The 57,671-nt window shown below is 56.2% G+C and carries 48 protein-coding genes and 2 pseudogenes (2 of these 50 running past the window's edge); 20 read left to right on the plus strand and 30 right to left on the minus strand.

Annotated features, from left to right (window positions below; translation table 11 throughout):
* The 7 genes and pseudogenes from D888_RS20180 to fdnG all read right to left on the minus strand — a co-directional run.
* Positions 1-375, minus strand: the 5' end (the start) of a protein-coding gene (locus D888_RS20180; RefSeq protein WP_020674520.1) for a formate dehydrogenase accessory protein FdhE. 477 nt of this gene lie to the left of the window's left edge; only the first 375 of its 852 coding nucleotides appear in the window; its start codon is at positions 373-375; its stop codon lies beyond the left edge, outside the window.
* A 54-nt stretch (positions 376-429) separates the two neighbouring features.
* Positions 430-1,521 carry a cytochrome-c peroxidase gene (locus tag D888_RS20185; protein ID WP_156826911.1) on the minus strand — a complete coding sequence of 364 codons (1,092 nt, stop codon included), beginning with the start codon at positions 1,519-1,521 and terminating at the stop codon, positions 430-432.
* Positions 1,518-1,943, minus strand: a pseudogene (locus D888_RS22620) (DsbA family protein); the annotation flags it as partial. The gene D888_RS20185 and the pseudogene D888_RS22620, both read right to left, overlap by 4 nt.
* Positions 1,944-1,955: 12 nt before the next feature.
* On the minus strand, positions 1,956-2,105 hold the full coding sequence (locus D888_RS23855) for a hypothetical protein (RefSeq protein WP_020674523.1): 150 nt from the start codon (positions 2,103-2,105) through the stop codon (positions 1,956-1,958).
* A 77-nt stretch (positions 2,106-2,182) separates the two neighbouring features.
* Positions 2,183-2,794 carry a formate dehydrogenase subunit gamma gene (locus D888_RS0100335; RefSeq protein WP_026362141.1) on the minus strand — a complete coding sequence of 204 codons (612 nt, stop codon included), beginning with the start codon at positions 2,792-2,794 and terminating at the stop codon, positions 2,183-2,185.
* A 2-nt stretch (positions 2,795-2,796) separates the two neighbouring features.
* Complete coding sequence (locus D888_RS0100340; protein WP_020674525.1) at positions 2,797-3,570, minus strand: 4Fe-4S dicluster domain-containing protein; 774 nt, start codon at positions 3,568-3,570, stop codon at positions 2,797-2,799.
* A gap of 7 nt (positions 3,571-3,577) precedes the next feature.
* Positions 3,578-6,640, minus strand: a complete 3,063-nt coding sequence (fdnG, locus tag D888_RS0100345; protein ID WP_083928733.1) for a formate dehydrogenase-N subunit alpha — start codon at positions 6,638-6,640, stop codon at positions 3,578-3,580.
* Positions 6,641-6,960: 320 nt separating this feature from the next.
* Between fdnG and D888_RS0100355 the strand changes: the two genes are divergently transcribed.
* The 3 genes from D888_RS0100355 to D888_RS22730 are packed head-to-tail and all read left to right on the plus strand — an operon-like array spanning position 6,961 to position 11,887.
* Positions 6,961-8,325 (plus strand): sigma-54-dependent transcriptional regulator, encoded by a 1,365-nt coding sequence (locus D888_RS0100355; protein ID WP_026362142.1) that lies wholly within the window; start codon positions 6,961-6,963, stop codon positions 8,323-8,325.
* A complete protein-coding gene (locus D888_RS0100360; RefSeq protein ID WP_020674529.1) occupies positions 8,322-9,530 on the plus strand; it encodes an ABC transporter substrate-binding protein in 1,209 nt (402 codons plus the stop codon). Before D888_RS0100355 ends, D888_RS0100360 begins: the two co-directional genes overlap by 4 nt.
* Positions 9,527-11,887: an ATP-binding protein gene (locus D888_RS22730; RefSeq protein ID WP_020674530.1), complete on the plus strand. Its 2,361-nt coding sequence runs from the start codon at positions 9,527-9,529 to the stop codon at positions 11,885-11,887. The genes D888_RS0100360 and D888_RS22730 overlap by 4 nt, the downstream gene beginning before the upstream one ends.
* Positions 11,888-11,905: 18 nt before the next feature.
* On the opposite strand, the gene D888_RS20200 is transcribed toward D888_RS22730, so the two are convergent.
* Positions 11,906-12,136 carry a class I SAM-dependent methyltransferase gene (locus tag D888_RS20200; protein ID WP_156826912.1) on the minus strand — a complete coding sequence of 77 codons (231 nt, stop codon included), beginning with the start codon at positions 12,134-12,136 and terminating at the stop codon, positions 11,906-11,908.
* Positions 12,137-12,243: 107 nt separating this feature from the next.
* Positions 12,244-13,536 (minus strand): hypothetical protein, encoded by a 1,293-nt coding sequence (locus D888_RS20205; RefSeq protein WP_020674532.1) that lies wholly within the window; start codon positions 13,534-13,536, stop codon positions 12,244-12,246.
* A 252-nt stretch (positions 13,537-13,788) separates the two neighbouring features.
* Between D888_RS20205 and D888_RS0100380 the strand changes: the two genes are divergently transcribed.
* Positions 13,789-14,643, plus strand: a complete 855-nt coding sequence (locus D888_RS0100380; RefSeq protein WP_020674533.1) for an acyl-CoA thioesterase — start codon at positions 13,789-13,791, stop codon at positions 14,641-14,643.
* 295 nt (positions 14,644-14,938) lie between these two features.
* On the plus strand, positions 14,939-17,674 hold the full coding sequence (locus D888_RS0100385; RefSeq protein ID WP_026362143.1) for a PKD domain-containing protein: 2,736 nt from the start codon (positions 14,939-14,941) through the stop codon (positions 17,672-17,674).
* Between the two features lie 171 nt (positions 17,675-17,845).
* On the opposite strand, the pseudogene cfa reads toward D888_RS0100385, so the two are convergent.
* The 14 genes and pseudogenes from cfa to D888_RS0100450 all read right to left on the minus strand — a co-directional run.
* Positions 17,846-18,967, minus strand: a pseudogene (gene cfa, locus D888_RS0100390) (cyclopropane fatty acyl phospholipid synthase); the annotation flags it as partial.
* A gap of 283 nt (positions 18,968-19,250) precedes the next feature.
* A complete protein-coding gene (locus D888_RS24705) occupies positions 19,251-19,481 on the minus strand; it encodes a 4Fe-4S dicluster domain-containing protein (protein ID WP_083928734.1) in 231 nt (76 codons plus the stop codon).
* Positions 19,460-19,735: a YciI family protein gene (locus D888_RS0100395; RefSeq protein ID WP_020674535.1), complete on the minus strand. Its 276-nt coding sequence runs from the start codon at positions 19,733-19,735 to the stop codon at positions 19,460-19,462. Before D888_RS0100395 ends, D888_RS24705 begins: the two co-directional genes overlap by 22 nt.
* Positions 19,736-19,822: 87 nt before the next feature.
* Positions 19,823-20,989 (minus strand): 4Fe-4S dicluster domain-containing protein, encoded by a 1,167-nt coding sequence (locus tag D888_RS0100400; RefSeq protein WP_020674536.1) that lies wholly within the window; start codon positions 20,987-20,989, stop codon positions 19,823-19,825.
* Between the two features lie 42 nt (positions 20,990-21,031).
* The gene (locus D888_RS0100405; protein ID WP_020674537.1) at positions 21,032-22,732 is read right to left on the minus strand and encodes an acyl-CoA dehydrogenase family protein; all 1,701 of its coding nucleotides are present in this window, start codon (positions 22,730-22,732) and stop codon (positions 21,032-21,034) included.
* 31 nt (positions 22,733-22,763) lie between these two features.
* Complete coding sequence (locus D888_RS0100410; RefSeq protein ID WP_245554988.1) at positions 22,764-23,324, minus strand: chalcone isomerase family protein; 561 nt, start codon at positions 23,322-23,324, stop codon at positions 22,764-22,766.
* Between the two features lie 21 nt (positions 23,325-23,345).
* Positions 23,346-23,864, minus strand: coding sequence for a DUF4442 domain-containing protein (locus tag D888_RS0100415; RefSeq protein WP_020674539.1), 519 nt, complete (start codon positions 23,862-23,864; stop codon positions 23,346-23,348).
* The gene (locus tag D888_RS0100420) at positions 23,861-25,855 is read right to left on the minus strand and encodes an oxidoreductase (RefSeq protein WP_020674540.1); all 1,995 of its coding nucleotides are present in this window, start codon (positions 25,853-25,855) and stop codon (positions 23,861-23,863) included. The genes D888_RS0100415 and D888_RS0100420 overlap by 4 nt, the downstream gene beginning before the upstream one ends.
* 11 nt (positions 25,856-25,866) lie before the next feature.
* Positions 25,867-26,808 carry an MBL fold metallo-hydrolase gene (locus D888_RS0100425; protein ID WP_020674541.1) on the minus strand — a complete coding sequence of 314 codons (942 nt, stop codon included), beginning with the start codon at positions 26,806-26,808 and terminating at the stop codon, positions 25,867-25,869.
* Between the two features lie 129 nt (positions 26,809-26,937).
* Positions 26,938-28,716 (minus strand): acyl-CoA dehydrogenase family protein, encoded by a 1,779-nt coding sequence (locus D888_RS0100430; protein WP_020674542.1) that lies wholly within the window; start codon positions 28,714-28,716, stop codon positions 26,938-26,940.
* Between the two features lie 80 nt (positions 28,717-28,796).
* Positions 28,797-29,969 (minus strand): acetyl-CoA C-acyltransferase, encoded by a 1,173-nt coding sequence (locus D888_RS0100435; protein WP_020674543.1) that lies wholly within the window; start codon positions 29,967-29,969, stop codon positions 28,797-28,799.
* Positions 29,970-29,995: 26 nt separating this feature from the next.
* Positions 29,996-32,383, minus strand: coding sequence for a 3-hydroxyacyl-CoA dehydrogenase/enoyl-CoA hydratase family protein (locus tag D888_RS0100440; protein ID WP_020674544.1), 2,388 nt, complete (start codon positions 32,381-32,383; stop codon positions 29,996-29,998).
* A complete protein-coding gene (locus tag D888_RS0100445; RefSeq protein WP_051092393.1) occupies positions 32,380-34,227 on the minus strand; it encodes an AMP-dependent synthetase/ligase in 1,848 nt (615 codons plus the stop codon). Before D888_RS0100445 ends, D888_RS0100440 begins: the two co-directional genes overlap by 4 nt.
* A 165-nt stretch (positions 34,228-34,392) precedes the next feature.
* Complete coding sequence (locus D888_RS0100450) at positions 34,393-35,751, minus strand: OmpP1/FadL family transporter (protein WP_020674546.1); 1,359 nt, start codon at positions 35,749-35,751, stop codon at positions 34,393-34,395.
* Positions 35,752-36,162: 411 nt separating this feature from the next.
* On the opposite strand from D888_RS0100450, the gene hemL reads away from it, so the two are divergent.
* From hemL to D888_RS22735, 6 genes are all read left to right on the plus strand, one after another.
* Positions 36,163-37,446 (plus strand): glutamate-1-semialdehyde 2,1-aminomutase, encoded by a 1,284-nt coding sequence (gene hemL, locus D888_RS0100455; RefSeq protein WP_020674547.1) that lies wholly within the window; start codon positions 36,163-36,165, stop codon positions 37,444-37,446.
* Between the two features lie 98 nt (positions 37,447-37,544).
* Complete coding sequence (locus tag D888_RS0100460; protein WP_026362145.1) at positions 37,545-37,814, plus strand: AtpZ/AtpI family protein; 270 nt, start codon at positions 37,545-37,547, stop codon at positions 37,812-37,814.
* Positions 37,798-38,163, plus strand: coding sequence for an ATP synthase subunit I (locus D888_RS0100465; RefSeq protein WP_020674549.1), 366 nt, complete (start codon positions 37,798-37,800; stop codon positions 38,161-38,163). The genes D888_RS0100460 and D888_RS0100465 overlap by 17 nt, the downstream gene beginning before the upstream one ends.
* Before the next feature lie 34 nt (positions 38,164-38,197).
* The gene (gene atpB, locus D888_RS0100470; protein ID WP_020674550.1) at positions 38,198-38,872 is read left to right on the plus strand and encodes a F0F1 ATP synthase subunit A; all 675 of its coding nucleotides are present in this window, start codon (positions 38,198-38,200) and stop codon (positions 38,870-38,872) included.
* An 83-nt stretch (positions 38,873-38,955) separates the two neighbouring features.
* Positions 38,956-39,222: an ATP synthase F0 subunit C gene (gene atpE, locus D888_RS0100475; protein WP_020674551.1), complete on the plus strand. Its 267-nt coding sequence runs from the start codon at positions 38,956-38,958 to the stop codon at positions 39,220-39,222.
* 225 nt (positions 39,223-39,447) lie between these two features.
* Complete coding sequence (locus D888_RS22735; protein ID WP_020674552.1) at positions 39,448-40,614, plus strand: cytochrome c3 family protein; 1,167 nt, start codon at positions 39,448-39,450, stop codon at positions 40,612-40,614.
* 197 nt (positions 40,615-40,811) lie between these two features.
* Here the strand turns inward: D888_RS22735 and D888_RS0100485 are convergent, their stop codons facing one another.
* Positions 40,812-42,626, minus strand: a complete 1,815-nt coding sequence (locus D888_RS0100485) for a DUF2339 domain-containing protein (RefSeq protein ID WP_020674553.1) — start codon at positions 42,624-42,626, stop codon at positions 40,812-40,814.
* Between the two features lie 238 nt (positions 42,627-42,864).
* Here D888_RS0100485 and D888_RS0100490 point away from each other — a divergent pair, with 238 nt between their 5' ends.
* The 7 genes from D888_RS0100490 (at position 42,865) to D888_RS0100520 (ending at position 47,216) form a co-directional block, all read left to right on the plus strand.
* Complete coding sequence (locus D888_RS0100490; protein WP_020674554.1) at positions 42,865-43,335, plus strand: cytochrome c3 family protein; 471 nt, start codon at positions 42,865-42,867, stop codon at positions 43,333-43,335.
* A 2-nt stretch (positions 43,336-43,337) separates the two neighbouring features.
* Positions 43,338-44,111 (plus strand): 4Fe-4S dicluster domain-containing protein, encoded by a 774-nt coding sequence (locus tag D888_RS0100495; protein ID WP_020674555.1) that lies wholly within the window; start codon positions 43,338-43,340, stop codon positions 44,109-44,111.
* A gap of 26 nt (positions 44,112-44,137) precedes the next feature.
* A complete protein-coding gene (gene nrfD, locus D888_RS0100500; RefSeq protein WP_026362146.1) occupies positions 44,138-45,412 on the plus strand; it encodes an NrfD/PsrC family molybdoenzyme membrane anchor subunit in 1,275 nt (424 codons plus the stop codon).
* Positions 45,413-45,539: 127 nt separating this feature from the next.
* Positions 45,540-45,767 (plus strand): lipopolysaccharide assembly protein LapA domain-containing protein, encoded by a 228-nt coding sequence (locus D888_RS20215; RefSeq protein WP_020674557.1) that lies wholly within the window; start codon positions 45,540-45,542, stop codon positions 45,765-45,767.
* A 34-nt stretch (positions 45,768-45,801) separates the two neighbouring features.
* Positions 45,802-46,380, plus strand: a complete 579-nt coding sequence (locus tag D888_RS0100510) for an isochorismatase family protein (RefSeq protein WP_020674558.1) — start codon at positions 45,802-45,804, stop codon at positions 46,378-46,380.
* Positions 46,380-46,736 carry a TraR/DksA family transcriptional regulator gene (locus D888_RS0100515; RefSeq protein ID WP_020674559.1) on the plus strand — a complete coding sequence of 119 codons (357 nt, stop codon included), beginning with the start codon at positions 46,380-46,382 and terminating at the stop codon, positions 46,734-46,736. Before D888_RS0100510 ends, D888_RS0100515 begins: the two co-directional genes overlap by 1 nt.
* 42 nt (positions 46,737-46,778) lie before the next feature.
* Positions 46,779-47,216 (plus strand): DMT family transporter, encoded by a 438-nt coding sequence (locus D888_RS0100520; RefSeq protein ID WP_020674560.1) that lies wholly within the window; start codon positions 46,779-46,781, stop codon positions 47,214-47,216.
* A gap of 114 nt (positions 47,217-47,330) precedes the next feature.
* On the opposite strand, the gene D888_RS0100525 is transcribed toward D888_RS0100520, so the two are convergent.
* Positions 47,331-49,172 carry a UbiD family decarboxylase gene (locus D888_RS0100525; RefSeq protein ID WP_020674561.1) on the minus strand — a complete coding sequence of 614 codons (1,842 nt, stop codon included), beginning with the start codon at positions 49,170-49,172 and terminating at the stop codon, positions 47,331-47,333.
* 73 nt (positions 49,173-49,245) lie between these two features.
* The gene (locus D888_RS22740) at positions 49,246-49,761 is read right to left on the minus strand and encodes a DUF2141 domain-containing protein (RefSeq protein WP_020674562.1); all 516 of its coding nucleotides are present in this window, start codon (positions 49,759-49,761) and stop codon (positions 49,246-49,248) included.
* A gap of 97 nt (positions 49,762-49,858) precedes the next feature.
* Between D888_RS22740 and D888_RS0100535 the strand changes: the two genes are divergently transcribed.
* Positions 49,859-50,068, plus strand: coding sequence for a hypothetical protein (locus D888_RS0100535; protein ID WP_020674563.1), 210 nt, complete (start codon positions 49,859-49,861; stop codon positions 50,066-50,068).
* Position 50,069: 1 nt separating this feature from the next.
* A complete protein-coding gene (locus D888_RS0100540; protein WP_020674564.1) occupies positions 50,070-50,642 on the plus strand; it encodes a hypothetical protein in 573 nt (190 codons plus the stop codon).
* A 54-nt stretch (positions 50,643-50,696) separates the two neighbouring features.
* On the opposite strand, the gene D888_RS20225 is transcribed toward D888_RS0100540, so the two are convergent.
* The 4 genes from D888_RS20225 to D888_RS22745 form a co-directional block, all read right to left on the minus strand.
* Entirely contained in the window at positions 50,697-52,118 is a 1,422-nt protein-coding gene (locus D888_RS20225; RefSeq protein ID WP_020674565.1) for a dihydrolipoyl dehydrogenase family protein, read from the minus strand.
* Positions 52,119-52,240: 122 nt separating this feature from the next.
* Positions 52,241-54,229: an excinuclease ABC subunit UvrB gene (uvrB, locus tag D888_RS0100550; protein WP_020674566.1), complete on the minus strand. Its 1,989-nt coding sequence runs from the start codon at positions 54,227-54,229 to the stop codon at positions 52,241-52,243.
* A gap of 74 nt (positions 54,230-54,303) precedes the next feature.
* Entirely contained in the window at positions 54,304-55,104 is an 801-nt protein-coding gene (locus D888_RS0100555) for a M23 family metallopeptidase (protein ID WP_083928736.1), read from the minus strand.
* Between the two features lie 2 nt (positions 55,105-55,106).
* Positions 55,107-57,671, minus strand: the 3' portion of a protein-coding gene (locus D888_RS22745) for a DUF748 domain-containing protein (RefSeq protein WP_020674568.1). The gene runs 309 nt beyond the window's last position; 2,565 of the gene's 2,874 nt are visible here — the last part of the coding sequence; the start codon falls outside the window, past its right edge — the gene reads right to left on this strand; the stop codon is at positions 55,107-55,109.

Below are 57,671 nucleotides of genomic sequence, written 5' to 3' on the forward strand. Positions count from 1 at the left end.
GCTGCTGATCGGTTCGCGATCGCGCTCGAAGACGGCGCTCAGTAGAGGGCACAGCTCAAGTTTGCCGGCCTCAAACGCATCCTGCAGGAGTTTCAGCTCGGTTTGCCCCTGTTGACCGTGCTGGTGAAGGATCTGTAGCAGCTGGGCAAAAAATTTCTCAGCTGCCGCTGCGTCGAACCTCAGCATTTCGCTGCTGATGAGCGGAAACCCCTGCTGCTGGCGCGGTCCGGCCGCGGCGAGATCGACCTCGGCCTGCAAAAAGGGATCGGCGTCTGCGAACAGCTGATAAAGGGCGGTATAAAATCGGCACACTTCAGTCAGGGCCGGTTTCGCAGCGGCCAGAGCGTTGAGTCGTTGCAGGCGTTTATTCAGCATTATCTTGTCTCCTGTAGGAAAACCAAAAGGCTTCGGTTTAAGTTTAAACGTTGTTCAGTCACCCGGCAGTCGCGGCCGGTGGATTTCGGGGACTGTCCCCGAGAGGCTTTCAAGAAACGCGACCAGCGCGGCCTGTTCTGTCGCATTGAAATTCCGGCGCGACAGCAGCGGACTTTTACCCGGGCCTTCACCACCTCCCTGGCTGAGAAAAGAGATCACCTCGGCCAGGGTTTTGAATCTGCCGTTGTGCATGTAGGGGCCGGTCTGGGCGACCTGGCGCAGTGGCGGGGTACGAAAGGCACCCATCTCGGCGCGGATTTTGGTCAGGCGGTAACGACCGGGGTCGCTGTCCTGCATCGGCAGCCCCTGATCAGCCAGCATATAGCGCCGAGTACTGCGGTGTTGCGGGTCTTTAAGCAGGGTATCGCTGTCGGCGACACCGAGGTTGTAAAATTTCTGGTCGCTCAACAGCGGTCCGGCATGGCATTGACTGCAGCCGCCGCGCGACCCGAAGAAAATCTTCAGGCCCTCACGGGCTTGTGCGTCCAGCGCGCTCTTTTCGCCGGCCAGATAGCGGTCGAAGGGGCTGTCGCTCACGGTCAGGGTCTGCTCGAATGCGGCCAGCGCCGCCAGAATCAGCTCAGGGGTGATCTCCGCGCCGAAGCTGTCCCGGAAGGCAGCCTGATATTCCGGGATTTCGGCCAGCTTGGCACTGATGAACGCCAGGTTGCTATTCATCTCAAAGGGGGATTCGATCGGCCCCCTGGCCTGATGCACCAGGCTGTCGCTGCGGCCATCCCAGAAAAAACTCTGCAGATACGCGGCATTAAGCAGGGTCTGGGTGTTGCGCCAGTGTTTGTTGGTCGGGTAGGCTCCTGAGATATCGCGACCGTCGCCGAACGCCTGGTCGGGGATATGGCAAACCGCGCAACTCATGGTGCCATCGCCTGAGAGGCGCCGATCGAAAAAGAGCATCTGGCCCAGCGCGATGCGCTGACTGCTCTGCCGCAGAATCGGCTGCAGCTGGGCAACCGGGGCCGCCAGCGCCTGTGGTATGCCGCTGATATTTGCCGCCAGCAGCAGGAGGCACAGGCAGAATACGGTTGAATTCAGGTGCAGATAGCGCATGAAGAAAGTTCGACTCACTGTTTTACCGCCGCCTTGAGCGCCTGATCGATCAGGTCGCGAAACATTTCAATCGGTCGCTCACCTACCAGCACCCGCCCGTTGATGACGAATGTCGGGGTCTGAAAAAAATCAAGTTTACGCGCCAGGGCAAAATCTGCCTCGACCCGCGGCAGGTAGGTTTTATTGTCGAGTTCACGCTGAAAGCGTGGCACATCAAGTCCCAGTTCGCGCGCATAGCCGAGCAGGCTGTCGCGGTCAAGCTGCTTGCGTTTCAGCATCAGGTCATGCATCTCCCAGAACTTTCCCTGTGCCCGCGCCGCCTCGGACGCCTGGGCCGCTAAAGATGAATAATCCCGGTAACGATAAGGGTAATGTTTAATCACCAGTCTGAGTTTGCCTGAGTACTCTTTCATCAGTTGCTGGACGATCGGACCGATCGCCTGACAGTGGGGTCACTGAAAGTCGATGAATTCGACCATCACCACCGGCGCATCAGCCGCGCCTAACGAGGGGGCATCACCGAGTGGCACCTCGACGAGCCCGGCGGCCAGGGCCGGCAGGCTGAAGGTGAACAACAGGAACAGGCAGATCAGTGATTTCATCGGCAGAGCTCCTCAGGTGCGGGTCGAGATGATGTCAAGCTGCGCCCGGCAATCGCGGTTGCCGGGCACAGCTTTGCTTAACCTTTGACAACTTTCTGATACCACTTGCTGGCGTGTTTTCTGGCCCAGCCCTTGGTGACTCGTCCCCAGAGCATCCCTTCGAGGGTGCCCGGGTTACCGACGGTGGCGAGGTAGATATGGACGACCATGCCGACCATGAAGAGGGTGAAGAAGAGCCCGTGCAGCATCAGAGCAAACTGGGTCAGTTCGCGGAGGTAAGCAGTGGGGTCCCAGATGATCAAACCGGTCGCCCCCATCACCAGGGTTGCCACTCCGGAAAAAATCCCGAACAGCTTTTGTCCGGCGTTGAATTTTCCTTGTGGTATTTCCTGGCGCTTGCGCGACAGATAACCCCCAACCTTGACGATCCAGCGGCGGTCATCGGCATCGAAGCGGCAGGTCTCCGCGGCATGCCTCAGAAAAAGCAGGATAGAGAAGATGAAGAATACGATCCCGGCCCATTTGTGGACCATGATCCCCTGCTGCGGATTGCCGAACAGGCTGAAATAGTTGAAAAAGGTATGGGCAAAGAGCCCCAATCCGGAGAGCAGCAACAGGAAAAAGGAGATGGCGACGACCCAGTGTAAAATGCGGTCGGTGGTGTTAAAACGATCGACGTAGTTACCCATGATCATTCACCTCCCTTGCTGTGTTGATCATCATCTGTGTCTTCGATCCGCTTCGGCCCGACGGTCACATAATGCAGTGCCGCGACGCCGATGGCGCCCCAGAAGCCCAGAATACCCAGGGGCTTGACCACATCCTTCCAGAAGAAGATCGAGGCTGGAATGGCCGGGTTCTTCGGCAGACGATAGGTGCCCGGCTCGTCGTCGAGTACATACATGACCCCGAGACCACCGAGGTCATTTTCGCCGTACAGTTTTTTCCCGGCGGCCTTGGCGTCGCTGATCAGTCGATCACGATCCCCGAACTGCAGGGTGCCGGTCGGGCAGCCCTTGACGCAGGCGGGCGTGAGACCGTTCTGCACCCGGTCGATGCAGGCGTGGCACTTGGTGACCTTCTTTTTTGCATCATAGCGCGGCACGTCGAAGGGGCAGCCGTTTACGCAGTAATGGCACTCGATGCATTTATCCTGATTATAGGCTACCAGTCCTTCTTTGGTGTGATAGAGAGCCCCGGCCGAAGGGCAGACCTTGACGCAGCCCGCATCGGCGCAGTGCATACAGCGTCGGTTGATGAACAGCCAGCGCATATCATTGTTCTGATCCTGTTCGATGAAGTGGATCTGGTTGTAAAGCTGTGGGGTCAGATCGGGGGGGTTCTCATAGCTCCCCCGGTTGACCGTCGCTTCGGCATCCAGCTTGTTCCACTGTTTACAAGAGACCTGACAGCTGCGGCAGGCCGTACAAAGGGTCGTATCGATCAGAAATGCTTTCCGTTTCATAGCGTTATCACCCCTTCAGCTTTTCGACGTTGACCATGAACGCCTTGGTTTCAGGGATCATGGTGTTGGCATCACCCGCTGTAGGAGTCAGCAGGTTGGCACTGTCGCCAACGTTTGGCGTGGTCCAGCCATAGCACCAGGGGAGGCCGACCTGATGGATGGTCGTTCCCTGGACCTTGAAGGGGCGGAAGCGTTTGGTGACAACCGCCACCGCTTCCACGCTGCCGCGACCTGAGCTGACCTTGACCACTTCACCCTGAGCGATGCCACGATCTTTCGCCAGTTCGGGGCTCATTTCGACAAACATGCGCGGCTGCAGCTCGAGCAGCCAAGGGGTGTTGCGGGTCATGACCCCGGTCTGCCAGTGCTCTGTCACCCGATAGGTGGTGGCGACGAACGGATAGCGCTGGTCACAGGAGTAGTAGATATCTTCAGGCAGCTTCTCCTCACCTTCGTAGAAGAGCTTCATCGCCGGGTTGTTCTTGGTGCCGGAGAGTGGGTTCTTTTCGATCGGGCATTCCAGTGGTTCGTAGTGCTCGGGGAAGGGCCCCTCCTTCATACCGGCAGCGAAGATCGAAGCGACGCCGTCGGGGAGCATGATGAACGATTTCTTGGTGCCGGGCTGGGAGAGTGGTTTCCAGCCACCATCGGGGACGTCCCCCTTCCAGCCGCTGCCGGTCCACCAGATGACCGGTTTCTTCTTGTCCCAGGGGGCGCCGTTGGCGTCAACTGAGGCGCGGTTGTAGAGGATGCGGCGGTTGACCGGCCAGCACCAGGACCATTCAGGGTAGAGGCCGATGCCGCTCGGATCTTTATGGCTGCGGCGCGCCATGTTGTTCCCTTTTTCGGTGTAGCTGTTGCAATAGAGCCAGTTGCCCGACGAGGTTGAGCCGTCATCCTGCAAGAAGGCGAAGGAGGGGACCAGATCCCCTTTCTTGTAGAGTTTCCCCTTGATCTCCTTGTCTTCCAGGAAGTAGCCGTTGATCTCCTTGGCGACGGCGTGGATATCGAGCTTGCTGATCTGGCCATCGTAAAGTTTGAAGCCGTAGTTCCAGGAGAGCTTCATGATCGGATCGGGAAACGCCCCGCCTTGCTCAGCGTAGAGTTTGCGTACCCGGTGGTGCAGTTCGCTCATAACTTCGGAGTCATGACGTGTTTTGCCGAGCGGCTCCACCGCCTTGTAGCGCCACTGAGCCCAGCGGCCCGAGTTGGTGACACTCCCCTCTTTTTCAAAGGAGGCCGCCATCGGTAAAAAGAAGACCTCGGTGTCGATCTGACCCGGGTCCATCTTGGGACCCTTCCAGAAGGAGGCGGTTTCGTTGTCGAACAGGTTGGCGGTGACCATCCAGTCGAGTTTGGAGAGGGCATCGCGCACCTTATTGGCGTTACTCCCCGAACAGGCCGGGTTCTGTCCCCAGGCGAAGAAGCCCTTGATATTGCCGCGCTGCATCTTATCGAAGAGCATCAGCCAGCTGGCGTTCTGGCCGTCATCCAGCTTCGGCAGCAGTTGATAGCCGAACTCATCCACTGCGGTCAGCTTGGTATCGAAATGGGCGCGCAGCAGTGAAGTGATGTACTTGCCGCGGTTCCCCCACCAGTTGGCGCTCAAGGGGTCGTTGGTGGTCGGGGTGGTCTTTTCGATGTAGGTGGCCAGATCCTTGAGGCTGGCCTTGGGGGTCGGCAGGTAGCCGGGCAAAATATGGAAGAGCAGGCAGTGGTCGGTCGAGCCCTGCACGTTCGACTCGCCGCGCAGCGCGTTAACGCCGCCGCCGGCCACACCGATATTGCCGAGCAGCAGCTGAATGATCGCCATGGTGCGAATGTTCTGGGTTCCGACCGTGTGCTGGGTCCAGCCCATGGCATACATGATGGTCGCCGACTTGCCGGGCGTGCCGGAGGCGCCGTAGATCTGGTAGACCTCTTTCAGCTTGTCGAGCGGAGTGCCGGTGATGTCAGACACCACTTCGGGGGTGTAGCGCTCAAATTGCTTTTTGAGCAGCTGGAAGACGCAGTTCGGATCCTGCATGGTCTGGTCACTCTTCGGTATCCCTGCTTCATCGCGCTGGAAGCTCCAGGTTGACTTGTCGTAGCCGCGTTTTTCGAGATTGTAGCCCGAGAACAGACCATCCAGATCGCCCGGCATCTGGAAGCGCGGATCGACGAGGAAGGTCGCATTGGTATGCAGCTGCAGGTATTCCTTGTGCGACAGGTCGTTGTCGAGGATGTACTTGATCATCCCGCCTAAAAAAGCGATATCGGTGCCGCTGCGCAGTGGGGCGTAAACATCAGCCCGGGCGCTGGTCCGGGTAAAGCGCGGGTCGACACTCAGAAGCTTTGCGCCGTGTGCCTTGGCTTCGAGGACATAACGGAAGGAGATCGGGTGGTTCTCAGCAGCATTTGAGCCCATGATCAGGACAACATCCGAGTTGCGGATATCGATCCAGTGGTTGGTCATTGCACCGCGTCCGAAAGTGGCCGCCAAACTGGCAACCGTGGCGGAGTGTCATATTCGCGCCTGGTGTTCGATATAGACCAGACCCCAGCTGCGCAACATCTTCTGCAGCAGGTAGCATTCTTCGTTGTCGAGGGCCGCGCTGCCGACCGAAGCGATGGCGTCGGTGCGGTTGACGACCTGTCCCTTGGCGTTCTGCTCCATGAAAGAGGCGTCACGCGTAGCCTTGATGCGGTCCGCCACCTGATCGAGGGCCCAGTCCCAGGAGACGGTCTTCCATTCTTTTGAGCCCTTGGCGCGGTACATCGGCTCGGTGATCCGTTTCGGGTTGTCGCGCAGTTGGAAGACCGAGGCGCCCTTGCTGCACAGGGTGCCGAGGTTGATCGGGTGATCCGGGTCCCCCTCTGTGTTGATCACTTCCCCGCTGCGCGAATGAATGATTATACCGCAACCGACGGCACAGTAAGGGCAAATGGTGGTGGTCTCCTTGGCGTATTGAATCGCCAGGGGACCGGCCGCTGCGGCTTCGGCTTCAGCAGCTGACAGGCCAATGCCGAGGATTGACCCCGCCACAGCAGACCCGGAAAGCTTGAAAAAGCCACGTCTGTTTAGATGCATCTGATAAACCTCCTTTGCCTAGGGAAACGACTCGTAGCGCCCGTATGGAGAGACATGAAATTTACAGGATCATCGCGGCACAGCCGCACAACAACACATGAGCTAAGCGCAATTTATATACCAGCGTTTTGATTTGAGAATTTATCTTTAATTAACGGCAGGTTAGCTCCAAGTATCTGTAATATCCATATTTTTGATACGCCTTTTGTTGTATACATCCTTCCCTTACGCTATGTTTGTTGGGTAGAAAGTATCCATGGTGGTTGGTCTTGGGTTTCGTTTTAAAACAGCGCATCAGCGCCTTCAACGAAATGGATTTCATGGACGGACGTATATATATCTGCGATGACGAAGTCGGCATGCTGCGATATCTCAAAAAAATGCTGACAAGCTGGGGCGCCGAGGTGGTGACCTTTGAAAACCCCTTGAGCCTGCTCGAGAGTCTGAAGAACACTGCGACCGGGGTAGATCTGCTGCTGCTCGACATCAAGATGGCCGAACTCGACGGACTGGAGACGCTAACGCGCGTACATGGCTTGCGTCCTGAACTGCCGGTGGTGATGATGACCGGGCACGGCAGCATTGAATCTGCGGTTGAGGCGATGAAGCTGGGGGCGCGCAACTATCTTACCAAACCTTTCCCGCAGGAGCAGCTGCGCGCGGTGGTCGAACAGGCGCTGCAGCGCGAGAAGTTGCTGGCCGAAAATCGCAGTCTCAAGCAACAGCTGCAACAGCAGAATCAGACCGACCAGATCGTTTTCAAGAGCGCGGCCTTTGCCGAGGTCTATGATCTGGCGATGCGCGTGACCGGGGTCGATTCGCCGCTGTTGATTCTTGGCGAGAGCGGCTCGGGCAAAGAGTTGATCGCACGCGCGGTGCATTTTCACAGCCCGCGCAGTCAGGCACCGTTTTTGGCGATCAACTGTGCGGCGTTGACCGAAACCCTGCTTGAGAGTCAGCTGTTCGGGCATATGAAGGGTGCCTTTACCGGGGCGCAGCAGAGTCATAAAGGTCTGCTCGCAGCGGCTGAGAACGGCAGTTTGTTCCTGGATGAAGTCGGGGAGTTAAGTCCGGCCTTGCAGGCCAAGCTGCTGCGCGTGCTGCAGCAGGGGGAATATCTGCCGGTCGGGTCAACCCGGCCTCAGCAGGCGAATGTGCGCTTTATCGCCGCGACCAATAAAAACCTTGAACAGGAGGTCGCTGCCGGGCGCTTTCGCGAAGACCTGTTTTACCGCCTCAATGTCATCTGCCTTGAGCTTCCTTCTTTGCGTCAGCGCCCGGAAGATATCGAACCGCTGATTGAACATTTCCTCGACAAAATGGCCGCCCGCCTCGGCCAACCGCGCAAACAGCTGAGTGCCGAACTGCTGCAGCTGCTTTGCAGCTATGACTGGCCGGGCAACGTCCGCGAACTGGAAAATATCATCGAGCGCTGTGTGGTGCTGGCCAAAGGCAAAACCCTCACCCCTGAGCAGTTGCCGGCCAAATTTCGCTCCGAACCACAGCCGGTTGCCACACAGCTCCCCTCTTTCAGTTTGCGCGATGCCGAGCACCTGCAGGTGCGGCGGGCGTTGGAGGAGACCGGCGGCAACAAGAGCCGCGCCGCCCTCCTGTTGGGGGTGACACGCAAGACCCTTGACAAGAAGATTCGCGATTTTGCGCTGAACCCCGAGGGATCGAGATGATTCTCCGCCCTCTGCTGATGCTGTTGCTTTACCTGGTGGTCATCCCCGGCGGGAGGTCGAATGCGACTGCTGCAGACCAGCCTGAGATCCGCCTGGGCATGTCGACGGTGCTGAGTGGCCCCGCCGCTGAGCTGGGGCTCGAGATGCAGCGCGGGGTGCTCGCGGCGCTTGAACAAATTAATCGGACCGGTGGTTTTCAGGGTCGCCAGCTGCGGCTGATCACCTATGATGACGGCTATGAGCCGGCGCGTACCGCGCCGAACATGCATCGCCTGCTCGAAGAGGATCACGTCCTGGCGGTGATCGGGAATGTCGGGACCCCCACCGCGATCGCCTCCCTGCCCCAGATTAGGGCGCAGCAGACCCTCTTCTTTGCGCCGTTCTCCGGCGCCGGCGGCCTGCGTCGCATCCCGCCGGAACGCTATGTGATTAATGTGCGCGCCAGCTACGCCGAAGAGATCACGCTCATGGTTGATGCCCTGGTCGAAGGCGGTGGTCTGCGGCCCGAGGAGATCGCTTTTTTCACCCAGCGCGATGGTTATGGTGACGCCGGATACGTCGGCGGCTTTGCCGCCCTTAAGCGCCATGGTCTGCAGAACGAAACACAGGTGCTGCATGTCCGCTACCGGCGCAACACCCTGGCGGTCGAAAATGCCCTGGCCGATCTGCTGCTGGCCGATCCGCCGCCGCGGGCTCTGATCATGGTCGGCGCCTATGCGCCCTGCGCGAAATTTATCCGGCTTGCACGCCAGTCCGGGTTCGACGCCCTGCTGCTGAATGTCTCCTTTGTCGGGAGTTCCGCTCTGGTCCGTGAACTGGGCTCCGCCGGTGAGGGGGTGGTGATCACTCAGGTTGTGCCACATCCCCTCGAGAGTCAGTTGCCGCTGGTGCGCGATTATCGCGCCGCCTTGAAAGTCCATGATCAACAGCCGCCAAGCTTTGTCAGTCTCGAAGGATATTTTGCCCTGCGCACCCTGTTGGCCGGGCTGGAGAAGGCCCCCGAACCGCTGAATCGCGAAACCCTGATCGATGGCCTGGAGCATTTGGGGCGCTTTGACCTGGGTCTGGGGACGGCGCTTCAGCTCACGAGCGAAGACCATCAGGCCAGTCATCATGTCTGGCCAACCTGGGTAAAAAACGGCAGGGTGGTCTCAGCCAGCTGGGCAGAGATTGTCCGCGGTCTGTCGCAACGGAGTGTGCCATGACGCCACTCAAGCCGGGGCGCAAGATCACCCTGCTGGCCTGGGTGCTGGTCATGATCGGCTTGCTGGCAGGGGTACTGAGCAATGGCCTGGTCGGCTGGACCCTCCACAACCTGAACCGCGAAGGGCAGCAGCTGGCCGAACAGGAATCCCGTTTGAGTCGCGGCGCCGAAAAACTGCGACACTTCACGCGTCAGACCCAGACGGCTCTGGGCGATCAGCTTCAACTGGATCTTGGGCCGGTACACGAAACCTTTCCGGAGACAGATCTGGAACAACTCCGTACCGAACTCGTGGCGACGCCGGAGATTGATGATCTGGCCCGCCTCAGCAATGAACTGGGGCAACGTAGCTACAACCTGCGTAGGCTCTGGCAGCAGGCTGTTGCCTGGCGCGAAAATTATCAGCCGATCTTTCTGGATAACCGCGAAAAAAAGAGCCTGCTGCGGGTGCGCTCAGAGTTGCAGCAGCTCCGCGCCGAGCTGGAAATCTATGAAGGGCGGCAGCGTCTGCAGGAAGCCTTGACTATTCGCCAGTGGCGGAAGTCCGGACCCGCTGTGGCTGAAAAGCTGGCGGCCGAACTGCTCAGCTATCGCAACCAGACGTGGCGGCGCAGCCTCGACCGGATCAACACCGAGCTGGTCGATCTGTCGCGGATGGTTGAGATTCTGGCCGGTGAGGATCGTCTTGATCAGCTGGCGGACATGAAGGACAACCAGCTGAAGCCGAGTCTGGAGCGGATGACCCATGAACTCGCACGCTTGCGCACCGCCGCGCAGATGGGACCAGACGAGTTGCCGCTCAGACTGCTGGAGGCGCTTAATGTCGCGCTCTTCGGCGAGGGCTATGTCATTTTTGAGGAGTATCAGACGATCCGGCCGGGGAAGGGCGGGCTCTACCTGCTGTCCGAACGCCGCCTCGAGCTGGTTCAGCAGCGCGAGGCTCTGCAGGGAGAGGCACGAACCGAGTTGCAGCAGCTCGAATCGCTCTATCCCCCGTTGGCCAGTCTGACCCAGAAACGCAGCCGCGCGCTGGCCCGTCAGGCCGACTTGAGCTTGAGCAACGGGGCTTTGAATCTGTTCATGATCAGTCTGCTCACCCTCGCCGGCTTTCTGGGTCTCGGTCTCTTGATCATCCGCATGACTCAGCAGCAGTTGGCGGCACTCGCTCAGTTGCGCCGCCAGAACGAACTGATTCTGGCTTCGGCCGGCGAGGGGGTGATGGGGGTTGATCGCGACGGCGCGACCATCTTTATCAATCCAGCCGCCGCCAACCAGCTCGGGTGGCAAGATCAGGAACTGGTCGGCCGTCATTATCAGGAGATTCTGGGCCAGCCTGACCAGGGGGATCTTCAGGCCGATTCCATTGCCCAGGTCCTGCAACAGGGGAACAGTTACCGCAGCGACATCGATTTTTTTCATCGGCGCGACGGCAGCCAAATGCCTGTGGCCTGTGCCGTGACACCCCTGCAGAACGAACTTCAGGAGATCGAGGGGGCGGTCGTCACTTTTATGGATATCAGCGATCGCAAGGCCGCTGAAAAGACCCTGCGCCGTTATTATGATCGCCTCGCCGAACAGGAGCGGGCGCTGGCCGAGTTGAACAAGTATCTCGAGCAGAAGGTCGTGGAGCGGACCCTGCAGCTCGAAGCGAAGAGTAAGCAGCTGATAGCAACTCAGGAGGAGCTGGCCCATGCCGAAAAACTGGCGGCGATTGGTTCGCTGGCCGCAGGGGTCGCGCATGAAATCAACAATCCGAGTGCGATCATTCGCGGGAATATCGAAATCCTCGAGGCTGGGCTGCCAGCTAACCACATGAGCCGTGAAGAGACTTCTGAAATCTTACGTCAGATCGAGCGGATCACGCTGATAACCGGCAATCTGCTCAGCTTTGCGCGCAAGCAGCAGCTGACCATCCGCAGCTTCCCCTTGAACGCATTGCTCGAGGAGGTTCTCGAGCAGGTTGGCCATCAGGTTTCGACCAGGGGCATCGAAATTCAGACCGATTTGGCCACCCAACTCCCTGACTGTCTGGCCGATGCTGATCGACTGCGGCAGGTCTTTAATAATCTGATCGTCAATGGCCTTCAGGCGCTGAACGGTCGAGGCTTTCTGCGGGTCAGTAGCCGCCTTGAGGACGGGAGTTTCAAAGTGAGGATCGCCGATAACGGCCTGGGAATTCTGCCCGAGAATCGCGGCCAGATCTTCCACCCCTTCTTTACCACCAAAACGGACGGCACCGGCCTTGGCCTCTCGGTTTCTTACGGTATCGTCGAGGCACATGGCGGAAGTATCAGTGTCGAGAGTGAGCCGAGGGAGGGGAGTTGTTTCACTATCAGCCTGCCGCAGCATGAACATTAATATCTTGGCGAAAGACCCTCACATATGGCTGGCCAGGCGCTGGGCAAAGGTCTCAAGCATCGGCGCCGAACTGTCGACAGCGATCAGCTCGAAATCCTGGTCGTCCATCTCGGCGCAGAGCGCCATGGGAAGATTGCCGTTGGAGCAGTCGAGGTCGTAGATCCGCGTGCCGGACTGGTAGCTGCGTGCCGCCAGCTGCGCCTGACGACAGACACCTTCACGATACAGCGGGACCGAACGGCCGAGCATGTCGTCGAACACCTCAACCACCTGGCGACTGAATGCAAAAGGCGGAATTTTCTCCTGCGGTTGCGCGTAGATCTTGTCCTGGGCTGCGGATCCGATTAACTCAGCAATTAAGGCACAAGCAGATCGCCTTTAAACTGATCGGCCGAAGGCGCGCTGATCGGGAGAGCCGCTGCGCTTACTCCCTGTGGCACCAGTGTCGAGAGGCTCAGGTTCTGACACCAGCCCTGGTTGTTGGTCATTTGGGTCGGGGATGGAACGCTGGAGAAAAAAGCCGACAGGTCGGTATCCGGCAGCAGGTTGGCGACCACCTGCTCAGCCCGGAGCCTGACCCTCGGCTCGCCCAGCCGGTTTCTGACCCCCCATTGAACGCTGTAGTCGTCGCAGGCGGGCTCAGGCGTAAGCGGCCGGTCAGTAAAGGCGATGTCCCGGTCGAGGTCGAAATGATATTTCATCATGACTTCTTCAAACAGCATGGCGATGTCTTCATGTTTGGTAGAATAGCCGTATATGTCATTGGCGACATCGACAGCGAAGTCCGGGCCCAATTGGGCAGCGCTCAGGCTTTGCTGCTCTGCGCTGGCTGGTACGCCCAGAAAGAGCACCTTGGCCAGGTCGAGAAACAGCTGGGCACTCAAAACTGTGATGCTATTTAGGTGCCCTGGCAGACTCTGGTTCTCGATGGCAACTGATGCGGCGTAGGGGGTCAGATGGCGGTCGAGAATTGTTTGGGTTGCCGGTGGCAGAAAATCATTGGCGTGAGCCAGCTCATGGTAAAGCACGCGGGAAAACGGATAGATAATGTCATCGAGCTGACGCGTCTCTGTCCCGTCCAGAGGGTAGAAGTTGTAGGCGTAGGCGTCACTCTTGACATAGCGCCAGAGGGTTACAAACTGCAGTTCAGAACCGAAGTCCTGGCGAAAATCGGCGTTCTTGGTGATCGTCGCCTTCTCTTCGTTAGTCAGCCAGAGATTGGCGGGATCAAGGTAGATGGCGGCAGTATTGGGCGAGTAGAAGGAGGGGCGGATATCGGCATCGATGACGATAGCGGTCACTCCTTTGAACAGGGTCAGCAGATCAGGCGGAAGCTGATTCAGGACGAGTTCAAGCCGCTCCCCCATCCAGGGGTGGGAGACCAGTACCCGACCCATCAAATCGGCGACCGTCGGAGCAGGCAACTCCTGACCGACCAGCGGCAGGGTCTCCATGCTGCACAGACTGGTCAGGTGGGCCGCGGTGGCACAGTCCTTCAGGACATTGAGGTAAGGACTTGCCTGGGTGTAGGGCGAAACATCCGACAGATCCGGATTTGATCCGCCCGGCCCGATGTCCGAAGAATTACCCCCGCCGCCACCGCAGGCACAAAGAAACAGCAGCAATACAAAACTATAGAGTCGTGACATAAGCCCTCACAGGGGTGTAACGCATATATCATTAATCTATGCTATCGGCCGCTGCTTGTCTATTTGCTGCGGTGCGGGTCTATACATTCCTTCACAACCAAAACCATTGCTTGGTTGATGGTTTTGGAGCGTGATAACTTGTCGGCCTGGCTAAATTGAAGCAATGGTGGCTACCAGGCGGAGAATTCTCTATCAAGTTGTTAACCAGGTGGCGTGGAATTGAAAGTTCAGCAATTTTAAGGGATAAGCATTATGCAGGATATTGTGCAGGCCTTACTTCAGCACCTGAGCCTTGAGCGCCTCGAAGAGAACCTGTTTCGTGGTCAGAGCCAGGATATCGGCAGTCCCAACGTTTACGGCGGTCAGGTTTTGGGGCAGGCCCTGTCTGCGGCGAGCCGGACGATCGAGGGGCGCGATGCGCATTCGCTGCACGCCTACTTTCTGCGGCCCGGCGATAAGACCCAGCCGGTGGTTTATGAGGTAGACCGGATTCGCGACGGCAGAAGTTATACGACCCGCAGGGTGGTGGCTATACAGAACGGGCAGCCGATCTTTAATATGGCGGCCTCCTTTAAAGTCGCCGAAGCGGGCCTCGAACATCAGTGTGTAATGCCTGAGGTGCCCGGCCCCGAAGGTCTGCTGAATCTGACCGAACTGGGTCGGCAGTCTCTGGCGGAGATCCCTGATAAATTGGAGCGATTTTTAACCTGGCAACGACCCATCGAGTTTCGTCCCGTCCGCCCGACTGATCTGTTGCACCCTGAACCGGCTCCCCCCTGTCGGGATATCTGGATCCGCGCCGTCGCTGCCCTGCCCGACGAGCCCGCGCTGCACAAGGTTTTGTTAGCTTACACCTCCGATTATTCGCTGCTCGCCACCGCCTTGCTGCCGCACGGATTGACCTTTTCGCAGGGCACAATCCGCGCCGCCAGCCTTGATCACGCCATGTGGTTTCATCGCGATTTCCGCCTCGACGACTGGCTGCTCTATGCCATGGACAGCCCGAACATGGGCCATGGCCGTGGGTTCAGCCGGGGAAATCTCTTCACGCGCGAGGGGAAGTTGGTGGCCTCTGTGGCTCAGGAGGGGATGATTCGTCAGCACTGATTGTCGCGCTAAGAGGTGAAGACAAGCCAGACTGACGGAGCTCATCCGAAAATACCAATGTGGGGTAATATGTTTTCTGCTGCTTAGCCGCGCTCTTTTTCTTCCTGCTGAAAACGGCATCATGTCTTCAGGTTCGCAGGTGCTATAAGTGAAGCAGAAGCGAGACGAATGACGTCCCGAAAAGCCCGATCTCCGGGTTGTGGAACGCGGAAAATCCAGGGCCTTTGGCGACAGGGACATGGAAAATATATCTTTTGCAACCGCGGTTTTTTAACGTAAAGGAAGGGGGTTTTATATGATTGGAGGTAAAGGCAGTTTTCAGGCAGGAAGCGTTTTGAAACGTGCTCTCAAGGCGTATTTCAGGTTGTGGCTGACACTCTTTATCCTGGTGCTGTCGGGCTGCGGTGGCGGTGGCGGCGGAGGGGTTGGAAACGATCTGGTTTATACCGGTCGCCCCACTCAGGCCAGTCTTACCAGCGTCAACGCTATTGAGATGGCGCTGGGGGCCTACAATGGTGGACCAGATATGGCCAGTCTTTCCTTGCCGGGTGCGAGCCTCCAGGCTCTCACCAACGGCAGAGTTCCCCGGCAATCCGGGTTACTGCAGTATGGCGAGCAGATTCGCCGCCTGGCAGACAAAATAACCTTCACCAGCCAGACAGCCGCGACCCCCCTCAGCATCCAGACGGCCACAAATACCATCCTCGGCCCCTGTGGTGGCAGCGCAGTCCTGACCCTCAATGTGGAGACGACGAACGGAATCTTTAATGGAAGCCTGAACTATGCCAACTACTGCGAAGAGGGGATCACGGCTGCAGGGAATCTCAGTCTTTCAGGCAGGGTTGATCTGGTGACTCTGGAGCCTCAGCAGATGACGATTTCGTTCAAGCTGCTGACGCTCTCCAACACCGATCAATCCGCAACTATCAGCGGAACTATGGCGTTCAGCTATGCCTTGCCAGTCGAGACCTCAACCCTGAACTATCTTCTGCGGGATGATGCTTCGGGCAAGATTTGCCGAATTGAGAACTACATTATCCTCACAACGGTCGGGGTTAACCAGACCGAGACGCAATATCAGTCAGGCCGCTATTTTCAGCCAGATCTAGGTTATGTTGATCTTGCCAGCAGTTCGTCTTTCGTTGAAGACCCGACCGCCCTCGGCCCTTCGAGTGGAGAGTTACTGCTCAGCGGGGCGAATTTGAGCAAAACCTCCCTGCGGGCCATTGCCTCCAACGCTTATGAGGTCTCGACCGATACCAATGGTGACGGAACCTTCGACTGGAACTCAGGCCTGTTGCATTGGAGCAGTATCAATGCTGCCCCCCTCGCCGATGCCGGTCTGGATCTGAACGTTGAAACAGGCACACAGGTGGTTCTCGATGGCAGCGGCAGCAGCGATCCCGAAGGTGGCGCCCTGACCTACAGCTGGAGCTTGGTCTCCAAACCGTTCGGCAGTTCGGCACTCCTGATTAATCCAACCCTGGTTAATCCCAGGTTCACAGCTGATTACGACGGCAGCTACATGTTAAGTCTCGTCGTCAGCGACGCGACTATGACCAGCACAGCGGACATGGTCACAGTCACGGCGGCAACGTCAAATTACGCCCCGGTCGCTAACGCCGGATCCGACCAGAATGTTACGACCGGGAGTTTGGTCAGTCTTGATGGAAGCGCAAGCACTGACGCCGAGACCAGCCCTTTGAGCTACAGCTGGAGCTTCGCCTCAGTTCCGTCCGGCAGCAGTGCCCTGCTCTCGGATCCCACCGCCGTAAATCCCAGCTTTACCGCTGATCTGGATGGTCTCTATACCCTGAATCTGGTTGTTAATGACGGGCTGCTGAGCAGTGCGGTGGACAGCGTGGTGGTGCGGGCCTCGCCGTCAGTGTCAGCAATTCAGCTGCTCATCGACAGTGCCACCGATGGTGAGACAATCCAGGTCGCGCCGGGAACCTATTATGGGACCATCGATTTTAAGGGCAAGGCGATCAGGGTTGAGAGTCTGAGCGGTCCGGCCGTGACTATCATCGATGGCAACCTGGCTGGTCCGGTGGTTAGCTTTATCACCGGCGAAGGTGCTTCTTCGATTCTTAGTGGCTTCACCATCCGCAATGGCAGAGCCAGTGACGAAGGTGGCGGGGTCAGCATCCAGAGCGCTTCACCGACCCTGACCAACAACATCATCACCATGAATCAGGCCTGCACCGGTTCCGGAATCGCCATCGGCTTCGGTTCACCTCTCATTCAGGGGAACAGGATCTCGGACAACGTTCAGGCCGGGTGCAGCGGCGGCATTGGCGGTGGAGGGATCAGTCTTCGAGGCAGCGCCGCCGCGCAAATTCTGGAGAATACTATAAGCAATAATTCCACCGGCAGCAGTGGCGGCGGAATTTCTCTCTTTGCCGCCGGTACTCCTATCATCAGGGGTAACATCATCAGCGGCAACCAGAGCGCCAGCGGCGGCGGGATAGAACTAGTGAATTTTTCGGACGCGTTGATTGTTCAGAACCTGATATTCGGCAATACCGCCGGGAGCGGCGGTGGTATCCATTGGCTCGTGCCCTCGGGAAACCGAGGTCCTCTGCTGGTCAATAATACAATCGCGGATAATGACAGTCTGCAGGGGTCAGGAATCTATGCCGACGGCTATGACGTCCAGACGCGCCTGGTCAATAATCTTATAATCGGCAAAAGCGGCCAGACCGCCGTCTACTGCGGTGATTTCAACGACCTGAACCCGCCGCTCTTCGATTTCAACAACATCTACACCCAGGGCGGCCTGGCCTATGGCGGATTTTGTACCGCCCAGACCGGTCTCAATGGCAACCTCTCGCTGGCTCCTCTCTTTGTCGCACCCGCCAGCGGGAACTATCATCTGCACTCCAGCTCGCCGGCCGTTGATGCCGGTGACAACAGCGCACCGGATCTGCCAGCAACCGATCCGGATGGTGATCTGCGTATCCTGGATGGCAACAATGACAGCAGCGTGATTATTGATATGGGCTGGGACGAATATGCCGCGCCGCTTTAGCGCATTCTCGTCAGAGTCAATAATTCACTGAAATTGTTCAAGGGCGCCAGCGGTCAAGCTGACGCCCTTGAAGCTTTAACCTGTTCGAAGTGTACTCAAAACCAAAGAGGTCAAGTCTTCTGCTGGTTTATGCTGACGACGGTGGACTTGACTTTCCTCTCCTCAGCGCACTTAACGTGGCGCCCGATAGCCTCCCGGAACCCCGTTTTTAGAAAAAACAATCTGCCAGAGCTGGTTTTTCCGGGCGCGGAAAGTTCCGGCGCTGCAGAGCAGGTAGTAGCACCACATCCGATAAAAGCGCTGGTCGTAAGATTGCTTGAGCTCGGGCCAGGCGGCGACAAAGTTTTCATGCCAGGCCATGAGCGTTTTGTCGTAGTCGACGCCGAAGTTATGCCAGTCTTCGATTATGAATGTCCCTTCGCTGGCGGTGGTAATCTGTTTTGCCGAGGGGAGCAGGCCTTTGGGGAAGATGTAGCGTTCAATCCAGGGGTCGACGATGATGACCGATTTGTTGCTGCCGATGGTTTGCAGCAGAAAGAGCCCGTCTTCCTTGAGCATCCGGGCGACAGTTGTCATGTATTTGCGGTAGTTTTTATAGCCGACGTGCTCGAACATGCCGATAGACAGAATCCGGTCAAACGATCCGCTGATTGCTCCGTAATCCTGTAACAGAATCTTCACCGGCAGGTTCTGGCATTGCTCCTGTGCCAGATGGGCCTGTTCGGCCGAGACGGTACAGCCGACGACTTCGACGTCATAGCGCTCGGCAATATACTTACTCGTTCCGCCCCAACCGCAGCCGATATCCAGGACGCGCATCCCCGCCTGCAGACCGAGCTTGCGACAGATCAGATCAAGTTTATTTTCCTGGGCCTGTTCCAGGGTGCTGGCCTCTGGCCAGTAGCCGCAACTGTAGATCATTCTGGAGTCAAGCATCTGGCGGTAGAGATCATTGCCGATATCGTAGTGAGCCGGGCCGATCTGGAACGCCCGGCTGCCGCGCTGACGGTTACTCAGTTTGGCTTGCAGAATATCAACCACAACCGCCGGGGCGCGAAATTTGCGATCGAGCTCGGCGGCCATGAATCGGCAAATAAACTGGTCGAGGCGGGGACAATCCCACCAGCCGTCCATGTAGGCTTCGCCGGCACCGATGGTTCCCTGGGCCAGGACTCTATGGAAAAGGCTTGGTTGGTGAACCTGAATGTCCCAGGGTTGATCCCCATCGACCCGGATATTGGCGAGAGCCAGCAAGGATTCAACCCGCTTGCGGAAGCTGTTAGTGGTCATGGTTCCCTCCTCTCTGCTTGAAGACCAGCCTACGTTCTGCGGACCAGGTGAACGCCGAGCGTCATCCGGGTGATCCTCAGCTTGATACCTCTGCCCGCCACCAGAGTATCAATTCTAATGTTTGGCGCGAGGATTTCAACTCTCAACGGAATTTGGAAAACAGCGTGATAACCCCACCACTTATGGATAGGTGGATTTTTTTGCAAGGCGGCGATATTTCTTGCCTGGGTGAGATGGGGAAAGATCTAATTGTGTCTGATAACCAGTATGTTTCGATCCAGGCAGGTCAGGGCAGTTCCAGACTCTGTCGCGGACAGGCCGGCAGACAGGCGCCACAAAGAGTGCAGCGCTGAGAATCAACCTGGGCCAGCTTGCGCCCCCAGCCGCCCGGGTGTTCGCTGTTTAAAGTCAAGGCACCGACCGGGCAGGCCGCGAGGCAACCGCCACAGCCGGTGCAATTGTTGAGAACCTTGAGTTCGGAAGGTGGCGCGCTGTTTATGGCAGCACCTTTTTCCAGGGCTGGATGATAACCTTTTCGAACAGACCAGCCTTGGCGTAGGGGTCGTTAGCCGCAAAGGCTTCGGCCTCGGCGAGATCGGCCAGCTCGAGAATGACCAGTGACCCGTTCATGTTTTCGCCGGCATCCAGGGTCGGACCGGCGGCCTGCAGTCTTTCGCCGAAACTCTTGAGGTAGGCGACATGTTCTGGACGATTGTCCATGCGGGTTTGCAGATGGTCGGGCTTGTCGAAGGCGTGGATAAGAAACAGCATCAATTTTCTCCGTCGGGTATGGGGTCAGAATTTATCCGCTGATTGTCGATGCCACCCGCACCTTTGTCAAGGTTTCCACTTGTCGGATTATTTCGGCAGCAACTTCCGCACTCTCTGCCTGACCCCGTCGATCACAAAGGGCGTCATCCGGTGTTTCTCTTTTAATATCTGTTTGAACAGCTCTTTTTTCTTGTTGGGAATGAGCGGTTCGGTCACCGGCACCATGTGCAGTGCAGCTTGGGGGCAGGTTGAAATGCACGCGCCGCAGCCGAGGCAGGAAGCTTCCGAGATGCTCAGGTGACGTAATTTTCCGCTGACCTTTATCTCAAGCGCCTTAACGTTGCAGGCCTTGGCGCAGAGACTGCAACTGGTGCATTTTTGTGGGTCGACCGCGACTTGAAAACCAGTTTTTCCAATTCCTGCGGTGTAACCGGCCTGCACCCCGGCGAGCAGTTCGCAGCAGCAGGAGCAGCAGTTGCAGATGAAGCTCGGCTTGTGGCGGATATTGTCGGTGATGTGGGTCAGGTTGAATCCCCGCGCCCTGTCGATCACCGCCAGCAGTTCATCGACAGTCTTCTCTTCGGCAAAGCCGCGGCGTGCCATGAATTTTGCGGCGCTGCCGAGGGAGATGCAGATCCCCTCGATCGGCGCACCCTTCACGCAGTTTTCGTCGAGATGCTCCTTCTTGTGGCGACAGTAGCAGAGGCCGACCGCGCCGCCACCCGACTTGCGGATGATCTCGCGCGCGCCTTCATAGCTGGTGACCTGAGAGCTGACCGGGATGGCTTCCTCGTAGGCCAGCGTGCGGGTCAGGGGCGTCTTGCTGCCGAAGAACTCGCTGGCCTGACCGTTCTGCGGATCCTCATAGAGGTATTCCCCCATCAGCCTGGCCAGTTCGGCCAGCGGCAGATCAGCGCGCTGCTTCATGAAGGTGAACTCGAAGAAACCGATCAACCCCGGCAGAAGCAGGTAGTAGACCACCCCCTTGTGCGGCATGTCGATAACCAGCCCCTTGTTGGCCATGGTTTCGAGCAGAGCGGCCAAGGGCTCGGCCGCATAGCCGGTGCGCTTGGCCAGTTCGGCGAGGGTCGCCTCATGCAGCGGAAAGCGCGAGGCGACGAAGGCCTCTTCCTCGCTGAAGAGGATCGCCAGAATCTGGCGCAGCTTGTCGTTGTCGACCAGCCCGATCGGGTATTTGTTGAGCCGGTCGATCAGCGGCACGATGCTGCTTTTGCTGGTGCTGTGGTGTCCCATGGGAAAGCCTTTTACTGGTGATATGGGTTTTCAGCGGTGGTCTTATGCCGGCATCAGGTAGCTATCCTTGAGCGCCAGCACTTCTTGCCAGAGTTGTTCAAACTCGGACTCATCGCGCGAAGGTTTTATCAACATCTGGCGGAACAGTTCTTCCTGCTCTTTGCTGTTGGCGTGATCGGTGACCATCTGCAGGGCGTAGCCAGCAAAGTCGCGGACTAAAAGGGCGAAGATCTGATCAAGCATCCGATCTTCAAGCCTATAGACGGCGGCGTTTTCGAGGATCAGCTGGGCATAGGGGACGAGGGTGAAGAGCTCCCCGGCAGCGAGCATATAGCCGCTGTCGGCCCGCTGTTCGCGGCTGGGTGCCGCCGCGATCAACAGTTTCCGCAAGAGTTCGGCCTGGGTGACAAACAGTTGCACGTTAGGCAGCTTCACACCTTTAAACGCCAGGCGCCAGTCGGGGAAGCGCACGCTGGCCAGCTTGCCGGTCTGCTGACGGAAGAGATATCCATCATCGCCGGCCTGATCCTGACGCGGCACCGCGGGGAAATCGACCGGGTTGAAGAAGTAGTTCTGGATGAACTTGAGGATCAGCGCCATGTTGACGTGGGTGGTCCCTTCGAGTTTCGGCAGCATGCCGATATCGCGGATCGCCATCTCGAACCAGGTCTGCTGCTCGAACCCCTTGGCGGCGATCACCTCGTGCAGCAGGCCGACGCAGAGCTCCCCCTCGCCGGTAACCTTCATCTTGACGATCGGGTTGAAGAGCAGATAGCGCCGGTCGGCATCATTGGCTACGCGCAGGTAATCGGCGGTGCGCATGGCGAAGAGCTTCATGGCGTGCAGCCGCGCGTAGGTCTCAACAAAGAGGCGCTTGACATGCGGGAAATCGGTGACGTTCATGTTGTAGAGCTGGCGATTGCCGGCATGGTTGAGCGCTTCGTAGAAGCAGTGGGTGGCGATGCCGAGCGAGGCGCAGCCCAGCTCGTACTTGCCGATGTTGACCGTGTTGAGCGCCGCGTTCCAGGCCGCATCACCGCGCAGCAGGATATCCGCCTCAGTGATCGGGTAATCGTGCAGGGCGTACTCGGCGACATAGGCCTGCCGTACTCCTGAGGTGTCGATTTTCTGTACGCACTCGTAGGCCGGGTGATCGCTTGCGACGACGAAAAACACATATTCGCCGCTCCCCTCGATCTTGCCGAAGGTCGAGACCAGCGCCGCACAGTTACCGTTGCCGATATAGTATTTTCTGCCCTGCGCCAGATAGCTGCCATCGGCCTGCGGCACGAGCAGCATTTCGGATGAATAGAGGTCGGCCCCGTGTGCCTGCTCCGAAAGCCCGAAGGCGAAGATGCCTCCTTCACGCAACAGCCTGGCCGTCCGGGTTTTCAACGCTTCGTTGTCCCCCATCCAGATCGGGCCTAAGCCCAAAATGCTGACCTGCCAGGCGTACCAGTAGCAGAGTCCGTAAAAGGCCAGCACCTCGTTGAAATGGCTGATGCGCCACATATCCCAGCGGCTGTTTTCGCCGCCGTAAGCCGCCGGGGTGAGCAGGTCGGCGAAGACCTCTTCCTGCTGGATGAAGTTCAGAAAGTCCTCATACCAGACCATGCTCTGATCATCTTCCTTAATCCTCTTCAGGCCTTTGGTTTCAAAGAAGGCGATGGTCTTTTCGACCAGCTCGCGTGAACGCAGGTCAGCATGTACCCGCTGATAATTGTGGGGGTTGAATAAGAGCATTTACTTCTCCGGGCTGTTCAGCTGGGCGGGTTCAATATTTCCCGAGCATGCCGTCTTTCATATCTTCGTCGGCGGGCTCTTTGCCGATGTAGATCAGCAGGATCGCCTTGGCCAGATTGGCCGACTGGATCGTTCCGAGTTGTCGGCCGTTATGGCTGACAATGACCTGGTTGTCGGCGGTGATCGCCAGGTCGACCTGATCCTTCTTCACGAAATCCGCATCAAACAGGCCAAGAAATTGTATAACCGCCGGATCTTTAATCAGCTCGGGGCTGTTCTTCTCGATCCCTTCGGCGAAGCCACCAACGATTTTTTCTTTTTCGACCTTGCTGTAGAGGAAGTTCATGCGCAGCAGTTTGCCCCCTGTACCATCGATGACCTGAGCGGTAGTTGTGGCTTTTTGCGCGGTGTAGAGCGAGCCGACGTAGATCTTGAAGAAGAACTTTTTACGGATACCGTAGCCGTTAAGTTGTAGCTGCTGTCCGCCGATCTCGACCTTCTCGGGCAGTTGGACCCCGGCGACTTCGAGGGCAAAAGCGGGTTGAATCAGCAGTCCAATAAAAACCAGGGTTAACAGAATACGTTTCATCATGAGCTCCTCTGTGGGTGGATTTTATACGCGCGTCTTGACCGCGTCCCAGCGTTTGATCTGCCAGGTGACGCGGGCGGTGGCGATATGGTGCTGCCGGGCATCGTGCACCTCGGTGATTTGAGTAAACAACAGTTTATCTGTGTCGGCAAGTGGCTTGAGGATGGCGTCTTTAAGCTGCTGCTCGCTGATGCGGGTCTCGGCGATAATCGCGTGTTTGGCCTGGTAATGGTAGTCGATCTCGAGGTGCGCCATGATCAGGCGGTAACGCGACGGATTCAGGCGCGACAAAAAGAGCAGCCCCGAAGAGAACTCGGCCACGGTCGCGATGCAGCAGGCGTGGACTCCGCGGATATGGTTGTGGTTCTTGCGCTTGTAGGGCGCAGTGGTCTTGACGTGTTCCTTCCCCAGTTCGAGGATGCGCACGCCGTGCGGACGGTTGAAGGGGATCAGCCAGCCGAGAAACAGGTTGAGCAGCCCCAGTTTAAACGGGGATCTGCGTGCACCCTCGATGAGCGCCGGCAGCCTTGCCATGCCGCTCATACGACCCCCTGACCGGCTTTGTAACCCTGATGAACGGCGTCGAAGACCATCGCCGGTTTCCGCGCGTCGCCAATACTGACGCAGGGGATCTGCAACTCCTCGCATAAGCTCAGCAACGGATTTTCGGCGCGGGTACCGACCGCCAGGACCACGCTGTCGGCGGGGAGCAGCACTTCTTGCTCCTCGGTTTCGAGCCACACCCCTTCGGGCGTAATTCGGGTGACCTTCACTCCGGTGCGACTTTTAACGCCGTAACGCTCCAGATCCTGCAGCATGGTCCAGCGCGTGGTCTTGCCGAAGTTGCGTCCGAGTTTGTCGATCATCTCGACGATGCAGATATCGCGTGTGCCGCGGGTGGCGAGACGATAAAGCTCTTCGGGGTCTTCGGCGCGATGGACCAGCAGAAACTTGAGGGTTTCGGCTGGCAGGGTTGCTTCTTCGGCGAGCAGCAGCGCGCTTTCGATACCGACCGCACCACCGCCGATCACGACCACGCGCTTGCCCGCCTTGGCTTTTTGCTGGAGAAGATCCCAGGCTTGAATGACATGGGGCAGGTCACTGCCGGGGATTGGCGGCGTCAGCGGCTGACCGCCGGTCGCCAGGATGACGCGATCAGGTTGAAGCTGTTGCAGCAGGTGGGCGTCGACACTGGTTTCAAGGCGGATTTCGATGCCGGCTTCGGTCATTTGACGGGCCAGGTCCCGCGCTAAAAAGCGGAACTCGGTGCGTCCCGGAGGCGCCCCGGCCAGCTCGAGTTGACCTCCGAGGTGATCTGTCTTTTCGCACAGAATGACCTGATGTCCCTGACGCGCGGCCGAGAGCGCGGCGCTCATGCCGCCCGCGCCACCACCAATCACCAGCACCTTTTGCGTCGATGCTGCCGGGGAAATCTGTTCGTCTTCGTGTCCGGCGCGCGGGTTACACAGGCATTCGACATGCTGGAACCTGAACAGCGCGTCGAAACAGCCCTGGCCGCAGGCGACACAATGGACCAGTTGATCATCCTTCCCGGTCGAGGCCTTGTTCGGCAGTTCGGGATCGGCGATCAACGCGCGCCCCATGGCGACCGCATCACACCAGCCCTGACTTATCAGTTCGCGCGCGGTCTCGGGGTCGTTGATCCGATGTCCGGCTACGACCGGGATCGAAACCTGCTCGCGGATGTTGCGCGCCAGGTAGGCGAAGGCGCCGCGCGGGACCTTGGTCACAATCTGCGGCATCTGCGCCTCGTGCCAGCCGACATTGATGCTCAGACCATCGGCACCCGCGGCTTCAAGGGCCATGGCGAACTGCTGCAGGGTCTCGCGGCCGATGCCGCCCGGCATGAAGTCGTTGCCGTTGATCCGCACCAGTAATGGCAGGCCGCTCGCCTGTTTGACCGCCTTGATCACTTCGAGCCCGAAGCGCATGCGATTCTCCAGCGAGCCGCCCCACTTATCATCGCGCTTGTTGGTAAGGGGCGAGAGGAACTCGCTGATGATGTAGCCGGTCCCGGCCAGCACCTCGACCGCATCGAAACCGGCGGAGGAGACACGCCGCGCGGCCGCGGCGAAGGAGATGATCAGTGCGTCGATCTCTTCAGCGCTCAATTCACGCGGGGTCTCGCCAGTCAGACGCGAAGGGACCGCCGAGGGCGCCACCGGCTGCCGGCCGCCGGTCAGCATCGAGTGGTTGTAGCGACCGGCATGGTTGAGCTGAATAAAGGCCTTGGCGCCGCCGGCGTGAATCGTCTCGGCCAGCCGCGTCAAACCCGGGAGATAGCGGTCATGATGCGCGCCGATATGCCCGACATGAGCCGAGAGCAGATCAACGCTGGCATAACCAACGCCAATCAGTCCGGCCCCACCCTGAGCGCGCGCCGCATAGAAGGCGCAGAGCTTGTCGGTGACCTGATAGTCATCGGCCATATTAAGCTGCATCGCCGGCATCAGGATGCGGTTTTTGAGGGTCAGTGTCCCCAGCGTCCAGGGGCTAAAGAGCGAATCGTGCATAGCTTTTTCCTTCAGAGAAGTTTGTTAAATTCGCCGGCCAGGGTGTCGAAGAGTCCAGCGTTTTCAAGCGCCCGTTTCAATAGCTCCGGCTCGTTCAACAGATCTTGCATGAAGATAATCTCCGAGGCCTTGAGATAGGTATGAAACAGCGGTAGTGTCTGGTCCCCGAACAGGCGCTCGATTAACCCGGCAACATCCGGCTCGCGAGCGAAGGACTTGAGTTTGAGCGCGCGGTCGAGCATTTTACGCAGGTAAAAAAGCACCGTTGCATCCACTGATTCGATGGTATATCGATGGCCGGGCAGGATCTGACAGTCGCGCAGGCTGACCAGATTCTGCAGGCTGTTGCAGTAGGCCCGGTAGTTGTGAAATCGCCCGGCGAGGGTCTGCAGGTCTATATCGAGCAGGGGCGACTGAAAGATGCCGCGCAGCAGCACATCACCGGTGACCGCCTGATTGCCGATGCGGTAGACCAGATCGCTTTGGGAATGACCGGGGCAGGGGAGCATCTCGATTCCCAGCCGAACCAGCTCCGGTGATGTTTCGACTACTTCGTAACGCTCGGGATAGGTTGGAAAAACCGTATCGTTGTCGATCTCGGCGCGGAGCTCGGACAGATACGCCGCGCTGAAGCCGTACCCGAGCAGTACCTCCATCATCCCCTCAATCCGGCGATCATGGTGAACCATTTTATCGACGTCACGCTGCGGCAGGTAGATGGATGCGCCGGTCTCTTTGCCCAGTCTTGCGGCGTTTCCCCAGTGGTCGATATGGCAGTGGGTCATAAAGACGTGACGCAGCTCGGATAGCCCGATTTCGGTTTTGATCAGGTCCCATGCCGCTTCAGTGGGTGGACCACAGTCAAAAAGTACCAGTTCGCCCTTAAGTCGCGCACTGTAGAAGTGCACGTCGCCGACCATGTAGGGAGTGGTGATGGTGTGCTGTTTGATCATTGTCAACTTTCAAGTAGACCTAGCCCTCTCCCTGAGGGAGAGGGCTAGGGTGAGGGGGGAACCGTCATCGAGTGTCTTCCCCTCATCCGGCCTGCGGCCAGCTTCTCCCTTGCGGGAGAAAGAACCAAATTAAAACAGGTATTTCTCCGTTTCGAGTGAACGGCTGGCCAACAGGCGCACCGCGGCCAGAAGGCCGTTGGCGTCGTACTTGGCGAAGCGGCGCACGCCGGAGAGGATCATGGTCAGGGTGTCTCCCTCTTCAACATAGAAGGCCCCGCGCTTGGCGGCGGTGCCGGCGATCTCGGTGGCGTTGAAGGTGCAGACCTTGACCGCTGCTTTCAGCAGTTCACGTTTCGCTTCGGTGGCGGCGGCCCAGGATTTTTCGGCGCGCAGCACGGCGCTTTCGATAGCGAAAATCTGGATCGTCATGTCGGCCGCGGCGAGCAGGATCTCCTGCTGATCGGCGAGCTTCTCCATGTATTTCTGCACCCCGGCACCCGCCAGGATCAGGAACAGGGTCTTGAGGTTCTTGAGCAGATCCTTCTCGGCAGCGAAGGGATCATTTTCATCCAGATCGGGGAAGCTTGGGGTCATCAGCGACTCGAAGGCCTTCATTGCCTCTGATTGCAGCGGCAGCTCACCCTTCATGGAGCGCTTGAGGATCATCCCTGGAATCAGCAGGCGGTTGATCTCGTTGGTGCCCTCGAAGATGCGGTTGATCCGTTCATCGCGGTAGAAACGTTCGGCCGGGTACTCGGCAGTGAAGCCGTAGCCGCCATGAATCTGTACGACTTCGTCGACCACGTGAGCCAGCGCCTCGGAGCAATAGACCTTGGCGATGGCGCACTCGGGGGCGTATTCCTCGATCCCCTTCTGGTACTCCTCGTAGTAGTCGTCGATCCCCTTGTCGATGGTCGCCAATTTCTGGTCGAGCAGACCGGAGAGACGGTAAACCAGCGATTCGGAGGCGAAGAGTTCGGCCTGGAGGTTGGCGATCTTTTCGCCGATGGCGCCGAACTTACCGATCTGAATACCGAACTGTTTGCGTTCGTTGGCGTACTTGATTCCGACCGACAGGGCGTACTTGGCCGCACCCGTGACCCCGGCGCCGAGTTTGAAGCGCCCGACGTTCAAGACGTTGAAGGCGATCTTGTGCCCTTTGCCGATTTCGCCGAGCAGGTTTTCGACCGGGACCTTGCAGTTGTCGAGGATGATCTGGGTGGTCGAGGAGCCCTTGATGCCGAGCTTCTTCTCTTCGTTGCCGATGATCAACCCTTCAAAAGTGCGCTCGACCAGGAAAGCGGTGAACTTGGTCTTATCGACCTGGGCGAAGATGGTGTAGATGTCGGCAAAGGAGCCGTTGGTGATGAACTGTTTGGTGCCGTTCAGGATGTAATGTTTGCCGTCGTCGCTTAAGACTGCCGTGGCGCGGGCGCCGAGGGCGTCGGAGCCGCTTCCCGGCTCGGTCAGGCAGTAGGCGCCCATCCATTCTCCGGTCAGCAGTTTCTCGAGATACTGCTCTTTCTGCGCCGGGGTGCCGTAATAAACCAGCGGCAGGGTGGCGATGCCGGTATGGCAGGCGTAGGCGACCGAAAAAGAGCCGGCTGGCGAAATCTTTTCGGCGGCGAGCATGCTGGTCGCTTTGTCGAGTTCGAGACCGCCGTACTCCTCGGGGCCGTCGATCATCAGCAGACCCAGTTCACCGCACTTTTTCATCCCTTCGACGACCAGATCGAACTGGCCGGCTTCGATCTCATCGGCTTTCGGCATGATTTCGTTGGTGACGAAGTCGCTGGTGGTCTCGGCCATCTGTTTCTGCTCATCGGTGAAATCTTCAGGGGTGAAAATCTCGCTGCACAGGGTTTCGGCGATCAGAAATTCGCCACCTTTTTTCAGTTGTTTGCTCATGAGTGCCTCGCTTTAGCTATCGGTTCGGGTCAGTGAATATATTGTGTTTTCCCCTCTCCCTGCGGGAGGAGGGCTAAAATCTAAAGCAGTTCGTAAATCCCGGCCGCACCCATGCCGCCGCCGATACACATGGAGACCATGCCGTATTTCCCCTGACGCCGTTTCAGCTCATGCAGCAGGGTGGCGGTCAGCTTGGCGCCGGTGCAGCCCAGGGGATGTCCCAGGGCGATGGCGCCGCCGTTGACGTTGATGATCTCAGGGTTTAAGGCCAGATCCTTGATCACCGCCAGGGATTGAGCGGCGAAGGCTTCGTTCAGTTCGATCAGCTCGAGCTGCTCCTGTTTGAGTCCGGCCATCTTGAGTACCGCAGGAATGGCTTCAATCGGGCCGATCCCCATCAGCTCTGGTGGCACGCCGCGCACGGCGAAGGCGACAAAACGCGCCAGCGGGTCCTGGCTGATTTTTTTGAGATATTCACCCGAGACTACCAGTGTTGCTGCCGCACCATCGGTCATCTGTGACGAGTTGCCGGCGGTGACGCTGCCACCCAGTTTGAAGACGGGGTTGAGTCGGGCCAGCGATTCGAGACTGGTATCGGCGCGCACGCCGTCATCAACAGTCACAAGCTCCTTCCTGGTTTGGGCTTTCCCTTTAACGATGGCGGTGTGCTCAATCTCGACCGGGATAATTTCATCGTTAAACCGGCCTGCCGCGATCGCCTCTGCGGCCTTGCGATTGCTGTCAACCGCGAATTGATCCTGAGCTCCACGCGCGATGCCGTACTTTTCAGCCACCAGTTCGGCGGTGACCCCCATCGAGGCGAAGGATTCCGGCCAGTTGGCCACCAGCCCGGGGTTGGCGCTGTACTTGTTGCCACCCATGGGGACGCTCGACATCGATTCGGTTCCTCCAGCGAGGATGCAGTCGGCAAAGCCGGCCATAATCCGTTCGGCGGCCAGAGCGATCGACTGGATTCCGGAAGAGCAGAAGCGGTTGATTGTTTGCGCTGGTACCTGATAGGGGATGCCGGCCTTCAGCGCTGCAATGCGTGCGACGTTCATCCCCTGTTCCCCTTCAGGGAAGGCGCAGCCGAGGATGACGTCCTCGATGGTCGCGGGGTCGATGCCGGTGCGCTCAATCAGACCGGCCATGGCGACCGCAGCCAGATCATCGGGGCGCATGTCCTTGAATTTTCCTTTGTTTGCCCGGCAGCCAGCGGTGCGGTAGCTGGCAAGGATATATGCTGTTTTCATCTTTATATTCCTCCGTTAGGTCTAATTTAGTTGCGTAGCGGCTTGCCGGTTTTGAGCATGTTCTGAATCCGCTCGACGGTCTTCTTGTTGCCGCAGAGTTTGAGGAAGCCCTCGCGCTCAAGCTGCAGCAGATAGTCTTCGGAGATCGGGGTGCCAGCAGGGACGTTGCCCCCGCAGATCACATCGGCGATCAGTCCGCCAACCTCCATCTCGTAGGCCGTGACAAAACCGCCAGCCTGCATGTTCCACAATTGACTCTTGATGCTGGCGGCGATGCTGCGCCCCGGTGCCGGGACGTTGACAGCCGCCCGACGCGGCCGGAAGTTGGGTGCCATGCCGAGAACCTTCTGCTTGGCATCGGCAATCAGACGTTCGGGGTTCATGGTGATGCTGTCGGCCTGGCGCATGTACCCCATGCCGTAGAGTTCAGCGGCGCCCATGGCGACCTTGGCCATGCCGATCTGCTGGAAGTACTTGAAGATGAACGGCGTGACGTCGATGCCGGTGTGGGCGGCCTGTTCTACGGCGCGCAGGCACATCTCTTTGGTGCCGCCACCGGCCGGGAGCAGTCCGACCCCGATTTCGACCAGACCCATGTAGGTCTCGGCCGAGGCGTTGATCGCCGAGGCGTGCAGGGCATATTCGCAACCGCCCCCCAGGGTCATGCCGAAGGGCGCAACCACCACCGGCACCTTGGAGAGCTTCAGCGACATGGTCGCTTTCTGAAACTGTTTGATCATCATGTTGATGTCGTCGTAGGCCCCCTCGGCCAGAGCCACCGCCATCAGCATCAGGTTGGCGCCTACCGAGAAGTTGGTCCCCTGGTTGCCGACGACCAGACCCACCCCTTCAGTCTCGGCGCGTTTGACCGCTTTTTGGGTCATGGCGAGGATATCGCCGCTGATAGCGTTCATCTTGGAATGGAATTCGAGACCGAAGACCCCGTCGCCCAGATCATGCAGGCTGCTACCGGCATTCTTTTCAACCACACCCTGGGCTTTCCTGAGAATCTGCAGATCGATGACGCCAGCGGGGCGTTCAACCGCCTGGTAGTCGTTTGAGCCGAGGTCGAAATATTCCTTCACACCCTGTGCGTTGAAACGGTAAAAACTGTCGATGCCGCGTAGAACGTCCGGGACTACGATCTGCTCGCTGTCGCAACGTTTGACGAAGTTTTTCACGCCGATGGCGTCGAACATCTCGAACGGACCGATCTCCCAGTTGAAGCCCCACTTCATGGCGTTGTCGACATTAACCACGTCGTCGGCGATTTCGGGGATGCGCTTTAAGGTGTAGAGCAGGCTGTCGCGCAGGGTGCGCCAGGCGTATTCGCTCCCCTTGTCACCGGCGGCGATCATCATCGCGACCTTTTTGGCCGGATCATCAATCATCTTGACTGCCGTCACCGAAGCGAACTTTGGTTTTTCAGCCGGCTTGTATTCACCCGTATTGTAGTCGTAGTAGAAGATCTGCTTCTTGCCGCCGCTCTTGTCTATCTTGTAAAAGCCCTGACGGCTCTTGTTGCCGAGCAGCCCTTTTTCAACCATCTGCTGCATGAAGGCCGGGATCTTGAAGACCTCGCGCTCTTCGTCGTTCGGCAGATATTCGTAGGAGTTATTGGCGACGTGCACCAGGGTGTCGATTCCGACCAGGTCGGCGGTGCGGAAAGCGGCCGATTTTGGCCGCGCGGTGGCAGGGCCGGCGATGCTGTCGACCTCTTCGACCGTCAGCCCCATCTCGAGCATATGCTCCAGGCCCTTGAAGATGGCGTAAACACCGATCCGGTTGGCGATGAAGTTGGCGGTATCCTTGGCGTAAACGACACCTTTGCCGAGGCGGCGGGTGATAAAGTCGGCCAGTCCCCTGACCACTTCGGGGTCGGTCTTCGTGCAGGGAACGATCTCGAGCAGGCGCATGTAGCGCGGTGGGTTGAAGAAGTGGGTGACCAGAAAATTCTTTTGCACTTCTACCGGCAGCACCTCGGCCAGTTCGTTGATGGACAGGCCGCTGGTGTTGCTGGTGAGGATGGCGCCTTCGGCCAGATGGGGGATCAGGCTGGTGAGCAAGGTTTTTTTGATATCCATCCGCTCGATGACGACCTCGATTACCCAATCGCACTCTTTGAGTCTGGCCAGGTCATCGCTGAGATTGCCGATATCGATCTGTTGCAGGTATTCGGGCAGGAAGAGTGGTGCGGGTTTGAGTTTCTTCAGGGCTTCGCGGCCGTTTGCTACGATGCGGTTGCGGACCTGCGGGCTCTCAAGTGTCAGCCCGGCGGCTTCTTCCTGGGGTGCCAGGGCGTTCGGCACAATGTCGAGCATCAGCACATCGAGTCCGGCATTGGCCAGATGAGCTGCAATGGTGGCGCCCATGACGCCCGCGCCTAAAACGGCAACTTTGTTGATCTGCCTCATGATTTTCCTCCGTTGGGGGTTGGTGCGGTGGCACTTTGGTCGTAGTAAAGACCTTCTATTTTGTCCCGATATTTCTCATAGATGACCTTACGTTTCATCTTCAGAGTCGGGGTTAACTCGCCGCCTTCGATTGAAAATTCGTGTGGCAGCAGGACGAAATTCTTGATGGTTTCATAGGGGGGAAGATGTTTGTTCACCTCGGCGACCCGCTCGGTATAAAGTTTGAGCGTCCGGCTACTGCTGACCAGTTCGTTGGTGTCGAGATAAGGGAGCTTTTCGGCCTTGGCGAACTCAAGAACCCGGTCGATGTTGGGTGTCAGGAGTGCCACCAGATAGGGTTTGCGGTCCCCGAAGACGTAAGCCTGCGAGATATATTTATCGAGACGCAGTTCGTTTTCAACAGCCTGCGGTGCGATGTTTTTGCCGCCAGAGGTGACAATGATCTCTTTTTTGCGATCGACGATAAAGATATAGCCATCTTCGTCGATCGTCGCGATGTCGCCGGTTTTAAACCATCCATCATCAAAGGCTTCTGCGGTCGCCTGTGGGTCGTTGTAGTACCCGCTCATCACCTGTGGGCCCCTGACCAGCAGTTCACCGTCTTCGGCGAGTTTTGCTTCAGTTTCTTCGAGCAGGGTTCCGACCGAGCCGAAACGGACGTGCCAGGGAGCATTCAACGTGATGGCCGGGCTGGTTTCTGTCAGGCCGTAGCCCTCGAAAGTCGGGATGCCGATGGTCCACATGAACTCGATGATCGTCTTGTCGAGCGGGGCGCCACCCGAAATGAAATAACGCAGATTGCCGCCGAAGCGTGCGCGGATCTTGCTGAAGACCAGACGGTCCAGCAGTTTGTGCTCGAGGCGCAGAAGCAAACCGATCGGGCCAGGCTGGATATAGCGGAGTTTAGTGTAATCCCGACCGCGGCGCACCGCACGATGAAAAAGCTTGCGCTTCAGGGTGCTCGATTGATGAATATTTTCGTAAATACGTGAGTAGATCTTTTCGAACAGGCGCGGCACGCTGACCATGACACTGGGGCGGAAGTCGAGGATATTCTCGACCACTTTGTCAACGCTTTCGGCAAAGGCGATATGACAGCCGCAGAGCAGAGCCGCATGGTAGCCGGCGGTGCGCTCCAGAACGTGGCTTAACGGTAAAAAACTGAGAAAAACTTCCGTAGGGTCGAGCCCTTCGAGTTTTTTCATGCCGGCCGTGGCATTAAAAACCATGTTCGCCTGGCTGAGCATGACCCCCTTTGGCGGACCGGTGGTGCCAGAGGTATAGATCACGGTGATCAGATCTTGCGGTTCGATTTTGTCGATCCAGCCTTCAATCTCCCGGGTCTCCTTATCGGAGAGCGGATAAGAGACTTCTGACAGTTGATAGAGTGAATAAACCGGCATCTCGCGCAGGCCGAGAAAGCGATCATATGATACGACCAAATCTATATTCTTAAGCTGATCGCGCACCGAAAGGAGTTTTTCATATTGCTGGCGGGTCGATACAAAGACAATGCGGGCCCCGCTGTGATTGATGACATATGCCGCCTGTTCGCCGGTATTAGTGGCGTAGATTGGGACAGTAATCCCGCGGGCAGCTTGTATCCCCAGGTCTGAGATTGCCCAGCCGGCGCGGTTTTCTGAAAAAATCGCTACCTTGTCTCCCGGGGACATGCCAGCTTTACGCAAACCCCGGGCGGCCATCAGCACTCGCTGATAGAATTCGGCGTAGCTCAGGGTAATGATCTTACCCTGTTTTTTGTAGCTGATGGCCGGGCGCTCGCCATGGTGTGAGGTGGTGTCGCGCAGCATGGCTGGGATCGATTTGTAGGGCAGGTTGCTCATCTTTTTGTCCTCGGGTGAAACAGGGTTGTACATCACCTTTACGTTCACGTCAACCTCAAGCTGCACAACAACTCTTCTTAGCAGATTATGCCACGGAAAAGTTGATTGTGCAGAGTACTGCGGAGCGATTATTGCGAATCGCTCCGCAGTGAAGCTATCAGGGCATTAAAAATTGTAGCTTAACTGGACACTGACAATATCGACTGAATTCTTAGTGGAACCGACAAGAGAGCCAGCGCTGGTGTTGTTAGCCAGGGAGGCATTGACATCACCGTTAGGTACAAATAGATGGGCATAAGCAAAGTCGCCGCTGATCCGGTCGCTGAATTTGTACCCAGCGCCAACAGAGACCCAGGTGCGGTCCTCGCCCGGAATCCGCGGAGTGCGATGCGCGGCGTCTGGAATCGGGGTCTGGTCGAAGGCCACCCCGCCTCGCAGTTTGAGGGCATCGTTGTACTGATAGATAGCGCCCAGGGAATAGCGCCAGCTGTCTTTCCAGTTTTCAACTGTGGTTGAAGAAGCCTTGCCACCGAGCCCGCCAGTTCCCTCAAAATTCAGCGTCAGTACATCAAAACTACTCCAGTCTGTCCAACTGACGTCTGCCAATAATGCCAGTTTGTTATTGACTTCGTGGTAGACGCTTACAGACGCAGAGGCCGGCAGATTGATGTTGCCGCTGACATTTTGGTCGGCAAAAGCGCCTGCAAGGATAGCGACCGATGTTGGAACTGTCGTGTTGGTGGTTCCGGTCAACTCTTGCTTGATTTTTGAACGGTAGGAGACCCCAATCCGGCTCCCCTCACTGAACTTGTAGATTGCGCCCAGGTTGTAACCATAGGACCAGTCGTCTGCTTTGTTCTCGACAAAGATGTCATTGCTGGTTGAGTTCGGGGTGCCGATTGCGCCGCCGGTGGCAGCAAAAGCAGCAAGGCCTCCATTGACCATACTCGAAAGGGTGACGTCGATATATTGGGCGCTGATTCCAGCCCCAAGACTCAGGTTTTCGGTCACCTGGTAGGCCACGCTGGGGTTGATGTTGATCGTCTTTACGTCGGATTCAACCGCATGGTAGCGGCCGATCCAGTTTTTACCGTAATCGGTTGCCAGCCCAAAGGGGGCGTTGATGCCGAGCCCAAAAGCCCAGCCATTTCCGGGATTATTGACATAATAAAGGTTCGGCACGACCCCGGTGACCCCACCATTGACGTCGTTTTCGCCGGGAATCGTGGCGAAGATGGGATTTATAGCAACCCCGGGACTTGTTGCCGAGGTCACGTTAAATTTTGCCGAGGGCACGATAACATGCGCCCCGGCGACAACCTGCTGGCCTTTAATCAGGGTCATTCCAGCGGGGTTGAAGTAGACGATGGAAGCATCTTCAGCTGCTGCCGCGCCGCTCGCGAAGGAGGTGCCAAGTCCCGAAACCGACTGCTCAACGATGGCAAAGCCTGAGGCGCAGGCCATGCTGACGGGGAGCAGGAGTGCCCCTAAGAAAACCAGGGATAACGCTAACGACTTCTTCATGTTGTTTTTTCTCCTTTTACTATTTAGGCAAGGGTCGCGGGCTCTACTGGCCCATGAAATTAAATAGGGTGCTTATTGTGGGCAACATTTAGCGCACGTTTACGTGTGGGTCAAGTAAAAATATAACAATGTTATTGTTCGTAGGAGAAATTCTTTGGCTTTTTGAGGGCTGGGATAAAAAATACCTCTTGTTCTTGGACGTTGGGTCCTGTCTCCTACTAATAACACCGATTCTGTCTTTATCTTTGGGACGAAGTGTGAACAAAAAAGGTATCAGCAGGGCTTCTTTCCGTGATTCTTGACACTCCATCTGGGGCATGATACCCAAGGTATCTTCCCGGAATCGGGTTGAATAGGGAGATATTTCAACGACCAGTCACGCTTTATCATATTTGGAAAGGGTCAGCTATTATGAATCATCAAGCCTCAGAAGCTCTCTTTGAGAAAGCCAAAACCGTCATTCCTGGTGGAGTAAACAGTCCGGTGCGGGCGTTTAAGTCGGTCGGGTGCAATCCACTATTTATCACAAAGTCCGCCGGTAGCCGTATTACCGATGCCGATGGCAACGAATATATTGATTACGTCGGTTCCTGGGGGCCAATGATTTTGGGCCACTGTCATCCCAAGGTCGTTGAAGCGATCCAGCGGACTGCAGCCAGTGGTGCTTCTTTTGGAGCGCCGACCGCCCGTGAAACGGAACTGGCCGAGATGGTCTGTGCGGCCTATCCGAATATTGAGATGGTGCGGATGGTTTCCTCCGGCACAGAAGCAACCATGAGTGCTATCCGTCTGGCGCGTGGCTACACCGGGCGCGACAAAATCCTTAAATTTGACGGTTGTTATCACGGCCATGCTGATAGCCTTCTGGTGAAGGCCGGCAGTGGTCTCGCGACCTTCGGGGTGCCGACTTCTTCAGGAGTTCCGGCCGACTTTGCCAAGTACACTTTGACGGCGGTTTACAATGATCTGGCTGATGTCCGGCGAATAGTTGATGCAAACAAAGGGGAGCTGGCCTGTATCATTATTGAGCCGATTGCCGGAAACATGGGCTGCGTACCACCGGTTGCCGGTTTTCTGGAAGGGTTGCGGACGCTCTGTGATGCTGAGGGCATTTTGCTGATTATTGATGAGGTTATGACCGGGTTCCGGGTGGCATACGGCGGCGCTCAGGAGCGTTACGGTGTACGTGGTGATCTGGTCTGTCTCGGCAAAATCATCGGAGGCGGTCTTCCGGTGGGAGCATTCGGGGGCAAGCGCGAGATCATGGAGGCACTTTCACCCCTTGGCGGTGTTTATCAGGCGGGAACCCTGTCAGGCAACCCGCTGGCGATGAGTGCCGGAATTGCCACTTTGAAGTTGTTGCAGGAAGATGGATTTTATCAGCAACTTGAAGAGAAGAGCGCTTATCTGTCAAAGGGCCTGCGGCAGGCTGCGGACAGTGCGCAGGTTGCCACCTGCAGTCATCGCGTCGGAGCAATGTTTTGCACTTTTTTTCAGCAGGGTCCGGTCAATAATTTTGACGACGCTCTCAAGAGTAATACTGACGCATTTGGACGTTTTTTCCGCAGCATGCTCAATGCCGGAATTAATCTGGCGCCCTCTCAGTTTGAGGCGGGCTTTATGAGCGTTGCCCATAGCCGGGATGATCTTGATCGTACGATTGAGGCTGCAGCCAAGGCGTTTGCGGCACTTTAACCCCAGATGAATGGAGAGCTTAGCGGTTGACTTGATGCCCTCGCTGTGCTATTTAGGTGCGGCTTTGCGGCAGAGTGTATGCTGTATACAATTCAATTATGGCAGAAAATAATAAACAGCTATTTAAATCACTAAGTTTTCTTTCGAGTGTCGGAATCTCGATGGTGGCGGCCACCTTTATCGGTCTGGCCATCGGCCATTATCTCGATCTCTGGTTGGGGACAACCCCCTGGTTGACCTTGATTTTTTTATTGATGGGGATTGTTTCTGGATTTCGGAACATTTTTATTTTGACGAGGCGTGAATTGCGCCGGCAAGAGCAGGGCGATCAGAACCAGTCGGAATCAAAACGTGACAAACCGCGATGATCAGTTGCTTAAGGATATTGGTCGTCTGAACTGGTTCGTTTTGGTGTTTATGGTTCTGGTCAGTCTTTTTTGGCGATCAGCGCCAGTAACCTTGGGGGTTGTCGCCGGGGGACTGCTGGTTATTCTGAATTTCGGGTGGATGGGGCGCTCTTTAATGAAGGTGATAAGTTCACCGCAGGCCTACTCTCCTCGTGGATTCAAGCGGAATTATTTTTTTCGGCTGCTGTTTGTTGGCAGCACCATCTTCCTGCTTCTGGTCCGCGGTGGGGTTGATCCCCTGGCCTTGGTTTTCGGGCTTTCAGTCGTTGTCATAAGCCTGCTGTTGACAACACTCAAACGACTTTACTAGACATTCGTTTTATATAGAAGGAGACCTTTCGATCATGATTCATCCCTTTTTATTTCTGCAGTGGTTGACTGAGCAGTTGCACCTCAATATCGGTGAGCATGTGACCTACACCTGGTTGGTTATGGTTATTCTGATTGTGGTTGCTTTTGTCGCGACTCGTGCGGTCAGCCTGGTTCCGAGCGGTGCGCAGAATCTGATGGAAGCAGTTGTTTCCGGCGTCGAGGGTCTTCTCGAAGAGACGATGGGTGAAGAGGGGAAGTCCTACTTCCCGTTGATTGCCACCTTGGCGCTGTTTATTCTGGTTTCAAACCTGATCGCGCTGATTCCCGGTTTCGCTCCTCCAACGGCAAATGTCAACACCAATGCGGCCTTGGCATTAACGGTTTTCGTCATTACCCATGCCGTCGGTATCAGGAAACATGGTGCGGGTTATCTTAAGCATTTTATGGGGCCGATCTGGTGGCTGGCGCCGCTGATTTTTATCATTGAAATTATCGGCCATCTGGCTCGTCCGCTCTCTCTGACTCTGCGTCTATTCGGTAATATGTGGGGACATGAGATTGTACTGATGATCTTCATCGCGCTGGTGCCTTTGATCGTACCCGTACCGATGATGCTGATGGGGGTGTTAATTGCCTTTATTCAAACCTTTGTTTTTACCCTTCTGGCTATGATCTATATCGCCGGCGCTTTAGAAGAATCTCACTAAGTCATTTAATCTCTTCGCGGGTGCGAAGAGTCAGTCCTAGCTATCTATAGGAACAATTCAAACAGCAAAAAGAGGAGAACAAAATGGAATTTTTTGCATGGTGTGTGATGGCAGCTGGTATCGGCATGGGTCTTGGTTCTTTCGGTACCGGTATCGGTCAGGGTCTGGCCATTAAATCGGCAGTTGAAGGTGTTGCGCGCAACCCAGGCGCTTCGGGTAAAATCCTGACCACCATGATGATCGGTCTGGCGATGATCGAGTCATTGGCTATCTATGTTTTCGTTGTTGCCATGATTATCCTCTTTGCCAATCCCTTCACTGAAGAAGTCGTGAAGTTGCTGGTTAAATAAATCAGCTAAAACTGTCAGTCAAAAAGGGCGGCCTCCAAAGGGTTCGCCCTTTTTGTCTGTTGGGCCTTTAACTAAATCGGCCATTGGATACTGCATGCAGTATGCGGTTTACGGTTGCATTTCAAGGCGATATCGGGTATTAGTTTCGGGTTTAACTCTGCCAGTTGGCTGCAAAAAATACCATATAAGGGCCTCAGGGCTCTGCAATCTCAACAGGAGTGAATCATGGGAGTGACTGTTAAGAATTTTCTGGCCTGGTGTCGGCGTCACCTGATTTTGGTGACGGTATTGACTCTGGTTGCAATCGTCGGCTTTGGTTATGTCAACATCCAGATTCTGCACATGACCTCCGAACCCGAATTTTGCCAACTCTGCCACCCTGACAAAGGGTTTGGCGCACTGGCAGAAGTCGATTCCTGGGAACATTCGGGTCACGCTGCGGCTGGTGTCTCCTGCCTCGACTGCCATGGTCGTCCCGGTGTTTTAGGTTATATCAAGGCGAAGCTTGGTGGCCTGAGAGATACCTATATGCAATTGACCATCACCCCGGAAGAGAAGCGGAATATTCTTGAAAACCCGGATCAACATCTTGTCCCCTCTGAACAATGTACCTTTTGCCACACAGATGCAGGGAACGCCGCATATCGTAAGAAGCATAAATACACTATGCAGCTGGTTGAAATGCGCATGCTCGACTCGGTCAAAAACCCCGAGTTCCGTGAGCGTAAGGGTCTGCCGGATATCATGAAGGACACCTTTGTCGGAGGTACTCACTTTGATCATGCCTTCCACATTGAATCATTCGATCTGGAGTGTAACTCCTGCCACTTCGGCTTGATCCATCGCGCCCAGTCCAAGAGTGACCGCATGAACATGTGTCTGGTCTGTCATGCCGAAAATAAAGATACTTCAGCCCCGCAGCTGGCAAATTGCCAGACCTGCCACGAAGCCCAGTATGATATGAATCTGGGCAAGGGGGCAAAGGGTGTCGCTGGTGAGCCAAGTCTGATGTGGGCGGCCGATGTTAAATGTGAAGGCTGTCATACCGGTGCGGAAAGTGGCCAGTTTCGTCCGACGTCCGCGACCTGTACCAACTGCCATGAAGCTGACTACGTCGATATCTTTAATGATTGGGCCAGCAGCACCAAGGCTCGTTTGAAGGAACTCAACCTGATTCGTTCCGAGGTTGAAACTTTGTTGAAAGATGCAGATAAGCGTAAGAGAAAAACTACAGAAGAATGGGCCCGGTACGAAAAAGCGCTTTATAATTTTCGTCTAGTTCGGAACGATGGAACCCACGGGGTTCACAACAATGAGTATGCTAACGCGATTCTTGATTCTGTAGCTGCAGATTTCCGTGAGATCCAAAAAGGACTGAACGACGCCTGGTAGGTCGACGAAAAATCAGGAATAAAAAAGCCCCGGCTGCAATTGCAGTCGGGGCTTTTTTATTCCTGATTGGAGCCCTTGTCTACTAACAAGGCTTTTATGATCATTCTACGTTCGCGGCTCGCTACCTGGCTGTTATCCTAGCGGGTAAATCCTCCGGGGTACGCTGCAGAGAGATAACGTTTGTGCTTTCGTAATACTTAACCCTCTTCCTGGGCCGCTGCATGTTTTTCTTTCAATTCATATTCCTTTTTGCTGGTTTCCCAGGCATCGACCTTCTGCCAGCGAGACAGGGCGAAGGATTCAAGGGCTGCAGCCAGGCCGAATGAGAACACGCTGACGACAAGGCCAAGTCCGCTGATACTGAGCATGTCTCCCAGAAAAACTTTGGCTCCGCCGATGATGGTTATCAAAATTGAGACATTGCGCAGCTCTTTGTTCCGCCAGGCCAGAGCGAGGCACATGATCACGGTGGCGGCGCCATTGATCGAGACGGATTGGATAGACGCCAAGGCAACGGCAACCTGCGCATCAGGATAGCGGAGCAGACCTTGATAGACCAAGACCATGGTCATAAAATAGCCGTTAGCTAAGCCGGCAAGTAAAACCAGCACTGCTGACCGGTCAAGTTTGTCGAAATTCCCAAACAGGGACGATTCTGCGGGGGGTGAATTCTTACGGCAATAGCGATAGTGAGCCAGGCCGAAGAGGCCACAGACGCCACTCACGACCAGGCCATCAATAAAGTGATCGGCGACACCTTCGCCGCCCAGAAACCAGGTGAGCGAGAGGGTGACGAAGATTTGCAGCATGTAGGACGTTGCCCGCATGCCGCCGCTCCCCCAGCGGGTTGAGAGGATATTAACCCCCAATGCCAGTATTGACAGAAGCGGTAAAGCATAAAGCATGCTGCCGAAAAGATCAGGCAGCGAGACGCAGAGCAGTGCGACTCCAGCAAGAGTGAACGCATTGGTACCCGGTGCACGTGATAGCTTGCGCCGGGAGAGTCTCCAGGCGATGATCAGGTGTAGAATTGCAATCAGAGTAGAAATTCCGCCGAAGACGGGCAAGTTTTCAACCGGAAAACGGACAAACCAGTGCGCCCAGAGGACATTGATAAACGGCAGGGCCAGGTCGAATTTGGAGATGCGCTGATCCCCACTGCGTAAGATGCCGAGCAGGGCGATGCCCAGCAAGGTACCTCCGAGGAGCAAAGAGACCGGGATGATCCACCCTGGAGCAAGGTTGGCTTGCAGTTCACCGCCAAAGTTAACAAAAGAGCCAAGTTTGGTCCGCCAGAGCATCAGCATAAAGAGGGTGGACACGAGTGTTACCCAGCGAAGCCAGGAACTGCGTTTTAAGCGGGTCGCAAAGAAGGCCAGGATGTTTGATAGCCAGAGGACCAACGCCAGATAGGGGAAGAAGGGGGCTGGCCAGTCTATGGCCACACTTGAGAGGCACATCCCGAAGGTCCCGACCAGAATCGGCAGACTGACTCGCTGCCAGTAACTTGTAAGGGCCAGACCTATACCTGTTGCGGCTAGTGTCATATAGGCCAGTTCGGCAGGGATGGAATCAAAGCGGGCGTGTGATTCCAGGACGATGCTGAACATCAACAGACCGCCGCTGATCGAGAAGACCGGGGCAAGTTCACTCTTCTTGGCGTAGAGGAACCAGCCTGTGAAGGCGATAGAAGCGGCGTACACCATGCCGAGCAGCGACCCGATCTGGGGGTCGATGGTGCCGGCATCGGTCAGAGTCCTTAGACCCAGAGCCACAACCATTAAAAAGCTGAGAGCAGCAATGCGGGGTAATAGCGAGCTGCCTCCCATCAGTTGCAGCAGGCGATTGCCGGTTTTTTTTGTGGTTTTAGTGGTTTGGGCTGTTTTTGCAGGAGATTCGGAGAGGAGACCGGACCTTAGCGCTTGTTCCAGTTGAACAACTCGTAGAGTCAGGGATTCGACTTGTTGGCTGAGATCGTCAAGGCTAAGTTTAGGGCCCGTCTGGTTAGACATGAAGTCCTCCGATATTTCAAACAGTATTATATGATGCTGGGCTTATGAGCCCCAATTTGCGTATGTGACATATATCCTTCAGGCCTGATATTATCATAGAGCCTGGAAAATATACCACAATTTCCGTTTATACCATATAGATGTTAAGTGGTTGAGATAATTGTTGACTTGGCAGCTAAGCTTGTCCAATAATCAAGAACATTGTTCTAAAATATCGATTTAGACAGGGAGGAAACTAGTGAAAAAACACGTGTGGCGGCCGCTCTATGTGGTCATTGGGCTTGTAGCCGGCATTCTGATTTTTAGAATGTTTTACGTTCCAGCCGATTTCGGGGTTCAAGATCGCGGGTATACTTTTGGTTTTCACCGACTGAGCAACGAGCAAGAGTGGAAAAATTTCCCTGCTAAGTATAAGAGTTCCGACTATTGCGCTGGATGCCACGAAGACAACAGCGCAAGTATCGCCAAATCTGATCATGGCATCATCCCCTGCGAGGATTGCCACGGTCCCGCCTTGAATCATCCGGAAGATCCAGAAAAATTAACGATCAACCGTAGCCGCGATCTGTGTCTGCGCTGTCATTCAAAGTTGTTTATGCCTTCCAGCCAGCGTAATGACCTGCGTGGCATCGATCCGAAAACCCATAATTCGGGGATCGAATGTGCCGAGTGCCATAATCCGCACAACCCGAGTCTGGAGAATATGTAACCATGAAGAGACGCGATTTTATTAAAAGTACCGCTGTCTTTGTCTCTGGAGCGGCGGTCTCGACATCAGCTCTGGTAATGCTCGATCCTCAGGAAGTTCTTGCAGAGAACCCTGAATTGCGCTGGGGATTTCTGGTTGATACGCTTAAGTGTGTTGGTTGCGGTATGTGTGTCAAGGCCTGCAAACTGGAAAATGATATCCCCTATGATGCCAATGTGACCCGAACCTGGGTCGAGCGTTATGTGATGACCCGGGATGGAGAGGTGTTCAAGGATTGTCCCAAAGGTGCGCGTGACGGCTACACCAGTAAGTTGATTGATGAAAATGCCTCGGGAATGAAGCTGGTGTCAGACAAGGACATTACCCAGGCGTTTTTCGTGCCCAAGCTCTGCAATCACTGTGAATTGCCTGCTTGTGTTCAGGTCTGTCCGGTCGGTGCGACTTACGGGACCAAGGATGGCGTGGTCCTGATTGACCGCACCTGGTGTATCGGTTGCGGTTACTGCATCATGGCCTGTCCCTACGGTGTGCGTTTTTTCCACCCGGTGGTTCATACTGCGGACAAATGTACGCTCTGCTATCACCGGATCAGCAACGGTGGCAACACCGCCTGTGCTCAGGCTTGCCCCTTTGGTGCCCGCAAGTTGGCGAACCTGCGTGATCATAAAGATCCAGTTACCAAGATCATTATGACGCAACGGGTCGGGGTCTTGCGCCCGGAGTATGGGACCAAGCCACAATGTTATTACATTGGATTAAACGAGGAGGTGCGCTGATCATGGTTGAACAAGTTGCTCATCTGATGGTTCATGGCGAGGTCTGGACGATCAAGGACCTCTTCGTCCTGCCAAATGAATATATTTATTGGGCGATTCAGATCGTTCTTTACCCCTACATGACTGGCTTAGTGGCCGGAGCGTTCGTTCTTTCTTCGCTATACCACGTTTTCGCGGTCGAAAAACTTAAGGAAATTGCCCGGTTCGCGCTGGTCTTCTCTTTTGCCCTGCTTCCGGTCGCGATGATGCCGCTGCTGTTGCATCTGCAACAGCCGCTTCGCGGGATCAACGTCATGATGACGCCGCATTTTACCTCGGCCATTTCGGCCTTCGGTATCGTCTTTATGACCTATGGCTGTATCGTTGCCTCCGAGATCTGGTTCGTCTACCGCAAATTTATTGTCCAGAGCATCCATCGGCTTGGAAATAAGCAACGCAAAGGAGTCGAAGGCCTGCTGCTGATGATTTATAAGGTTATAAGTCTCGGCGCCATGGATCTCAGTCCTGAAGCGTTGGAGGCGGATCATAAGGCCACCAAGGTTCTGGCCGGGATCGGGATTCCGGTCGCCTGTTTTCTCCACGGTTATGCCGGTTTCATTTTTGGCTCGGTTAAGGCGAATGCCTTGTGGATGACGCCGTTGATGCCGGTTATTTTTATTATGTCGGCGATTGTTTCGGGGATCGCCCTGTGTATTGTCTGTTACGCGCTCTTCATGTGGCTGCGGCGTTGGGCTCTGGCCCGCGGCAAGAACTATTTTCTGCCGGATCAGCTGGCCGGTACCATGAATCTGTCCGTGGAAGAGATGCATGAAATGCATGATTATGAAACCACGCTGACCGCCAAGTATCTACGGATTTTCATGATCCTGGCCATAACCCTGGAACTGCTCGATATTATTTTTCGCGGGTACACGGCGGTCAAGTCTTGGGATATTGTGCGCGAAGTCATCTACGAGCGTGATTTTGTTAAGATTTTCGTTTTCCAGTACGGAATCGGGAATGCTCTTCCCTTCGTGATGCTGTTGTTACCGGGATTGACAACACGGCGTGCCTGTTTAGCGAGTGTGCTGGTGCTGTTCGGGGTGTTCATGATGCGCTGGAACGTAGTTATCGGTGGGCAGTCTTTTTCGCTAACCTTCGACGGCTTCATGGACTATGTCATGCCGATTATCCCCCACAATTTGGAAACTTTCAAAGAGGGTCTGGGGGGAGCTTTGTTGGTTGCAGCGACACCGTTTGTGATCTTTTATTTCCTCAACATGATCTTCCCGGCGTTCTACAATGATGATGAAGCTCATTAAGCAACAGATTCTCTCCTGATCGGATCAAGGCTGTCTCGATTGAGGCAGCCTTTTTTTCGGGGATTGACTTACGGCATGGTGGGTGAGTTAATGACCGGATCCAAGTTTTACTATAAAGGCGAATACGATGCGCTGGAAACTTTACCTCTCATTGATTTTGTTGACCCTGGTGTTGATTTTTGTCATGCAAAACACCGAAACGGTCGTTTTTAATTTTTTATTCTGGAACTTTGGACTACCTCGCGCATTACTCCTGCTCGTGGTTTTTGTTGCCGGCATTACGACGGGACTGTTGCTGGTAGCCAGCAAACGTCCATCGCGGAGCAAAAATTCCCAAAAGAAGACTGCAGAATAACAGCAACGAAATTTCACAGGAAAGGGATATTTATATGGGGAAGTTAAAGGAGAACTTCTGGCTACAGCCCGAGCAGGTGGCACTGGTTGTAGTCGACGTGCAGGAGAAGTTGGTTCCCGCCATGAACAGTCGGGTCAGTGGCGCACTGGTCCAGCATATTGAACTGCTGCTGGAGGGGTTTGCTTCCTTGGCGCTGCCGGTGATTGCGACCGAACAATATTCCAAGGGCTTGGGTCATACCATCTCCAGCCTTAATGCGGCGACGCGCCAGAGTTGTATCGAGAAGACCAGTTTCTCTTGCTGCGGCGAACCCAGCTTCATGGCCGCGCTTGAAAAAACCGGGGCTAAACAGGTGGTTCTGGTCGGGATGGAAGCGCATGTCTGTGTGTTGCAGACCCTGCTCGATCTGCGCGATCAGGGTTATACGGTGCATCTGGTAAAAGACGCCGTCTGCTCACGCTTTAAGTCGGATTTTGAAACGGCAGTTGCTACTGCTACTGCCGCTGGTGCCGTGATGACCAGTACTGAGATCGTGCTTTTCCAATTGGTCGGCGGTGCTACGCATCCCGGTTTCAAAACAGTTTCCCAGCTGGCCCGGCGGCGCACCCTCTGATGGATGACCTGACCGCTGCGCAGCAGGACGAATTATGCTCCATGATCCGGCAAGGTTGTGTCGAGTTGGAGCAGTCGCTCGAAAGGTCCAGCGCAAGCAGCAAGCCGATTGATCTGGATGAACCGATCGGGCGCCTGTCACGCGTGGCTGCGATGCAGCAACAGCAGATGGCGCTTGCGGGTCGGCAGGCCCAAACGCGGCGATTGCAACTGCTGAGGAATGCACTGCAGGCCATCGCGAGTAACCAATATGGTACCTGTCGGCGTTGCGAAGAACCGATCGGTTATCAGCGGCTAAAAGTTCAACCCGAAAGTCCCTTCTGTCGGGAGTGCCAAAGTTGTTCCGAAAAGTTATAAACCATCCTTAATCATCTTCAGCAGGATTTATAAAGGATAAACATGTCGAATCTGTTTTTGCTGCTGGCAATTTTTATCGGTGGTGCCGCTGCTACAGTTCAACCGCCGATCAACGCCCGTCTGGCCGAAAAGGTCGGGATTCTGGAAGCGGCAACCGTTTCGTTTTTGGTTGGAACTCTGGTGCTGGTGCTGGTGTCGCTCAGCGTCGGACGGGGTTCGTTTCGGGGGATTCTTCAGGTCGAGTGGTGGCAGCTGACAGGTGGACTGTTCGGCGCGTTCTTTGTCACGCTGACGATTCTGGCGGTGCCTAAGCTTGGGACCGGAACCGTGATGGCGGCTTTGATTGTGGCCCAGTTGGCGACGGGGGTTGTCTTCGATCATTTTGGCCTGTTCGGCATGCGCCAGATCCCTTTTGATCTGGGGCGTCTCGCCGGAGTTGTGCTGCTGATGGTCGGGGTCGCGTTGATTTATCGCAGATAGCCCTTCGGGTTTTGAGCCGCCGACAATATCGACCAGAGATCGTGCATTCGCACTGTCGATCGACACCTCTGATCTCCCACTGCGTGTTCCTTCCGAGCCTTGGATCCTTAATTTTTAGATAATTCCGTGTAGCGGTCCATTTTTGGCACCGAGCGCATCGACCTGCCTTTCAATCTGCGGGTCATCGGTCAGCGGGGGGGCATGCTGGGGTTTGATCCGGGCATCAATCACCAAAGGGCCAGTGCATCCCCAGTGCTTGGCCAGAATCGTTTCGCCGACACCGTAGATGTCAGCTGCCGGGTTGCTCCGGGTAAATGCAACCCACAGCCAGTTGTTGAGGGTCGCGGCGCAGAAGTTACTGTCATCAACAATCAGGATCAGTGGAAAGGTAGTCAAAGGGTTGGCCGAATCAATACTGGTGCAGAATTGCTCCAGGTGAAGGTCGGCTCCCGGCTGATATGTCTTGCAGGGCGGGCCTTTGACGAGCAGCACCCCGGGAAGGGCAAGCCGTGGATTGTCGAAACCGACGGGTAATTTTATAGTCTCGGGAACCCGCAGGGGCAGCTCACGCCGCGCTGCACCGACGGCGGCGATCACGACTTTGGAGCCACGATTCAAGCCGTCACCGCTGTAATCGAGGGTGTCGATGGTGGTGCTGGTTTGAAAGTGCAGATCACGTCGCCAGTCGACTCGTTCGAGCAGATGGTTAAAGAACGCCGGGATGTCGTGGATATCGAGTCGCTGATGATCGTTTTCAGCGATTATCAGCAGATATTTGGCCAGGGATAACTGCCCTTGACCGAGGATCGCATTGGCCTGGGTCAGCAACTCCTGAGGCCGCTGAAGATGATCATAGGGGGTGTAGCGTTCGCTGCCAATGGCGAGCAGCAGCGGATGGACACCGGCGGCATCGACTGCATGCACCGCCTTCACTCCGGGGAGCACCTCGGGGATCAGGGTCCCGGTCAGTTCATGGATAAAGGCCCCGAAGCTGGTATCTTCCTGCGGCGGTCGGCCGACGGTGGTGAAGGGCCAGATCGCATCGGGGCGATGAAAGACCGCGTCGACCTTCACCAGTGGAAAATCATGGGACAGACTGTAATAGCCGAGATGGTCGCCAAAGGGCCCTTCCGGCTTCTTCTGGCGGGGATCAATGGTGCCGCAGATCACGAAATCGGCTTCGGCTGGCATCGGCAGATTTCCGGGGCCCTTGACCAGCGGAATCCGGTGTCCGGCCAGGAGTCCGGCAAAGGCAAGCTCCGGCATCCCTTCAGGGAGCGGCATCACCGCCGCAACCGTCATGGCCGGCGGACCGCCGATGAAAATATTGACCCGCAACGGGCGGCCCAGGGCGAGGGCTTCGCGATGATGCACGCCGATGCCACGATGAATCTGGTAATGCAGGCCAATCTCTTCGTTCTCGATATAATCATTGCCCGACAACTGAACCCGGTACATGCCAAGATTCGAGCTGCGCAGACCCGGGTGGTTCGGGCTTTCGGTGTAAACCTGCGGCAGGGTGATAAAGGCTCCGCCATCCATCGGCCAGCTTTTGAGCTGTGGTAGTTCGGCGATGCAGGTCTGCTGAAGCATGATCGGCCCTGATTTGACCCGCTTCGGCACGAGATGCAGGGCCGCGATCGGCGCACGCAGCAGGTTTGATGGATGTTTGAACAGTTGTTTGGGATCGATCTTCAGTTTAACCAGGGTTTCAACCCTGCGCAGGCTGTCTCGAAACAGATAGCGGGTGCGATTCAGGGTGCCGAACAGGTTGGCAACCGCCGGAAAGCTGCAGCCTTCAAGGTTGCTAAACAACAAGGCCGGGCCCTGTGCCTGATAGACGCGTCGTTGAATCGCACCGGCCAGCAGATTGGGGTCGATCGGCTGATTGATGCGGATTAGCTGGCCAGTTTTTTCGAGTTCAGAAACGGCTTGTTTAAGTGTGCGGTATCCCATAAAACCTCAGGGTCTTAGAAGCGCAAAGGATGAAGACAGCCTGTGCCATTTATAGATCATGACGAGATGTATATCAACCGGGCGGAGGGGCCTGGGGTTTCAGCCGCTTGGTCTTCTTCTGTGGATACTGGATATTAATCGACTGCTGCTGAGATGGGGAAGCAAACAGAAAGCGTGCCTTTTTAAAATCGGGAGGACCGAAGTTCGGCTTGGGATTTAGTGAAAAACCGAAACCTTCAAGCGGAAAGCCGGACAAAGATTTATCCATTTGGCCGTTCATATTTTCATCATGAAGTACGGCGATTGCATAGACATGATAGGGCAGTTTTCCCAGGGTAATATGGGCCCGCCGGTCATGAATCGGAAGGTGGAGACGTTTGATGTTTGGCGCGTCCTTATCTGGAAAACCCGGAGGACCTGGGTAAATGAAGACAAGCGCCTCTCCTGAACTATTTCGAAAGCTTTGAAAGCTAAGGTCCAATCGCCCCTCTCCCGCAGGAACCGTAGCAACTGGAATGGAGGTGCCGCAGGCTCCGAGTAAGAGCAGAAGAGCGAGAGTGCTGAAACGGGTGGCCAAAAAAAGAATCAAAATCAGGGCTCCGAAGCGTGTAAAATTAATTGGTCGATGCTAAAGTGTACCCGTGTTCATGTCTGAGCGGAAGAGTCCATTTAAAGATGAGGTTACGATGAAGAGGATCCTTGCTGTTGTGTTGCTGATGGTTCTGACGGCCTGTACCATACGTATGGGAGCATTTGCTCCGCGGCGCCCAGATATTGTGGAACATCGTGATGTGACGAACGCCGATTGTCTGGGGTGCCATGATCTGAGCCAGCGTCAGGACCATAAACCTGCCGATAATTGTCTGCGCTGCCATCATCTGATTAAAGGAGTGTGACATGTTGATTCGTGGAATGATCTTGATGCTACTTGTTCTGCTTGCGGGCTGCGGGCCGATAATCGGTGCCAGCATGGTTGCGGGTGGCGGGGTTAAGGATTTTACGGTTGTTGATGGTCAATTGCAGAATCTGAAAGCTGGGAGCACCGCGGTGATTGTCGGCCCCTTTGCCAAGACAGAGCAGGCGTATTACATCTGTCGCGGCGAGGAAACGGCCAATTTTACCTCGGCGTTTAACAGCTTGGGTCTTTTCCAGGCGGATTTTTATCTGGGGGATCGTTTTGCCGAAACAGCTAAAAAGCTCGCACACCTTAAGACAATGACCCCGGCGCAAATTCAGTCAGAACTGGGGTTGAAAGCAGCACCAGAACTCCTGATCACCGGGGTGATCCTGCACCGCTCAACGGTCGCTGCGCCGGCGCAGGGAATACTGATGGATGTCGGTTATCGCCTGGAGTTTTATGATCTCCAAACGCGACAGACCACGACAATCGAGGTACAGGTCAAAGATCTGTTTCAGGACTGCATCACCGATGTGGTCAGTGATCTGATGACCCGCATTACCGGTCACTAAAAAGTTGAATAGCGCGGGGTTAAAAAGGGTCGGCTGTTATGCAGTCGGCCCTTTTTATTTGGTGATTTCGGCCATCACCGGTCCGTCCAGCAGCCCTTGCAGGCGGGCGTTATCCTGAGCCGCCAGACGCAGGCCATCACTGATGCTGGGGTAGACGTGGACGGTGGTCGCCAGGTCGACTACGCTGAGGTTAAAGCGGATCGCCAGAGTCGCCTCATGGATGATGTCTGCCGCGCGCGGCACCAGCATCTGCACTCCCAAAACCCGGCCGGTTCCTTTTTCGGCGCAGAGCAGCACCCCCCCCTGGCGATCGCCCATGACATGTGCTTTGGGGACCCGATCGAGGTCAATATAATTTTCGAGCGCCTGTATGCCGTTGGCCTCGGCCGTGAGACGGCTCATACCGACCGTGGCAAATTCTGGGTCGACAAAGACTGCCATCGGGGTGAGACGGTGATCGATGGTTGAGGCGGTAGCCGGGTCGAGCATGTTCTCCATCGCGGTCATCGCTTCACGCGCACCAGCCGGGGCGATCAAGGGTGCGCCGGTGACATCACCAGCCGCCCAGATCCCGGGTGCCGTTGTGCGCAGTTGACGGTCGACCCGGATAAAGCCGGTTGACAAGGTCTGCACCCCGGCCTTCTCCAGCCCGATCCCCTCGCTGACGGGGGTGGTCCCGATGGCCAGCATCAGGCGTTCGGCGCAGAGCTCGAGGGTTTCGGCACCCACCCGTGCGTGCAGGCAGACTTCGTTGCCTCGTTGTTCGACCCGGTCGGTTTCGACGTTGAACAGAAAGTGGACCCCCTCGGCTTCAAGGATCTGCTGAAACTGGCTGGTCAAACGTATGTCAAATTCACTCAGCAGTACCGGTCCACGTTCAAGGATCGTCACTCGCGTACCGAAGCGCGAGAACATCTGTCCCATCTCCAGCGCGATCACACCACCCCCGAGGATCAGGATTGACTTAGGGAAACAGGGGAGCTGCAGGGCGCTGTAACTGGTGAGATAGGCGACCTCATTGAGGCCGGGAATTTGAACCACTCGCGGTGTGCCACCGGTGGCGATGAGAATTTTAGGGCAGCGGATGATGTCTGAACCGACCTGCACCTCGTGGGGCGAGAGAAACGCGGCATGACCGCGCAGGACCTCAAGATTGGGCGTGTTTTCAAGCTCAAGCTCATAATGTGTTTCACGAACGGTTTCGACAGCACGGCGTTTAAGCGCCATCAGGGTTTTACAGTCGGGACGCCCGGCGGTCAGATTGAGCCCCCAGTTCATCCCTCGCCGTGCCGCGTGATACATTTCGGCCTTGTCGATCAGGGTTTTGCTCGGGATGCAGCCCCAGTTGACGCAGGTTCCGCCCAGGTGGCTCTGCTCAATCATCAAGACCCTGGCCCCTCGCGCGGCGGCGAGCCGGGCCCCGGCAAAAGCGGTGGTGCCAGAACCGAGAATTAGAATGTCAGGATGATAGGGCATGGCAGCTCTCCCGCGGTGTTGGTTCGTCAGCTCAAAGTGAGCAATCAAATCTCTGGAATTTTAGCAGGTTTATGCTGAAGCTGACTCGCTGCTGTGGCATTTGTTTCGTCCTGCTCTCTCGGTCACAGCAGTAATTCACGCTTCTCCAGAAGAAGCATCCTGTCGCGCAGCTCCGCGGCTTTTTCAAAATCGAGGTCAGCTGCTGCCGCGAGCATCTGTTTTTTGGTCGCTGTGATCTCTTTCTGCAGCGCCGCTGGACTGCCGTAATGACTCAGGTCCTCAGCGGCGAGGGAAAGATCTTCGCGAACACGGCCCAGACCGTCGAGGATCGAGTGCATCGATTTTTTAATCGATTGCGGGGTGATGTTATGTTCGAGGTTATGGGCAATCTGTTTTTTGCGCCGGCGTTCGGTCTCGTCCAGACAGGCCTGCATCGAACGGGTGATCTTGTCACCGTACAGAATGACGCGTCCGGCGACGTTGCGCGCCGCCCGCCCGCAAGTCTGGATCAGGGACCGGGTTGAGCGTAAAAAACCCTCCTTGTCAGCATCCAGGATGGTCACCAGCGAGACCTCGGGGATATCCAGCCCCTCGCGCAGCAGGTTGATCCCTACCAGCACATCGAACTCCCCCTCACGTAGACCGCGGATAATCTGCATCCGCTCCATGGTCTTGATATCGGAGTGCATGTAGTTTACGCGGATGCCGATCTCCTGCAGGTAGCCGGTCAAATCCTCGGCCATGCGCTTGGTCAGGGTGGTTACAAGCACGCGCTCGTTTTTGGCCACCACCTCGCGGATTTCCCCGATCAGGTTGTCGACCTGATCGACGGCGGGGCGCACCTCGATCGGTGGGTCGATGAGTCCGGTCGGACGGATCACCTGTTCAACAAAGACCCCCTGAGCCTGTTCCATCTCGTAGTCGGCCGGGGTCGCGGAAACATAGACTGTTTGGGGTTGTCTGGCGGTGAACTCCTCGAACATAAGCGGTCGGTTGTCCAGCGCCGAGGGGAGACGGAAGCCGAAGTTGACCAGGGTCTCCTTGCGCGAGCGGTCGCCGCGGTACATGGCACCCACCTGACTGACGCTGACATGGCTCTCATCGATAATCATCAGCGCGTCCTCGGGGAAGTAGCTGAGCAGCGTCGAGGGCGGCTCGCCGGGCTGACGGCGGTCGAGAAAACGTGAATAGTTCTCGATCCCCTGGCAGTAACCTATCTCTTCCATCATCTCGATGTCGAACAGCGTGCGTTGCTCGATCCGTTGGGCCTCAAGCAGTTGATTGTTGTCGCGAAAATGTTGAATGCGCAGTTGGAGTTCATCCTGAATCTCCTTGACCGCGCGTTCAAGGGTCGGGCGCGTGGCGACATAATGGCTGGCCGGGAAGATGACTGTCTCCTCAAGCCGACCGATGACCTGGCCACGCAAGGGGTCGATCTCGCTGATCGCATCGATCTCATCGCCGAAAAACTCTATGCGGATTGCGCGCTTTTCCTCGTAGGCCGGGAAAATCTCGACCGAGTCGCCACGCACGCGGAAGGTGCCGCGATGGAAATCGACATCGTTGCGTTCGTATTGAATTTCGACCAGCTGTTTGAGCAGGGCGTTGCGCTCGATCTCCTGTCCGGTTTCGAGCTTGAGCAGCATGCCGAAGTAGGCTTCCGGTGAGCCCAGACCATAGATACAGCTCACCGAGGCGACGATCAGGACGTCGCGGCGCGATAACAGGCTGCGGGTCGCGCTGTGGCGCAGTTTGTCGATCTCCTCGTTGATCGCGCTGTCTTTTTCGATGAAGGTGTCGGTCGAGGGGACGTAGGCTTCAGGCTGGTAGTAGTCGTAGTAGCTGACAAAATACTCGACCGCATTATCCGGGAACAGCTCCTTGAATTCACCATACAGCTGCGCCGCCAGGGTCTTGTTGTGTGCCAGCACCAGGGTCGGTTTCTGCACCTGGGCCACCACATTCGCCATAGTGAAGGTTTTTCCCGAACCGGTGACGCCGAGCAGGACCTGATGCCGGTCGCCGCGTTCGATCCCTGCGACCAGCTCGGCAATCGCTAGGGGTTGATCACCGGCGGGGGAAAATTCGGATTTCAGTTCAAAACGGGCCATAGAGTGCGTTTCATAATAAGGCGGCTAAAGGATCACGTCTCAAGGTACCCCAGTCTGAGGTAGAGGGGGAAGACCTATCTCGACATCGACGGCACCCATAACGCCGGGTCGAGCCTTTCATTAAACCAGTTGATCCGCCAGTCGAGGTGCGGTCCGGTGACGCGACCGCTGGCGCCGACCAGGGCGATCTTTTCCCCCTGTTTGACCCGTTGCCCTTTTTTGACCAGAATCTTGCTCAGGTGGAGAAAGGTGGAAGAGAGGCCGAAGCCGTGATCGATGATCAGGGTTTTGCCGGAGAAGAACATCCCCTGGTGGGCGAGACGTACAGTACCACCGGCCGGGGCGATAACCGGGCTTCCTTGGGGCGCAGCGATATCGATCCCATAATGTGGGCGTCGGGGTTCACCATTCAGGATGCGCTGGCTGCCATAAACCCCGCTGATTCTGCCCTTGAGCGGCCAGATGAAGGGTTCCCTGAAATTTGAGAGGTTGCTGAAATGCTGACGGGCGGAGCTGGCGAGAGCGGCCTCCCGTTGAATCCTCACCAGCTCTTCAGCTGAGGGCTCCATCATCCGCTTGCTGATGCCGTTGATTTTCTGAATCCGGTAGCTGCGAGGTTCGAGCTGGAGAAACAGCTCTGATTTTTGGCCATCTGGAGAAAGCAGGGTCAGCTGCTGCCGGAGCTCGGCGTCGCGACCGAAACCGAGAATAAAATGCTGGTCCGCGGTCAGATGGAGCGGTTTATCCCGGTAGAAAACCTGGCTACCGGGTGGGGCCTGACCAAAGTAATATCCCCCGGGCTGCAGCCTGCTTATCAGGGCCAGGGCCGGGGTTGTGAACAGCAGGCTGCAAAGGATCAGGGTTGCGATTTTCATGTTCAATCTGTGGTGATCCCGAACTCGACCCGGGCCGGATTTTCCCCCTTGGCCGGCGGCGCGGTGATTTCGGCATTCTTTAAGAAGATTCTGGATTTCAGTTCGGGTTTCAATTGTACCAGTGTCGTCTGGACTGCAGTGGCGCGGTTTTTGGCTAATTGATTCAATTCTTCATCCCCGACGCGAATGTTGGCCAGAATCAGTTTCTCCATTTCGGCGGGCGGGAGCTTTTTCAGCTTGCCGAAAGCGTCGCGGGGCTTCGGGAATTTGGCCTGGACATAGACCCGCTGTAAACTTTCCAGATATTCAGTGGCGGAGATACTTTGAGACGTGCCGGGGACCGTGCTTTTTCTCCACTCGTTCTCGACCCGTCGCTTCAGCTCTTCCTGACGGTAGCCCTCGGGATCCTTCTCCGGATCGACAAACGCACTCAGTTCCAGCTTGAGGGCGGGTCGTTCATAAAGCATCAGCGCGACTTTTTTCAGATTATCCTGATCTGTCGGCGTTAGCGCGACCACGCCCGGGGCATAGCTGATCTGGCTGAAATCATCACTGCCGCCGAACATCGAGGCTAACAGATTAAAGGGAGACGTCGCCGCCTTCACCAGCAGATTCTTCAGCAGGGTCATGACCGTACTGAAGATCCCGAACTTGGGGTCGTCGGTGCTGCCGCTGACCGGCAGGTCTAGATGAATCTCCCCCTTGCGGTCCTTAAGGAGCGCGACCGCCAACCGCACCGGCAGTCCGGTGGCTTGTTTACTGGCCACGGCCTGGCCGAAGGTGAACTGATCAAGGAAAATGCTGTTACTTGCTGTCACCTGACGTTTGGTGATCTGGTAATCAAGGTCGAGATAGAGCTTGCCCTTGTCGATCGTGTAGCCGAGATAGGTGCCCGAGTAAGGCGTGATCGGGGCCAGATCGATATCGGTGAAGCGGACTTTGAGGTTGGTGTCCAGTTCACCGGCGAGAGGCGCAATTTTACCGCTGATGGTCAGGGGGGATTGATTCTCCAGCTCCCCGCGCAGATCGACACTGGCGTATTGACCCGGCGCTGTTGTCAGGCCACTGATGCGTCCGCCGAGCTTGTACATGCTGGTGGCAAAGAGCTTCGGCAGGTGATGATCAACAAAGGAAACTTCCCCCCCCTGTAAGGTGACCTCAGCAATGCGCAGCGGGGGAAGGCTGAACACAGTGCTCTGCGCCTCGCCTGCTGTCTGGGCTACCTTCGTCCCTTCCTTGTCGCTGGCGACGATCTGGTTGAGATTCACCTGTCCGTCTGCTTGAACGCGGATTTTTGCCAGATAATTATTTAAGGCGACTTCGGCGATTGAAATGTTGAGTGGCTTAAGGTCGACATCGAGATCATCAAACTGGAGACTTTCCCACGCCAGAAGTTCATCGCTGACTCCGGTCACTGAAAAACCGCGCACCCCCAGGGTTCCGGTGATTTTTCCTTCAAGAGCATCCTTCTGGACCAGGTGGAAGGCGAGGTGGGTATCCAGTGTGGCGCTGGCCAGGGTCAGACGAATGTCTTGCGGGATGTAGTTGTTGATCGCCCTGAGATCAAACTGCGTCAACTCAACCTCGCCATCAATCATTAGCGGGGTGTGGACCAGTTTCCCTTGAGCTTTGAAATGACCACCTTTACTCCATCCCCCGTCAAGCTGCCAGAGAATCTCGCTCGCTACAGGCCATTGAATATCTGACAGTCCGAGATTGAGGTGTTGTATTGCAACTGGTGCAGGTTTGGGGGCCGCTTCATCATCGAACTGAATCTTGCCTTCGCGCAGTCGGAGGTTCGCAATCCAGATCTGTGGTTTCGTCTCTGTTTTGGTTGGCGCAGAGGGTTGCGCCTGTGGTGTTGCCGGGAAAAGATCCAGCAGGTTGACACTGCCATCGGCCCGCCGCGTGAGCTGCAGTTGAGGATCGTAAAGTGAAATGTGCGAAAAATGGTATTCGTTGTTCAGGGGCGTGCCCCAATCAAGTTCGGCCAGCAACAAGGGTAAAAAAAACAGCGGCTTCCCCTGCTGTTTCAGTCGCAGGGTCGACAGGGCCAGGTTGCCGCTTACTTTCAACTCAGGCTGCTTTTGCGGGGTGATTTTGTAAGAGAGTTTCAGTTGCAGCGAGAGGTTGCCGTCTGTCAGTTGAAAGGGGAGAAAAGGCTGGAAATAGGCAGCATAAAATACCAGATCTATTCGACTCAGGTCGATATCGAGGCGGGTCTCAACCGAGCGGTCGAAGGGCTTCATCTGACCGTTGGCAGTGAAGGGGGAACCGTCGACGCGTAAGCTGATGGACGGTTGGATATAGCGGTCGACCAGATAGGGGATGTTGCCGATAAAAGGCAGGGCCAGGTTCAGTTGATCGATCTGGTGTTCGAGTTTAATCTTGCTGCTGCGGTCAAGAAAGATCAGCTTTCCGTCTTTGATCTGCAGGTTGTTCAGGGAGAAATGAAAGGGTTTCGCCGGTGCCTGGGATTCCGCGCTGTTGGACCCTGACGCCGGCATAAAATCTGAAAAGTTGAAACTTTCGCTGCCGGTCTTCTCTATCCGCGCAAAGGGTTTGTC

Source organism: Geopsychrobacter electrodiphilus DSM 16401 (assembly GCF_000384395.1).
GTDB lineage: Bacteria > Desulfobacterota > Desulfuromonadia > Desulfuromonadales > Geopsychrobacteraceae > Geopsychrobacter > Geopsychrobacter electrodiphilus.

Excerpts from the sequence above, each read along its gene's own strand:
- D888_RS23855 (WP_020674523.1), bottom strand. The coding sequence starts at position 2,105 with ATGAAATCACTGATCTGCCTGTTCCTGTTGTTCACCTTCAGCCTGCCG.
- D888_RS0100335 (WP_026362141.1), bottom strand. The coding sequence starts at position 2,794 with ATGGGTAACTACGTCGATCGTTTTAACACCACCGACCGCATTTTACAC.
- D888_RS0100340 (WP_020674525.1), bottom strand. The coding sequence starts at position 3,570 with ATGAAACGGAAAGCATTTCTGATCGATACGACCCTTTGTACGGCCTGC.
- D888_RS0100355 (WP_026362142.1), top strand. The coding sequence starts at position 6,961 with ATGGACGGACGTATATATATCTGCGATGACGAAGTCGGCATGCTGCGA.
- D888_RS0100360 (WP_020674529.1), top strand. The coding sequence starts at position 8,322 with ATGATTCTCCGCCCTCTGCTGATGCTGTTGCTTTACCTGGTGGTCATC.
- D888_RS22730 (WP_020674530.1), top strand. The coding sequence starts at position 9,527 with ATGACGCCACTCAAGCCGGGGCGCAAGATCACCCTGCTGGCCTGGGTG.
- D888_RS20200 (WP_156826912.1), bottom strand. The coding sequence starts at position 12,136 with ATGCTCGGCCGTTCGGTCCCGCTGTATCGTGAAGGTGTCTGTCGTCAG.
- D888_RS20205 (WP_020674532.1), bottom strand. The coding sequence starts at position 13,536 with ATGTCACGACTCTATAGTTTTGTATTGCTGCTGTTTCTTTGTGCCTGC.
- D888_RS0100380 (WP_020674533.1), top strand. The coding sequence starts at position 13,789 with ATGCAGGATATTGTGCAGGCCTTACTTCAGCACCTGAGCCTTGAGCGC.
- D888_RS0100385 (WP_026362143.1), top strand. The coding sequence starts at position 14,939 with ATGATTGGAGGTAAAGGCAGTTTTCAGGCAGGAAGCGTTTTGAAACGT.
- D888_RS0100395 (WP_020674535.1), bottom strand. The coding sequence starts at position 19,735 with ATGCTGTTTCTTATCCACGCCTTCGACAAGCCCGACCATCTGCAAACC.
- D888_RS0100400 (WP_020674536.1), bottom strand. The coding sequence starts at position 20,989 with ATGGGACACCACAGCACCAGCAAAAGCAGCATCGTGCCGCTGATCGAC.
- D888_RS0100405 (WP_020674537.1), bottom strand. The coding sequence starts at position 22,732 with ATGCTCTTATTCAACCCCCACAATTATCAGCGGGTACATGCTGACCTG.
- D888_RS0100410 (WP_245554988.1), bottom strand. The coding sequence starts at position 23,324 with ATGATGAAACGTATTCTGTTAACCCTGGTTTTTATTGGACTGCTGATT.
- D888_RS0100415 (WP_020674539.1), bottom strand. The coding sequence starts at position 23,864 with ATGAGCGGCATGGCAAGGCTGCCGGCGCTCATCGAGGGTGCACGCAGA.
- D888_RS0100420 (WP_020674540.1), bottom strand. The coding sequence starts at position 25,855 with ATGCACGATTCGCTCTTTAGCCCCTGGACGCTGGGGACACTGACCCTC.
- D888_RS0100425 (WP_020674541.1), bottom strand. The coding sequence starts at position 26,808 with ATGATCAAACAGCACACCATCACCACTCCCTACATGGTCGGCGACGTG.
- D888_RS0100430 (WP_020674542.1), bottom strand. The coding sequence starts at position 28,716 with ATGAGCAAACAACTGAAAAAAGGTGGCGAATTTCTGATCGCCGAAACC.
- D888_RS0100435 (WP_020674543.1), bottom strand. The coding sequence starts at position 29,969 with ATGAAAACAGCATATATCCTTGCCAGCTACCGCACCGCTGGCTGCCGG.
- D888_RS0100440 (WP_020674544.1), bottom strand. The coding sequence starts at position 32,383 with ATGAGGCAGATCAACAAAGTTGCCGTTTTAGGCGCGGGCGTCATGGGC.
- D888_RS0100445 (WP_051092393.1), bottom strand. The coding sequence starts at position 34,227 with ATGAGCAACCTGCCCTACAAATCGATCCCAGCCATGCTGCGCGACACC.
- D888_RS0100450 (WP_020674546.1), bottom strand. The coding sequence starts at position 35,751 with ATGAAGAAGTCGTTAGCGTTATCCCTGGTTTTCTTAGGGGCACTCCTG.
- hemL (WP_020674547.1), top strand. The coding sequence starts at position 36,163 with ATGAATCATCAAGCCTCAGAAGCTCTCTTTGAGAAAGCCAAAACCGTC.
- D888_RS0100460 (WP_026362145.1), top strand. The coding sequence starts at position 37,545 with ATGGCAGAAAATAATAAACAGCTATTTAAATCACTAAGTTTTCTTTCG.
- atpB (WP_020674550.1), top strand. The coding sequence starts at position 38,198 with ATGATTCATCCCTTTTTATTTCTGCAGTGGTTGACTGAGCAGTTGCAC.
- atpE (WP_020674551.1), top strand. The coding sequence starts at position 38,956 with ATGGAATTTTTTGCATGGTGTGTGATGGCAGCTGGTATCGGCATGGGT.
- D888_RS22735 (WP_020674552.1), top strand. The coding sequence starts at position 39,448 with ATGGGAGTGACTGTTAAGAATTTTCTGGCCTGGTGTCGGCGTCACCTG.
- D888_RS0100485 (WP_020674553.1), bottom strand. The coding sequence starts at position 42,626 with ATGTCTAACCAGACGGGCCCTAAACTTAGCCTTGACGATCTCAGCCAA.
- D888_RS0100495 (WP_020674555.1), top strand. The coding sequence starts at position 43,338 with ATGAAGAGACGCGATTTTATTAAAAGTACCGCTGTCTTTGTCTCTGGA.
- nrfD (WP_026362146.1), top strand. The coding sequence starts at position 44,138 with ATGGTTCATGGCGAGGTCTGGACGATCAAGGACCTCTTCGTCCTGCCA.
- D888_RS20215 (WP_020674557.1), top strand. The coding sequence starts at position 45,540 with ATGCGCTGGAAACTTTACCTCTCATTGATTTTGTTGACCCTGGTGTTG.
- D888_RS0100510 (WP_020674558.1), top strand. The coding sequence starts at position 45,802 with ATGGGGAAGTTAAAGGAGAACTTCTGGCTACAGCCCGAGCAGGTGGCA.
- D888_RS0100515 (WP_020674559.1), top strand. The coding sequence starts at position 46,380 with ATGGATGACCTGACCGCTGCGCAGCAGGACGAATTATGCTCCATGATC.
- D888_RS0100520 (WP_020674560.1), top strand. The coding sequence starts at position 46,779 with ATGTCGAATCTGTTTTTGCTGCTGGCAATTTTTATCGGTGGTGCCGCT.
- D888_RS0100525 (WP_020674561.1), bottom strand. The coding sequence starts at position 49,172 with ATGGGATACCGCACACTTAAACAAGCCGTTTCTGAACTCGAAAAAACT.
- D888_RS0100535 (WP_020674563.1), top strand. The coding sequence starts at position 49,859 with ATGAAGAGGATCCTTGCTGTTGTGTTGCTGATGGTTCTGACGGCCTGT.
- D888_RS0100540 (WP_020674564.1), top strand. The coding sequence starts at position 50,070 with ATGTTGATTCGTGGAATGATCTTGATGCTACTTGTTCTGCTTGCGGGC.
- D888_RS20225 (WP_020674565.1), bottom strand. The coding sequence starts at position 52,118 with ATGCCCTATCATCCTGACATTCTAATTCTCGGTTCTGGCACCACCGCT.
- uvrB (WP_020674566.1), bottom strand. The coding sequence starts at position 54,229 with ATGGCCCGTTTTGAACTGAAATCCGAATTTTCCCCCGCCGGTGATCAA.
- D888_RS0100555 (WP_083928736.1), bottom strand. The coding sequence starts at position 55,104 with ATGAAAATCGCAACCCTGATCCTTTGCAGCCTGCTGTTCACAACCCCG.